A 57,671-nucleotide genomic window follows, 5' to 3' on the forward strand; every position below is an offset into this window, starting at 1 on the left:
CACCTGTGCACGTGCGTTCGGCGGCGGGCCGGGGTCCGCAGCCTCGGCCGGCAGCGCGTGCGCCGCCGTCGTACCGAACACGGTCACAGCCAGCGGGAGAGCTGTGGCGGCGGAAAGTCTCAGGCGCAGACGTGGTGCGCGCAGCACACTCGGTAAAGGTCTCTTCACGGTTGATTCCCCTCAAAGAAGCACGGGATGATCCGTTGCCGAACGCACCCCCGCGCAACGGCACTTGCCGCAGCATGCCGCGCCTGATCGTATAGCGAAACAGAAGCCAAACGATCTTTGCGATGCATTTGCCCAAAGAGGCAGAGCCCTCCGCAGCCCGGCTTCCCCACGGGCCAATCTTCAGGAACTCTTCAGGAAGGACACTGCGTCCCCCACCGGACACAGGTCTGCGTCAACAGAATCCTCCTGGGATGGCATCCCGCCAAACCGGGCCTCGTCACACACCCGAGTTAGTGGTATCAATAGGTCGCCAAGTCGAGGCTGCCGTACTGCCAATGGGCCATACGCCCGTGCGGCGGAAGCCTCCGCCGCAGCCATCCCATTTTTCATTCGCCTGCGAGACACGTCCGCGCGCTGCTGCGGGTGTCCTCTTCGCTCCATCTATCACGAAGGACAAAGAATCGATGAGACCTACTTCTCGACTGCTCACCGTGGGCATCGTTCTCGGCACCATAGTGCTGGGCAGCTCCGCGACAGCGATCGCCGAGAGCACGGACTCTCCCCCATCGGCTGTGGAGGACTTCGACTACCCTCAGGCCGACAAGATCTTCAAGGAACGCGGCATCAAGCTCAAGCGCGGCGACGGGCACATCACGCTGACCACGTGCGACGGTCGACCCGGGCTCGTCGAAGTGTACGCACGAAGCACGGACCCTGCAGACACGTCCGGCAAACGTCACTTCTGCTTCCGCGTCACCGGGAAAGCAGGATACTTGAGCCTGGAGCTGCCCGCTGTGTACACGGCCAAGGGCAATGACTACGCAGTCGACCTCAACATGATCACGGCTGATTCTGAGAAATCCTTCAGCTTGGACAAGGACAAGTGGACCACGGTCGGAGAAGCCTCCGACCCCCAGGGACGCGATTTCACTCTGCTGGAGATCGTCGCCAAGAAGTGACGGCTACGCCAACTGCCATGGGCACCAAGTTGCACTCTAAATCCCAAAGAAATAGTCAAGGAAGACACATGTCTGGCAAGGCAGCACGCTCTGGGTGGGCGACAGGTTTTCTCGCGACCGGCATCATCGCCGGACTGTTAACCAGTACGCAGGCACACGCCGTGGTCGGCGACGAGGTCAGGGACGGTCAGTACGCGTTCACCGCGAGACTCGATATCGGCGATGGCAAGCGCAGTTGTTCGGGGGCGCTGGTCGAGAGTCAGTGGGTGCTCACCGCCTCCCGGTGCTTCGCGGATGCCCCGGAACAGGGTTTTCAGATTCCCGGGGGCGCACCGAAGGACAAGACGGTCGTCACCGTCGGCCGTACGGACCTCACGAGCACGACCGGCACCGTGGTCGACGCGGTCGAGCTCGTACCGCGCGGTGATCGCGACCTCGTGATGGTCAAACTGGCCAAACCCGTCACGGGCATCGCCCCCATCGCCGTGGGGACGGCCGCGCCCGGCAAGGGCGAGGCGTTGCGTGTCGCCGGCTACGGCCGTACCAAGGAAGACTGGGCGCCCGACCGACTGCACTCCGCCGCGTTCGAGGTGGGCTCGGTCAAGGACACCGCCATCGGTCTCGCCGGCAAGACCGCGGCCACGGCAAGTGTCTGCAAGGGGGACACCGGCGGGCCGGCGTTCCGGGAGGACGGTGGGCGGCTCGAACTGGTCGCCGTCAATTCCACTGCCTGGCAGGGGGGTTGCTTCGGCAGCGATGAGACGGAGACGCGTACGGACGCCGTCGACACCCGCGTGGACGACGTCGCGGACTGGGTCCAGTCGGTCTCCTCGCGCACGCTGCTGCCGCGGGCGGACTGGAAAAAGGCGGACTACCTGGTCTCGGGATACTTCACGGGCGGCTCGGCCGGCGGCAAGCGGCACATGGACATGGTCGTCCGCTGGTCGGATGGTTCGGTCACCCTTTATCAGGGCGCCGATCACAAGGACCCGAAGTACCCGTTCTCGACGCAGTACCAGCTCGCGCAGGCCGGAAGTACCTGGCAGTACGCGCAGGCGATCACCGGGGGCAGTTTCACTGGCAGTGGCAGTGACGGGCTGGTGGTGCGCTGGGTCGATGGAGAGGTGACGGAGTACACCCACGTCGACCGGGACGGATTCCACGGAGAGAAGACGCTGTTCCCCGAGCGCAAGGACAATCCGTACTGGAAGAACGCCCGCCTCATCCCCGTCGGGGACTTCACCGGCGACGGACGCCGCGACGACCTGCTCGCTCTCTGGGAGAACGGCTCGGTGTCGATGTACGCCGACATCGACGGCCAGGGTCTGCAGGGCTGGACCCAGCTGCGGAACGCGGACAAGAACTGGACCCAGGCCGCACAGATCAGCTCGGGCGAGTTCACTGGCAAGAAAACCGACGACCTCCTCATCAGCTGGAACAACGGCAACACCGCCCTCTTCCCCGGCCTCGACACCCACGGCTTCCACGGCAGCACCGACATCAGTCCCGCCGGATCGGACTGGAAGTACGCTCGGGCGCTCACGGTCGGCGCCTTCGCCGCCAACACCCGCCCGAACGACGTCCTGGTGCGATGGGTGGACGGCGAACTCAGCTACTACCCGGGCGTCGACGGCACCGGAACCCACAGTGAAATCCAACTCGCCCGCTGACACGCCATGTTCCAGCCGGGCCGACCACCACGAGCAGTGTCCGGCCCGGCATTGGCATGCGGTTCCCGACCACGCGCGCGACCGGGAGGCGGCATCCCGTAACAGCATCCTCCCGCGCCCTGTTGACGCGTGCTGACACCCTGTCTTGAACGGAGCTCCTTCCTTGCGCCTGTTACGCACGCGCCGCTTCTCGGCCGTGGCCTCTGCCTGTGGTGCTCTTCTCGTCATTTGTGGCAGCACCGCTGCCGCCTCGGCATCACCGTCCGAAGGACGTCGACCGGAGGCAGGGCCGGCAGCGGCCGATGCAGTTTCGCTGCCGCACCCGACGCCGGCCGCCTCGCAAGGATCGCGCCGTAGCTCCTCCACGTCCGACACCAGAGCCGAGAACGGCGAAGGCTGGTCGTCCGCGGACGCACTGCGGTTCTGGACCCCGGCACGCATCGCCTCCGCCACCGACCCGTCCGGGCGCGTTCCGGCGCCTCGCAGAGGCGGCGTGCTCAACCTCAAGGGTGCTCCCCTTCCCGGAGCGCCGGCCCCCGGCCCATTCCTCGGTATCAAGTCCGTCGGCATGCTCTTCGCCGTCGACAAGAGCATGCGAGCCCACTACTGCTCGGCGAGCGCCATACAGAGCGACAACCGCAGCCTCATCCTGACGGCAGGGCACTGCGTGGACTCCAAGGCGGTGTTCGTGCCCGAATACGACGCTCAGAAGTCCCTGTCGGACCAGCCGTACGGGGTCTGGCCGGTCAGCGAGTGGTTCGTCGACAGTCGGTATGAGAGGAACACCAAAAAGCCGGAATCTGACCTTGATTTCGCCTTCGCTCGTGTGGCGCCGAACGGCGGCATGAGCCTCCAGGACGCAGTGGGAGGCAACACACTTGCGCGCACCGAGCAGTACGACAACGACGTCAGCATCGTCGGCTATCCCACGGTCAGCCACAACCCGCAGGACGTTCCGGTCGAATGTTCCGCGCGGACGGAAGCACTGCCCGGCTTCCACCAGATGCGGATCGATTGCGCGGGCATGTGGGCCGGCGTCTCGGGCGGCCCTTGGTTCTCCGGAATCGACCAGGCGACCGGGACGGGGGAGATCATCGGGAACGTGGGCGGGTATAACGGCGGCGGCCTCGATGTGCCGTCCAGCGACCCGATGTACAACCGGATCTCCTACAGCCCCATGCACGGGGAGCGGTTCTTCCAGCTCTACGACGACGCCGAACACTCCCGCCACACCGACCTCGGCGCTTACCATCAACCCGAGGTGCCGCTTCCGCTGGGGAGTTCGGGCAAGTGGCAGAAGTCCGCGCTGATGGCCTCCGGGAACTTCACCGGCACTGGTTACAGCGATGCGATCGTGGCAGACGCCGATGGGTCGGTCATCCTCTACCAGGCTGCCCGCAAGAGGGAACCCAAGTACCCCTTCTCAGCCGAGTACAAGCTCGCCGACACGGGGAGCGTTTGGAAGTACGCGCGGGCAATCACTGGCGGCAGATTCGCCGACAACGGCAGTGACGGGCTGGTGGTGCGCTGGGTCGATGGAGAGGTGACGGAGTACACCCACATCGACCGAGACGGGTTCCATGGGGAGAAGACGCTGTTCCCCGAGCGCAAGGACAATCCGTACTGGAAGAACGCCCGCCTCATCACCGTCGGGGACTTCACCGGCGACGGACGCCGCGACGACCTGCTCGCCCTCTGGGAGAACGGCTCAGTGTCGATGTACGCCGACATCGGCAACAAGGGACTACAAGGCTGGACCCAGCTACGGAACGCGGACAAGAACTGGACCCAAGCCGCGCAGATCGGCTCCGGTGAGTTCACTGGGAAGAAAACCGACGACCTACTGATCAGCTGGAACAACGGCGACACCGCCATCTTCCCCGGCATCGACACCCACGGCTTCCACGGCAGCACCGACATCAGGCCGACGGGCTCGGCGTGGCGGAACGCGCAGTTGCTCACGGTCGGGGCCCTCGCCGCAGAGGAGCGGCCCGACGACATTCTCGTGCGGTGGAACGACGGCAAACTCAGCTACTACCCGGGCGTCGACGACAGCGGAACCCACGGCGAAATACAACTCGTGGGCTGACACGGGGGCGCGGGGAGCGCGAGGTTCAGTGCTCGGCTGCTTACGCGCGCAGCACAGCGGGCCGGGTGGCTGGTGTGCCGTCCGGCCCGTTCTGCCTGCGAGAGGGGTGGTGAGAGTTACGCGCTGACGCCCGGGGCCGTGCCGCTGCCGGCCGTGTACGAGGCCGCGCCGGTGCCTGCCAGGCTGCCGCCGTCGACGATGAGGTATTCGTCGCGGATCGGGCGCTCGGCCAGGAAGTCCTCCAGGATCTCGCGGGTGCCGGCGGCGTACCGGGCCTGGGCGGAGAGCGTGGTGCCGGAGACGTGCGGGGTCATGCCGTTGTGGGGGGCGGTGCGCCAGGGGTGGTCGGCGGGGGCGGGCTGCGGGTACCAGACGTCGCCCGCGTACCCGCCCAGCTGGCCGGAGTTGAGGGCGGCGGTCACCGCGTCCTGGTCGACGATCTGGGCGCGGGCGGTGTTGATGATGTACGAGCCGCGCTTCATGCTGCCGATGAGCTCCTCGTCGAAGAGGCGCTCGGTCTCGGCGTGCAGCGGGCAGTGGATGGAGACCACGTCGACGGCGCGGGACAGCGACCGCGCGTCGGGGTGGTAGGTCAGCCCCAGCTCCTCCTCGGTCTCGCGCGGCAGCCGGCGCTTGTCGGTGTAGTGCAGGTTGACGTCGAAGGGCGCGAGGCGGCGCAGGACCGCGACGCCGATCCGGCCGGCGGCGATGACGCCGACGTTCATGCCCTCCAGGTCATAGGCGTTGGCCACGCAGTCGGCGATGTTCCAGCCGCCCTCGGCCGCCCACTTGTGGGAGGGGAGGTAGTTGCGGACCAGGGCGAGGATCTGCATCACCGCGTGTTCGGCGACGCTGATGCTGTTGCTGTACGTCACCTCGGCCACGGTCATGCCGCGCTCGATGGCCGCGTCGAGGTCCACGTGGTCCGAGCCGATGCCCGCGGTGATGGCGAGCTTGAGGTTGGGGGCCTTGGCGATGCGCGCCTCGGAGAGGTAGGCGGGCCAGAAGGGCTGGGAGATGACGACATCGGCGTCGGGGAGTTCGCGCTCAAGCTCCGAGTCCGGGCCTTCCTTGTCGGAGGTGACGACCAGGGTGTGGCCGCGCTCTTCGAGGAACGTGCGGAGGCCGAGTTCGCCCGAGACGCTGCCGAGCAGTTCGCCGGGGGTGAAGTCCACGGCGTCGGGGGTGGGCGCGGTCTGTCCGCCGGGGTAGCCGTTCACGGTGGGAATGTCGTCGCGAGCGTACTTCGGCGGGAAGCCGTCCACCGGGTCCGGGTACAGAACACACACGATCTTGGCCATCATTACTCCTGTGAAAGCAGTCGGACGTTTCTCCGGCGATTTGCCGAATTCCGAACTGCTTCCACCCTGGCCCCATTCCGAAGTAGCGTCAAAGAGGCATTTTGGAATGCCTGATAAGTTCCGCCTATCAGGGCCGGGAAGGGATATGGAGGATCAGGGCGCCGTCAGGGAGTCCGTCGGCAGGCGTTCCAGCATCGCCGCCACATCCGTCCGCCGCGCCAGCTCCGCCAGTGCGCGGGCCATCACCGACCCCGGCTCCCGAGTCGTGGTCACCAGCCCCATCGGCGCGGTGCGGTCCGGCTCCACCAGCGGCAGCGCCCGCATCCCGCGCGGCACGCCGAAGACGTGCAGCCAGGCGTACGGCACGACGCCGACCCAGCGACCCGTCCTGACGTGGGCGAACAGGGACGCCACCGAATCGGTCTCCACCTCCGGCTCGGCCCGGGCCCCCGCCGCCTCGAAGATCTCGTCGAGGACGCGGCGGCCCTGCATGGTGCCGACCAGCAGACACAGCGGCAGCCGGGCCGCCTCCGCCCAGGTCGCGCTCCGGGCCCCGGGGCGGCCTATGGCCGTACCGGTCAGCAGTACATAACGCTCGCGATAAAGCGGCACCACCTGGAATTTCTCCGAAATTCCGGCGCGCAGGTAAGTGATTCCGGCATCGATCTCGAAATCCTGGACCTTACGGAGCACGTCCTCCGATTTCAGGTCGGAGAGAACACGCACACTCGCCAGCGGGTGTTCCGTGCAGAACGGCTCCGTGAGCAGCGATACGGCCGTCGAGGCGGTCGGCACCGAGCCGACGCGCAGCTGTCCGCTGAGGCCCGTACGCAGGGCGTCGACCTCGTCGGTGAGGGCGTCGCGGTCGGCGAGGATGCGCTGCGCCCACAGGACGATGCGTTCGCCCTCGGGCGTGAGGCTCTCGAACTTCCGGCCCCGGCGGACGAGGGGCACGCCGAGTTCGTCCTCCAGCTTCCGTACGGCCTCGGAAAGGGCCGGCTGGGAGACGTAGCACGCTTGCGCGGCGCGGGCGAAGTGTCGCTCGCGCGACAGCGCCACCAGATATTCGAGTTGGCGAAACAGCACCTTCTTGGTCTACCCGATCTTCAGGGGAGACGCCAAACTCGTATACGACACCGGACGGATCGGATCAGGCCGGCCCGGTCGGGCCGGAATCGTGAGGCAGGGCTCAATGGCGGCACGCGGCGAATTGGTGGCAGCGCTCAAGGAGGGGCGGCTGGCCCACGAGCTGGGCGAGTCCGGCGCGGACTGCCCGTATCCGGCCGGCGATCCCCGGCGGGCGGCCTGGCTGCGCGGCTTCGCCGCCGCCCGCTCGGAAAGCGAGGGGAAGTGACCCGCGGCGCTCACGGCAGGACCGCTATGCCGTCCAGCTCCACCATCGCCTGCTCGTCCCAGAGCCTCGCCGCCCCGATGACGGCCATCGCCGGATAGTCGCCACCGGCCAGCCTCCGCCACGCTCGGCCGAGTTCGGGCGCGTGCGCGCGGTAGTCGGCCACGTCCGTGGCGTAGACCGTGACGCGAGCGAGCTGGTCGGGCCGCCCGCCCGCCGCGCGCAGGGCCGCGAGGAGATTGGCCAGCGCCTGCTCGAACTGCGTCACCAACCCGCCGTTGACGACCTTGCCGTCCCCGTCCAGGGCCGTCTGCCCGGCCAGGAAGACGAGGCGGCCGCCGGTGGCGGTCACGGCGTGCGTGAACCCGGTGGGCGGGGACAGCTCCGCCGGGTTGATCCGCACCAGTCCCGGCTCGGCGGCGGACACGCCAGCGCCGTCATTCGCGCCGGTCACGGCAGTCTCGTCGTTCATCGGTCCTCTCCTCCTCGCGGTACAGGGGCAGGGCCGGGGGCGCCCGCGGATGCGTCGGCACCCGGCCGCCCCCGGTACAGCTCCTTGGCGATGATCGTCCGCTGGACCTCGCTCGCCCCCTCGTAGATGCGCGGCGCGCGCACCTCGCGGTAGAGGTGTTCCAGCAGATGGCCGCGGCGCAGCGCCCGCGCGCCGTGGAGTTGGACGGCCGCGTCCACGACGTACTGGGCCGTCTCGGTGGCCAGCAGCTTGGCCATGGCGGAGCTGGCCGCGACGCCGGGCGCCCCCGCGTCGTACGCCGCCGCGGCCGCGTACACCAGCAGCCGCGCGGCTTCCGTGCGGGTGGCCATCTCGGCGAGCTGGTGGGAGACCGCCTGGAGGTCCTTGAGCGGGCCGCCGAACGCCTGCCGCTCCCCCGCGTGGCGCACCGCCGCGTCGAACGCGGCCTGTGCCATGCCGACCGCGAACGCGCCGACGCTGGGCCGGAAGAGGTTGAGCGTGCGCATGGCGACGCGGAAGCCGTCGTCGGCCTCGCCGAGCAGGTCGTCGCGGGTGACCGGGACGACGTCGAAGGCGAGGGTGCCGATGGGGTGGGGGCTGAGCATGTCGAGCGGCGCGCCGGTCAGGCCCGGGCGGTCGGCGGGGACGAGGAAGGCGGAGACGCCGCGGGCCCCCGCGCCCGGGGTCGTACGGGCGAAGACGGTGGAGAAGTCGGCCTCGGGGGCGTTGGAGATCCAGCACTTCTCGCCGGTCAGCCGCCACTGTCCGGGGCCGTCCGGGTCGGCGCGCAGGGCCAGGGCGGCGGCATCGGAGCCGGCGTCGGGCTCGCTCAGCGCGAAGGCCGCGACCGCGCGGCCCGCGACGACCTCGGGCAGCCAGCGGGCTCGCTGTTCAGCGGTCCCGGAGAGGACGACAGGGTACGCGCCGAGGCCCTGGAGGGCGAGGGCCGTCTCGGCCTCCGTGCACTCGGCGGCGAGCGATTCGCGCAACAGGCAGAGGTCCATGGCGCGTACGGGGCCGTCGGCAGGGAATACCCGGGCCAGTAGCCCCAGCTCGCCGAGGGCCGCGACGAGCGGCCGGTTGACGCGGCCGGGCGCGCCGCCGGACGCGAGCGGATGGAGCTGTTCCGCTGCGAGGGCGCGCAGTTCGGCGCACCACTGCCGCTGGTGTGGCTCCAGCGCGAACGGGGTGGTCACCGGGCGCCTCCTTTATCGCGGTCTGTTGACTGTCGTCACCAAGACGTTACGCTGACATTGGATCGTCGCTGCCTGCAAGACCCCCACTTCCCTTTTCGGCGCGAGGGGGCGCATGCGTCATGGAGCTCAGTCCTTCGGCCCACGTCGACACCTTTCCGCGCGATCACCTGCCACCCGCCGACGAGTGGCCGGTACTGCTCCATGAGCCGCCCGTGCCGCGCTACCCCGAACGGCTCAACTGCGGCGCCGAGCTCCTCGACGCCACCGTGCGGCGGCTGGGGCCGGACGCCGGGCGCCCGGCCATGCTGGACGGGGCGGGCGGCGTCTGGTCGTACGACGAGCTGCGCGGCCACGTCGACCGGATAGCGCACACCCTCACCCTCGATCTCGGGGTGGTCCCCGGCAACCGGGTCCTGCTGCGCGGGCCCACCTCGCCGTGGCTGGCGGCCTGCTGGCTCGCGGTGATGAAGGCGGGCGCGGTGGCCGTCACGGTGCTGGCCGCGCAGCGCTCCACCGAACTGGCGACGATCTGCGAGATCGCCCGCATACGGCACGCGCTGTGCGACGCCGGCTGCCTCGACGATCTCGTACGGGCGGACGTGCCGGGGCTGCGCGTCACGGCGTTCGGCGGCGAGAGCCCCGATGACCTGCTGCGGCTGGCCGACGGCAAGCCCGCGTCGTACGAACCGGTGGCGACCGCCGCCGACGACGTGGCGCTGATCGCCTTCACCTCCGGGACGACGGGCCGCCCCAAGGGCTGTATGCACTTCCACCGCGATGTGCTGGCCATCGCCGACACGTTCTCGGCGCATGTGCTGCGGCCGCGGCGGACCGACGTGTTCGCGGGCAGCCCCCCGCTGGGGTTCACCTTCGGGCTGGGCGGACTGGTGATCTTCCCGCTGCGGGTGGGCGCCTGCGCGCTCCTCGCGGACCGGGCCGGCCCCGAGGGGCTGCTCGCCAACATCGAGAAACACCGGGTCTCCGTGCTGTTCACCGCGCCCACCGCCTACCGCGCGATGCTCGGCAAGCTCGGCTCGTACGACACGTCGTCGCTGCGCCGGTGCGTGTCCGCCGGGGAGAACCTGCCGGCCGCCCTGTGGCGCGACTGGCACCGGGCCACCGGCCTGCGCGTCATCAACGGCATCGGGGCGACCGAGATGCTGCACATCTTCATCTCAGCCGCCGACGAGTCCGTCCGGCCGGGTACGACGGGCGTCGCGGTGCCCGGTTTCCAGGCGCGGGTCGTCGGCACGGACGGGCACCCGGTGGCGGACGGCGCGCCGGGGCTGCTCGCGGTGCGCGGGCCCACGGGCTGCCGCTATCTGTCGGACGAGCGGCAGCGCGGGTACGTACAGGGCGGCTGGAACCTCACGGGCGACACCTACGTACGCGAGCCCGACGGCTACTTCCGCTATGTGGCGCGCGCCGACGACATGATCATCTCGGCCGGGTACAACATCGCGGGCCCCGAGGTCGAGGACGCGCTGTCGCTCCATCCCGATGTGGCCGAGGTGGCGGTGGTGGGGCGGCCGGACGAGGAGCGGGGGGAGATCGTCGTCGCCCATGTGGTGCTCCGGCAGGGCGTGGCGGGCACCGCGGAGACCGTCGCCGCGCTCCGCGAGTTCACCAAGAAGGAGATCGCGCCCTTCAAGTGTCCCCGCGAGATCGTGTTCGTCGAGGCGCTCCCCCGCACGCCGACCGGCAAGCTCCAGCGCTTCCGGCTGCGCGGCGGCGCTTTACAGTTTCCCCGTGACTGACCAGCACGCTCCCCGTTCCCTCATCGTCACGTTCTACGGCGCGTACGGGCGCGGGGACGCCCACTCCCCCGCCGGCCCGGTACCCGTCGCCGCCCTCATCCGGCTGCTGGGCGCCGTGGGCGTGGACCCGCCCTCGGTGCGGTCGGCGGTCTCCCGGCTGAAGCGGCGCGGGCTCCTCGTCGCGGACCGCACGGAGGGCGGGGCGGCCGGCTACGCACTCTCCCCCGACGCCCGGCAGCTGCTCGACGACGGCGATCGGCGCATCTACACGCGGCCCTCGGCGCGCTGCGGCGACGGCTGGCTGCTCGCGGTCTTCTCGGTCCCCGAGGAGGAGCGGAACAAGCGGCACCTGCTGCGCTCACGGCTGGCCGGGCTGGGGTTCGGCACGGCGGCGCCGGGGGTGTGGATCGCTCCGGCGCACGTTCACGACGAGACGCGGCACACCTTGGAGCGGCTGGGGCTCGCCGGCTATGTGGACCTCTTCCGAGGCGAGCACGCCGGGTTCGAGCCGACGGCCGCGGCGGTCGCGCGGTGGTGGGATCTGGCCGGGCTGGCCAAGCGGCACCAGGCTTTTCTGGACGCGCACGAGCCGGTGCTGGGCCGCTGGGCGCGCCGCCGGGTCGTGCCGCCCGCGGACGCCTACCGCGACTATCTGCTGGCGCTGGACTCCTGGCGGCAGCTGCCCTACGCGGACCCGGGGCTGCCGCCCGCGCTGCTGCCGCCGGACTGGCCGGGCGCGCGGGCGGCCGAGGTGTTCGGCGCGCTGCACCGCAAGCTGCGGGACGCGGGCGCGGTGTACGCGGCGCGGTGGTCTTCGTGACGGGCCGGCTCGCTGACGGACCAGCCTACTGACAGGTCTGCTTGTTGACAGGCCGGCTTGCTGACGGATCGGCCTACTGACGGGCCGGCTTGCTGACGGATCGTCTCCCTGACAGGCCGACTTGCTGACGGATCGTCTCCCTGACAGGCCGACTTGCTGACGGATCGTCTCCCTGACAGGTCGTCTTACTGACAGCCCGTCACACCCCCAAGGTCAGGCGGGGTTTGGGGCCGTCCGTGCGGCCCGTCGGAGGTGTGCGGCTGCCGGCCCGGTACGGCAGGGGCCAAGGCGCGCCGGGGCCCGTATAGGACTGGTCGGCTGCGGCGTGCAGGGTCCACTGCGGGTCGTAGAGGTGCGGGCGGGCCAGCGCGCAGAGGTCGGCGCGGCCCGCCAGGATCAAGGAGTTGACGTCGTCCCAGGAGGAGATGGCGCCCACCGCGACGACCGGTACGCCGAGCGTGTTGCGGATCCGGTCGGCGAACGGCGTCTGGTACGAGCGGCCGAAGTCCGGGGCCTCGTCGGAGACCACCTGGCCGGTGGAGACGTCGATGGCGTCGGCGCCGTGGGCCGCGAAGGCGCGGGCGGTCTCGATGGCGTCGGCGCCGGTGTTGCCGCCCTGCGCCCAGTCGGTCGCGGAGATGCGCACGGTCATCGGCTTCTCGGCCGGCCACACGGCCCGTACGGCGTCGAACACTTCGAGGGGGTAGCGCAGCCGGGCCGCGAGGTCTCCGCCGTAGGCGTCGGTGCGCCGGTTGGTGAGCGGGGAGAGGAAGGAGGAGAGCAGATAGCCGTGCGCGCAGTGGAGTTCGAGGAGGTCGAACCCGGCGCGGTCGGCGGCTTCGGCGGACCGTGTGAACTGGTCGCGTATCGCGGCGAGTCCGGCGTCGTCGAGCGCGTGCGGGGTCTGGTTGACTCCGGGGCGGTACGGCAGCGGCGAGGGGGCGGCCAGCGGCCAGTTGCCGTCCGGCAGGGGCTGGTCGATGCCGTCCCACATGAGGCGGGTGGAGCCCTTGCGGCCGGAGTGGCCTATCTGAGCGCCGATGGCGGTGCCGGGCGCGCTCGTGTGCACGAAGTCGGTGACGCGCCGCCAGGCCCGCTCGTGCTCGGGCGCGTACAGACCGGCGCAGCCGGGGGTGATGCGGCCCCGCTCGCTGACGCAGATCATCTCGGTCATGACCAGGCCCGCGCCGCCGAGGGCGCGCGCGCCGAGGTGGACGAGGTGGAAGTCGCCGGGCTCGCCGTTCTCGGCGCTGTACATGTCCATCGGCGAGACGACGACGCGGTTGCGCAGGGTCAGTCCGCGCAGGGTCAGGGGCGTGAACATGGGGGGCGTGCCGGGCGGTACGGCCGCCTCGCGCTCGACGGAGGCGACGAACTCCGCGTCGCGCAGCCGCAGATTGTCATGGGTGACGCGACGGCTGCGGGTGAGGAGGTTGAAGGCGAACTGCCGGGGCGGCTGGGCGGCGTAGACCGCGAGATCCTCGAACCATTCGAGGCTGGCGCGGGCAGCCCGCTGGGTGGACAGCACGACGGCGCGGCGCTCGGCCTCGTACGCGGCGAGCGCCTCGGCGACGGTGGGCCGCTCGGTGAGGCAGGCGGCGAGCGCGAGGGCGTCCTCGACGGCGAGCTTGGTGCCGGAGCCGATGGAGAAGTGGGCGGTGTGCGCGGCATCGCCGATCAGGACGGTGTTGCCGTGCGACCAGTGCTCGTTGACGACGGTGCGGAAGGCGGTCCAGCTGGAGTTGTTGCCGCGCAGCGGCCGGCCGTCGAGGGCGTCGGCGAAGAGCTTGGAGCACTGGTCGATGGAGCCCTGCTCGTCGCAGCGGTCGAGGCCGGCGGCGCGCCAGACCTCTTCGCGCATCTCGACGATGACGGTGGAGGCGCCGAGGCCGTGCTGCGGCCCGGAGGGCCCGGTTGCGGGGCGATGGGCGCCGGTGGGCGCCGTTGCCGGGCGGTGTTCGGGTGACGGTTGGGCGTAGGGGTAGCCGTGCAGCTGGATGATGCCGTGTTCGGTCTCGGCGGTCTCGAAGCGGAAGGCGTCGAAGGCGAAGTCGGCGGCGAGCCAGATGTAGCGGCAGCGGTGCGTGGTGATGCGCGGCCGGAAGGCGTCGCGGTGGGCGTCGCGCGTGAGGCTGTGCACCCCGTCGGCCGCGATGACCAGGTCGTACGAGCGGGCCAGCACGGCGGCGGGCGGGGCCTCGGTCCGGAACCGCAGCTCGACGCCGAGCGAGGCGCACCGCTCGTGCAGGATCTCCAGGAGCCGGCGGCGGCCGAGGGCGGCGAAGCCGTGGCCGCCGGAGCGCTGCACGGTGCCGCGGTGGACCACGTCGATGTCGTCCCAGCGCACGAACGCGTCGCTGAGCGCGCGGTAGACGACGGGGTCGGCGTGTTCGATGCCGCCGAGCGTCTCGTCGGAGAGGACGACGCCGAAGCCGAAGGTGTCGTCGGGGGCGTTGCGCTCCCAGACGGTGATCTCGCGCCGGGGGTCGAGGCGTTTGAGGAGGGCGGCGGCGTAGAGGCCGCCGGGGCCGCCGCCGATGACCGCGATCCGTGTGGCCGCCGACGCTTCCCCCGTTCCCGCCGCGGGCGTCACCGCCCCTGCCATTTCGGCGGGCGCTTCTCGGTGAACGCGGCGTGGAACTCGGCGTAGTCGCCGCTGTTCATCAGCAGCGCCTGGGTCGCCGCGTCCATCTCGACGGCGGCGGACAGCGGCATGTCGAGTTCGGCGGTGAGCAGCGCCTTGGTCTGCGCGTAGGCGAGGGCGGGGCCCTCGGCGAGGCGGCGGGCGAGCGCGGCGGCCGCGGCGGGGGCCTGCCCCTCGTCCACCAGCTCGCTGATCAGGCCGATCCGCTCGGCCTCCGGGGCGCGCACCGGCTCGCCGAGCATCAGCAGCCGGGTCGCGTGCCCGAGGCCGACGACGCGCGGCAGCAGATAGGCGGCGCCCATGTCACCGCCGGACAGCCCGACGCGGGTGAACAGGAACGCGAAGCGGGCCGAGGGGTCGGCGACCCGGAAGTCCGCGGCCAGGGCGAGGACCGCGCCCGCGCCCGCGGCGACGCCGTGCACCGCGGCGACCACGGGGAAGGGGCATTCGCGCAGAGCCCGTACGACCTGCCCGGTCATCCGGTTGAAGTCGAGGAGCTCACCGGTGTCCATGGCCAGGGTGGCGCCGATGATGTCGTCGACGTCGCCGCCGGAGCAGAAGCCGCGGCCCTCGCCGCCGAGCACGAGGGTCCGTACGGAACCGTCGCGGGCCAGCTCCGGGAGGAGGTCGCGCAGGTCGGCGTAGGCGCCGAAGGTGAGGGCGTTGAGTTTCTCGGGGCGGGCGAAAGTGACGGTCGCGACGCCGTTGTCGAGGGTGAGGCGGAGGTTCCGCCATTCCTCGGCCTGGGTGCGGTGCGCGGACCCGGTGAACGGACTCATGGAGCACGGCCTCCTTCAGCCGGACGGCTGGTGCTGCCTGCCTTCCGAAGTTATCACCGAAGCATGACTGTCGTCACGAGTGCGCTATATCGCTGCGGGACAGTCGACCGAAGGCCGCCGAACGGCGGGGCCGGTATCAGGGGAGCCGGAAGTCCCGCGAACCGTGGACCGGGGACTCTGACACCACGATCACCCATTTCGTACTGTTGAAGTCGGAAAGAGTCCTTCTACGAACGGACCGATACGTTGCCCGACACCGCCCGCTCGGCCTTCTGGCGCATCTTCCTGCCGCACACCACGGCCGCCGTGCCGATCGCGCGCGCCCTGATCCGCAGTGCGCTCACGGACATCGAGGCGGCGGCGGACAGCGATACGGCGGAGCTGCTCACGGCGGAGCTGGTGGCCAACGCGGTGGAGCACACGGTCGGCGACGACCCGATAGAGCTGGTGGTGGAGCTGCTGGAGACCGGCTGCCAGGTCGAGGTGCACGATCGCGACCCGGCCCCGGTGGGCGGCCTGGACAGCCGCGGCCCCGCACCGTCGCCGTCCCCGGACAGCCTCGACGAGCACGGCCGGGGCCTGCTGCTGATCCGTACGCTGAGCGCGGCGTCCGGCTACCGCGCCACGGAACACGGCAAGGCCGTCTGGTTCACTCTCCGCTCGGCGTGCTGACGCCTGCCAGGACCCTGCCGCCGGAGTCATCCCCCTTGGCGCCGATGCGCGAGCGGGGACGCCCGTAGAGGACGTACACGAGCGCGCCGACCGCCAGGAAGGCGGCGAACTGCGCCCAGGTCGCCGGCCCCGTCCCGTACATCAGATACAGGCAGAAGCCGACGCCGAGGACCGGCGTGAGCGGGAAGAGCCGGGCCCGGAAGGGCCGCGGCAGATCGGGGCGCGTGCGGCGCAGCGCGACGACGGCGACGTTGACCACCGCCATGACGGCGAGGGTGCCGATGGTGGTCAGGTTCAGCACCACGTCCAGCGGTACGAACGCGGCGGGCACCGCGAAGACCGCCGCGACGATCCAGGTGCCCGCGACGGGCGTCGAGGTCTTCGGGGAGATGCGCTCGAAGACGCGCGGGATCAGGCCGTCCCGGGACATGGACATGAGGATGCGGGTCTGCCCGTACATCACGGCCAGCACCACGGAGGCGATGGCGACGACCGCGCCGAAGGCGATGATGCCGCCGCCGAGGGTCGAGCCGGTGACCTGGTTGACGATGAGCGAGAGGGCCGCGGGCCGGTCGGCCACGGCGTCGGCGGACATCGCGCCGACCGCGGCGAAGGCGACCAGGCAGTAGAGCAGCGTGACGACGCCGATGCAGATCATGATCGCCAGCGGGATGGTGCGCCGCGGGTTCTTGACCTCCTCGCCGGCCGTGGTGATCGCGTCGAAGCCGATGTACGAGAAGAACGCGACCGAGGCGCCGGAGGTGACCCCGGCGATGCCGTGGGAGGCGAAGGGCGAGAGGTGGCCGGCCTTGAAGGCGGTGAACGCGATGGCACAGAAGAGGATGAGGACGGCGATCTTCAGCACGGCCATGAACGCGGTGGCCCGCGCGCTCTCCCGCACCCCGCGCACCAGCAGTGTCGCCGCGAGCAGCATCACCACGACGGCGGGGAGGTTGATGACGCCGCCCTCGCCGGGGGCGTTGGACAGGGCTGCGGGCAGTTGGTGGCCGATGAGTCCGGCGAGCAGCTCGTTCAGATACTGGCCCCATCCGACCGCGACGGCCGAGACCGAGACGCCGTACTCCAGCAGCAGGCACCAGCCGATAAGGAAGGCCGCGCCCTCGCCGAGCGTCGCGTAGGCGTACGAGTAGGAGGAGCCCGAGACGGGGATCGCGCCGCCCAGCTCCGCGAAGGAGAAGGCGGTGAAGACACAGGTCACGGCGGCGATCACAAAGGAGACGGCGGCGGCCGGGCCCGCCTGGGCGACCGTGTCGGAGAGGCCGACGAAGATGCCGGTGCCGACGATCGCGCCGACGCCGAAGCACACGAGCTGGAAGAGGCCCATGGTGCGTTTGAGGCCATGCCCTTCGAGGTCCGCGCCGGACTCGGCGATGAGCAGATCGGGGGACTTGACGCGCAGTCCGGACGGGGGCATGGGGTGGTTCTCTTCTCTGGTCGTGCACAAGCGGGTGGGGTCCGGGCGCGTATGCCCGGACCCCACCGAATAAGTGAATAGTAGCCGAAAACTATGCATGATCGCCCATTCGGGCGTATGGCTATGCGGTCGCCTTGGGTGTTGTGGACTGTCGTGGCTGTTGTGGACTGCCGTGACTGTCGTGCCCCTGCGGCGATACGGCCACGGGGTTGCCATGGGGCCGCCATGAGGCCGCTATGGGGTTGCTATGCCCTCGCGGCCCAGCGTCGCGACCAGCACGGCCTTGATGGTGTGCATGCGGTTCTCGGCCTCGTCGAAGACGACGGAGTGCGCCGACTCGAAGACCTCGTCGGTGACCTCCAGGGAGGTCAGCCCGTGCTGCTCGTAGATCTCCCGGCCGACCGCGGTGCCGAGGTCGTGGAAGGCGGGCAGGCAGTGCAGGAACTTCACATCGGGGTTGCCGGTGGCGCGCAGCACGTCCATGGTCACGGAGTACCCGGAGAGCAGCTTGATCCGCTCCTCCCAGACCTCCTTGGGCTCGCCCATCGACACCCAGACGTCGGTGGCGACGAAGTCCGCGCCGCGCACGCCCTCGGCGACGTCCTCGGTGAGCGTGACGCGCGCGCCGGAACCCTCGGCCAGCCGCCGCGCCTCGGCCACGACCTCGCCCGCCGGCCACATCCGCCGCGGCGCGACGATCCGTACGTCCATGCCGAGCAGCGCCCCCGTGACGAGGTAGGAGTTGCCCATGTTGTAGCGGGCGTCACCGAGATAGGCGAACGCGACCTGCTCCAGCGGCTTCGCGGCGTGCTCGACGACTGTGAGCACGTCGGCCAGCATCTGGGTGGGGTGCCACTCGTCGGTGAGCCCGTTGAAGACGGGGACGCCCGCGTACCGCCCCAGCTCCTCGACGACCTCCTGGCCGCTCCCCCGGTACTCGATCCCATCGAACATCCGGCCCAGCACGCGCGCCGTGTCCTTCACCGACTCCTTGTGCCCGATCTGCGAACCGGCCGGGTCGAGGTAGGTCGTGGACGCGCCCTGGTCGGCGGCGGCCACCTCGAAGGCGCAGCGGGTGCGGGTGGAGGTCTTCTCGAAGATCAGGGCGATGTTCCTGCCGCAGAGCCGCTGCTCCTCGGTGCCCGCGCGCTTGGCGGCCTTGAGCCGCGCGGCCAGGTCGACCAGGCCGTGGAACTCCTCGGCGGTGAAGTCCAGCTCCTTGAGGAAGTGGCGGCCCGTGAGATCTATCGCCATGGGGTGGGCTCCTCGGTCACGACTACAGGGAATTACGGAAGTGTATACGACGCTCCGCATATGGATACGGCGCGGCTGACGTGGGGACGACTGGGCCGGACCCTTCGGGCGGCGGGCTATACAGGGTCTCTCTCCACCGGGCAGCTCATACAGCGGGGGCCGCCCCTCCCCCGGCCCAGCTCGCTGCCGGGGATCGTGATCACCTCGATGCCGTGTTTGCGCAGAAACGTGTTGGTGGTCGCGTTCCGCTCGTAGGCGACCACCACACCCGGCTCTATGGCCAGCACATTGCAGCCGTCGTCCCACTGCTCGCGCTCCGCCGCGTGCACGTCCTGCGTCGCCGTCAGCACCCGGATCGAGTCCAGGCCGAGCGCCGCCGCGATGGCGCGGTGCATATGGCCCGGCGGATGGTCGGTGACCTTGAGGTCGCGCTCGCCGGAGCCCGGTTCGATCGTGTAGGAGCGGAGCATCCCGAGCCCCGCGTACTGCGTGAAGGTGTCGCCGTCCACCATCGTCATCACGGTGTCCAGGTGCATGAACGCCCGCCCCTTGGGCATGTCCAGGGCCACGATCGTACGGGCCGACCCCGCCGCGAAGAGCCCGCGCGCCAGCATCTCCACGGCCTGCGGGGTGGTCCGCTCGCTCATCCCGATGAGTACCGCCCCATCGCCGATGACCAGCACGTCGCCGCCCTCGATGGTCGAGGGGTAGGCTGCCTGCCCCTCCGACCAGACATGGAAATCGGCGCTCGCGAAGAGCGGGTGGTGGCGGTAGACGGCCTCGTAGTGCACCGTCTCGTGCCAGCGGGCGGGCCAGCGCATCGCGTTGATGGAGACCCCGTCGTAGACCCAGGCCGAGGCGTCGCGGGTGAAGAGGTGGTTGGGCAGCGGATTGAGCAGGAAGTCGTCCAGCTCCATCGCGTGGAACCGTACGGACACCGGCTCGGCGTACCCGGTCAGGAACTCCCGCTTCGTCATCCCGCCGACCAGCGCCTCGGCCAGCTCGGGCACCGACAGCTCGTCGAAGGCGGCGCGCAGCGGCCCGGTGGCGAGCGGCCCGTACTCCTTCTCGTCGAAGACCCGGTCCAGTACGAGCGCACGGGCGGCCGGCACCGCGAGGCTCTCGGCGAGGAGGTCCTGGAAGAGGTGCACCTCGACGCCGCGGTCGCGCAGCACGTCGGCGAAGCCGTCGTGCTCGGCGCGGGCACGGCGCACCCACAGGACGTCGTCGAAGAGCAGGGCGTCCTTGTTGGACGGAGTGAGGCGCTTCAGCTCCAGGTCGGGGCGGTGCAGGATGACGCGGCGCAGCCGCCCGGCCTCGGAGTCGACATGGAATCCCATGCGCCCATCCTGGCCCGAACCGGCCGTGATCACTCGGTGCACGACGCGCCGGGCTCGGGAGCGGGGGTGGCGGCCCGGCGGCCGCCTGCCTCGGAACAGGGCGCGGAGCCGGGCGCGGGCCCTGTGCTCTGCGCCCTGCGCCCGGCTGCCCCCGGCCGAGACCGGGCGGGGGCAGCTCGAAAGCGTCGGTACCGCGGGAGCCGTGAGATCCGCCGGAACCGTCGGCGCCGTGGGATCCGTGGGATCCGTGGGAACCCTGGGCGCCATGAGGTCCGTCAGATCCATCAGAGGCGGGGGCGGCTCCGTCAGAGGCGGGGGTCGACCGGCTCCGATTCCAGGGCCAGTACCGCGAACACCGCCTCGTGCACCCGCCACAGCGGTTCGCCGTCCGCCATCCGGTCCAGCGCCTCCAGACCGAGCGCGTACTCCCGCAGGGCGAGCGATCGCTTGTGCCCCAGATGCCGTGCGCGCAGCCGGACCAGGTTCTCCGGGCGTGTGTACTCCGGTCCGTAGACGATGCGCAGGTACTCACGGCCACGGCACTTGACGCCGGGCTGGTTGAGCCTGCCGTCCGCCCGGCGCAGATACGCCTGGAGCGGCTTGACGACCATGCCCTCGCCGCCCGCCGCGGTCAGGTCGAGCCACCACCGCACACCGGCGGCGACCGACGCCTCGTCCTCCATGTCGACGACGAGCCGGCGGGTACGGGTGAGCAGCCCGCCGGAGCTCCGCCCGTCCTGGTCGACGAGGCGGTCCAGCCACGCCAGCTGCTCGTCGTGCGGCACCGCGGCGAGGCTGCGGCCCTCGGCGGCCAGGATCTGGAACGGTGCGAGCCGCACGTCGGCCAGGCTCTCGACCGGCCAGCAGTAGCGGCGGTACGCCTCGGTGAAGGCCGCCGCGTCGGCGGCCCGCTCGCGCTGTAGATCGAGGAGGCCGGACACGTCCACGCCGCGCGCCGCCGCCGACTCCAGGGCCGCCAGCGCGCCCGGGAAGACGGCGCGGGAGGCGGCGCCGACGGCCGCGTACTGGTTGCGGAGCAGCCCGCCGGACTTGAGGGACCACGGCATCAGCTCCGCGTCGAACAGCAGCCAGCCGGTGGCCAGCTCCTCCCACAGACCCGCCCCGTCGACGGCGCTCCGCAGCCGCGCGAGGACCGCCTCGGTCTGCGCCGGGTCGTTGAAGAACGGCCGGCCGGTGCGCGTGTGCAGCGCCCCCGTCACTCCGTCGCCCGCTCCGAAGCGCTCCCGCGCGACGTCCTGGTCGCGGCAGAGCAGGACCACCGCCCGCGACCCCATGTGCTTCTCCTCGCACACCACGTGGCGCACGCCGTCCGCGCGGTAACCGGCGAAGGCTTCCACCGGGTGCTCCAGATAGCCGTCCTCCTTCGAGGTCGCGCAGGGCGCCATGGTCGGCGGAAGGTAGGCGAGCAGCCGCGGGTCGATCGCGAAGCGGCTCATGACCTCCAGCGCGGCGGCGGCGTTCTCCTCCTTCACCGCTATCCGGCCCATGTGCCGGGTCTCCACGGCCCGCCGGCCGGCGACGTCGGCGAGGTCGAGCGGCCGGCCGTCGGCGCCGCCGGGCGCCTCGGACGTGAGCGGCCGGGCCGGCTCGTACCAGACCCGCTCGGCCGGGACGTCGACCAGTTCGCGCTCGGGCCAGCGCAGGGCGGTCATCTTGCCGCCGAAGACGGCGCCGGTGTCGAGGCAGATGGTGTTGTTGATCCAGGAGGTGTTCGGTACGGGCGTGTGGCCGTAGACGACGGCGGCGCGGCCCCGGTACTCCTCCGCCCACGGGTAGCGCACGGGCAGGCCGAACTCGTCGGTCTCCCCGGTCGTGTCCCCGTACAGGGCGTGCGAGCGGACCCGGCCGGAGGTGCGGCCGTGGTACTTCTCGGGCAGCCCGGCGTGGCAGACGACGAGGCTCCCGCCGTCGAGCACGTAGTGGCTCACAAGCGACTCGATGAAGTCGCGGGCCGCCGCGACGAAGGCCCCGTCCTCATCGTCCTCCTTCTCCAGCTGCTCGATGGTCTCGGCGAGCCCGTGCGTGTGCTGGACGTTGCGGCCCTTCAGATAGCGGCTGAGCTTGTTCTCGTGGTTGCCGGGCACGCACAGCGCGTGGCCGGCGGCGACCATGCCCATGACGAGGCGGAGCACGCCGGGGCTGTCCGGGCCGCGGTCCACGAGGTCGCCGACGAAGACGGCCGTGCGGCCGTCGGGGTGCGCGGCGTCCACCGGCCGGCCCGCGCCGTCGCGCTCGACGGCGTACCCGAGCTTGGCGAGCAGGGTCTCCAGCTCGGAGCGGCAGCCGTGGATGTCTCCGATGATGTCGAACGGGCCGGTGCGGTGCCGCAGGTCGTTGTAGCGCCGCTCCAGGCTGATTTCGGCGGCCTCCGCCTGCTCCACGCCGCGCAGGACGTGCACCTTGCGGAACCCCTCGCGCTCCAAGTGGCGCAGGGAACGGCGCAGTTCGCGCTGGTGGCGCTGGATGACATGGCCGGATAGGCCGGCCCGGTCGGGGCGCGCCGCGTTGCGCTCCGCGCAGACCTGTTCGGGCATGTCGAGGACGATCGCCACCGGCAGCACGTCGTGTTCACGGGCCAGCCGCACGAGCTGCTTGCGGCTCTCCGCCTGGACGCTGGTGGCGTCGATGACGGTGAGCCGGCCGGCCGCGAGCCGTTTGCCCGCGATGTAGTGCAGGACGTCGAAGGCGTCCCGGCTGGCGCCCTGGTCGTTCTCGTCGTCGCTGACCAGACCGCGGCAGAAGTCCGAGGAGATGATCTCGGTGGGCTTGAAGTGACGTGCCGCGAAGGTGGATTTGCCGGAGCCGGTGGCGCCGACGAGGACCACGAGGGAGAGGTCGGGCACGGCGAGAGTGCGCTTGTCGTCAGCGACGGTGTCGATGCCGGTCATGCTGCCTTCTCCTCCTTCTTGGTCTCGTTCTTCACGGTCTCGCCCTTCGCGGACTCGTTCTTCGCGGTGTCGTTCTTCCGCGCGGATCCGTTCGCGCGTACGGTCTCGTTCTTCCGTACGGTCTCGTCCCGCGCGTTCATGGTGAACACGGCCAGCTGGGTCGGCGGACCGACCTCCGGGTCGTCGGGTCCCACCGGACGGAACTCCACTGCGTAGCCGTGCCGTTCGGCCACGCCCTCGGCCCACGCGCGGAACTCCGCGCGCGTCCACTCGAAGCGGTGGTCGCTGTGGCGCACATGCCCGGCGGGCAGGCTCTCCCAGCGCACGTTGTATTCGACATTGGGCGTGCTGACCAGCACGGTCCCCGGCCTGGCCGCACCGAAGACGGCGTACTCCAGCGCGGGCAGCCGCGGCAGGTCGAGGTGCTCGATCACTTCGCTGAGCACCGCCGCGTCGTACCCCTTGAGCCTGCTGTCGGTATAGGCGAGGGAACCCTGCAACAGCTGCACCCGGGCGGCCTGCCGCTCGGACATCCGGTCCAGCCGGAGCCGCCGCGCGGCTTCCTTCAGCGCCCGCATCGAGACGTCGACGCCGACGACGTCGGTGAACCGGGCGTCCTTGAGGAGCGCGCCCACCAACTGGCCCTGCCCGCAGCCGAGGTCGAGCACCCGCGCCGCCTTGGCCGCACGCAGCTCCCCGAGGATCGCCTCGCGCCGCTGCACGGCCAGTGGTACGGGCGTGCCCTCGGTGTCGCTCTCCTCGTCCACGGCGTTGTCGAGCTCTTCCGCCTCGCTGCCGTCGGCCTCGGCGAGCCGGGCGAGTTCGAGGCGGTCGAGCGCGTCCCGGGTCAGCGCCTCGCGCCGGGCGAGATAGCGGCTGGTGATGAGGTGTTGCTCGGGGTGGTTCTCCAGCCAGCCCTCGCCGGAGCGCAGCAGCTTGTCGACCTCGTCGGGCGAGACCCAGTAGTGCTTGGCGTCGTCGAGCACCGGCAGCAGCACGTACAGCTGGCGCAGCGCGTCGGCCAGCCGCAACTCGCCCTCCAGCACGAGCCGTACGTACCGCGAGTCGCCCCACTCGGGGAACTGCTCGTCCAACACCACCGGCTCCGCCGTCACCGCCCAGCCGAGCGGCTCGAACAGCCGGGTCACCAGGGCGCCGGTGCCGCGTGCGGGCAGCGCGGGCACCTCGATGCGCAGCGGCAGCGGCCGTCCGGGCAGCTCGGGACGGGCCTGGCACTGGCCCTTGAGGGCGCTGGAGAACACTGCGCTGAGCGCCACGGCGAGCAGCGAAGAGGCCGCGTACGGACGGTCGTTGACGTACTGCGCGAGCGCCGAGTCGGCCCCGCCGTCGCGCCCCTTGCCCCGGCCTCGCCGCACCAGCGCCACAGCGTCCACCTCCAGCAGCAGCGCCGCCGTGCAGCGCTCCGCCGTCGCCTCGGGGTAGAGGACGTGTGCGGTGCCGTGCGAGGTGGAGAAGCGCTGCGCCTTGTCGGGATGCTTGTGCAGCAGGAATCCGAGGTCGGTGGCGGGGCGCTCTGGGCTGCCGGTAGTGGTGATTGTCAGGAACACATGTACCAGTATCCCCCTCTTCAACCTGCGCTCCTATCGCTTTTCGCCGGAGGCGGGACCTCCGGCGATCGTCCGCGCCAGCTCCTCGATCCGCTCCGGGCCGACCCGGCAGCAGCCACCGATGAGCCGGGCGCCCGCGGCCTGCCACGCACTGACCCGCGCCGGATCGAACGTGGGCCTCCCTCGCCAACTCCGTGCCCGTGCGTCCCACACCTCCCCACTGTTCGGGTACACCACCACCGGCTTCCCCGTGGTCCGCGCCGCGATCTCCACGGCCCGCTCGGCGTCGTCCGGCTCGCAGCAGTTGACGCCGACCGCGATCACCTGGTCATTGCCCGCCGCGAGGCGGAAGGCGTCCGCCAGCGGCTGCCCGGCGCGGGTGGTCTCGCCCGCGACGGTATAGGTGAGCCATACGGGCACCCCGCACCCCTCGACCGCCCGCAGCAGGGCCTCCCCTTCGTCGGCGTCCGGCACGGTCTCCAGGGCGAGGACGTCCGGCTCCGCCTCGGCGAGCGCCGCCACCCGGGGCCGGTGGAACCGCTCCAGCTCCGCCACGCTCAGCCCGTACCGCCCGCGGTACTCGCTGCCGTCCGCCAGCATCGCGCCGTACGGCCCGACGGACGCGGCGACCCAGACCTCGCTCTCCACGGCTCCGGCCGCCCGCCGGGCCAGCTCCACACTCCGCCGCAGCAGCGCCCCCGCCTCGGCCCGCCCGGCCCCGCGCCGCGCGAACCCCTCGTACGTGGCCTGATAACTGGAGGTGATCAGCACCTGCGCACCCGCTCTCGCGTACGCCGTGTGCGCTGCCTCGATCTGCCGCGGGTCGTCGGCGAGGAGGCGCGCCGACCACAGGTCGTCGGAGAGGTCGCATCCCTGCGCCGCCAATTCATTGGACAGTCCTCCGTCGAGGACGAGCGGCCCGCGGGCGAGGGCTGCGGCGAGGGGGGTGGCGGGGGTAATGATCATGAGTGTCCTCGGGCCGCGCGGTGATCGATTCGCCGGCCCGCGGGGCAAAATGGGGGTATGGATCTTCGCATCTTCACCGAACCTCAGCAGGGCGCAACCTACGACACCCTCCTCCGCGTCGCACAGACCGCGGAAGAGCTGAACTATGGAGCCTTCTTCCGCTCCGACCACTATCTGCACATGGGGAACGTCGACGGCCTGCCCGGCCCGACCGACGCCTGGGTCACGCTGGCCGGACTCGCCCGCGAGACCAAGCGCATCCGCCTCGGCACCCTGATGACGGCCGGCACCTTCCGGCTCCCGGGCGTGCTCGCCATCCAGGTGGCGCAGGTCGACCAGATGTCCGGCGGCCGGGTGGACTTCGGTCTCGGCTCCGGGTGGTACGCCGAGGAGCACGAGGCGTACGGCATCCCCTTCCCGAAGGAGAAGTTCGGGCGGCTGGAGGAGCAGCTGGAGATCATTACGGGCCTGTGGAACACGCCCGTCGGCGACCGCTACTCCTTCGACGGCACGTACTACCAGCTCACCGACTCACCCGCGCTGCCGAAGCCCGCACAGCCCCGCATCCCGGTGCTCGTCGGCGGCCACGGCACGAAGCGCACCCCCGCCATCGCCGCGCGCTACGCGGACGAGTTCAACATTCCCTTCGCCTCCCCTGAGGACTCGGAGCAGCAGTTCGGACGGGTACGGGCGGCGGTCGAGGAGCGGGGGCGCAAGGCGTCCGAACTCGTCTACTCCAACGCCCTCGTCGCCTGTGTCGGCAAGAACGACGCGGAGGTCGCGCGCCGGGCCGAGGCGATCGGCCGCAGCGTGGAGGATCTCCGGGAGAACGGGCTCGCCGGGTCCCCGGACGAGGTCGCCGAGAGGATCGGCCAGTTCGAGTCGATCGGATCGCAGCGGATCTACCTCCAGATGCTCGACCTGTCGGACCTGGACCACCTGGAGCTGATCGCCGACAAGGTCATGCCTCAGGTGAGCTGACTTCGGTGAGGTGAGGGGGGTCAGGCGAGGTAGGTGACGTGCGTGAGGTGGGATGGCACAGCCGGGTTGGCGTAGATGGGTTGATGTGGTCGGGCTGAGGTGATGGGGCTGACGCGGTGGTGTTGACCCGGTTGGGCCGGTTGGGCCGACGACACCGCCGTCACCACCTCCGCAGTCCCTCCGGTGTGCCGCCCGCGTCGAGTGCGTACCACCCCCTCCCCCAGATCGGCGGGCGATGCCCGCCGCCGACCGCTCGCCTCGTTCGCCTTACTCGCCACACCCGCCTCACGCTCGCCGCGCCCACGCGTCGTCAGGCCCCCGCTCCCGCACTGCGAAGCGCCTCAGTAGCCCGAGCACCCGGTCACTGGACTCGTCGGCGGCGTCGATCGCCTCTAGGCACTGCCAGTACACGCCGTCCTCATCCGAGGCGGAAGCGACCGTGACCAGAGCTATGCCCACCTCTCCGAGCAGTCCGCCGAGACCCAGCAGGGCTCGCCGCGGGTCCCGCATCTCGGAGAGCTGCGTGGCCCGCACCCCGCCGTCGCGCAGGACGGACTGACGTAACCCGCCGCAGGCCCGGCTCCCCGCCTCGCTCAGGCCGCACGCCTCCGCCCGTATCTCCGCCGGTCCGGCGACCGCCAGATGACTGCCCATCGCCTGGGCCAACGCCTGTGCCTGCCATGCCTCCGTGACGATGTCCCGCACGCCGCTGGCTCCTGCCAGGGCGTGCCGTGTGACTCCGATGAGCCGCAGTGCCTCCATGTTCCGTCCCCACTCTTCGACTTCCCGACCTCACTACCCAGAGTGATGACTATCCGCCGGAAAAGCCAGGGGAAAGCAGAAATCTGTGGATACCAGATGCGCTGTGGATATCTCAATCACTCCGGAGAGTGACGAAATCCCGAAACCGGACCGCCCCGATCCGCTTTTGCGGGCACCGTGAGCACCGCGGGAAAGCGGTGCTCATTGCGGTCGATCTTCGCCGCGAGCGCCGCCAGCGCGTCGATCCCCAGCACCTCGCAGAACTGCAACAGGTACGCCAGCACGTCGGCGACCTCGTCCTCGACCAGCCCCGCCGACTTTGGGTCGTCCATCACCCGCGCCGACTGCTCCGGAGTCAGCCACTGGAAGATCTCCACGAGTTCGGACGCCTCGACGCTCAGCGCCGCCGCCAAGTTCTTGGGCGTGTGGAACTGCTGCCAGTCGCGCGCCGCCGCGAACGCGACGAGCCGGCGCTGAAGCGCCCGTACGTCCTCGCCGGAGCCGGCCGTACGGGCGTCGACATCATGAGGTGCGGAAGGTGCGGAGCCGCCACGGCGGGCGGAACCGCCGCGAACTGCGGAGCCGTCGTCAGACGCGGAGCTGTTGGTAGGCGCGGAGCTGTTGGTAGGCGCGGAGCTGTTGGTAGGCGCGGAGCCAACAGGAGACATGGAGCCGTTGGGAGACGCGCCGCCAACAGGAGACGCGGAGCCGTCGTGAGGTGCGGAATCAGGGGTTTCGGTCACGCCCCAGGTCTACCACCGTCACCTCCTCGCCCCACTCGGCCCCCGCCTCCCCCACGCCAAGGGCATCCGCCGACCCCACCGTCCCCACCAGCCTGATATGCCCCCGCGCACACATCCGCACCGCGAGCCCCAGCAACTCGCGCGCCTGCCGCCGGTCGAGGCACCGGTCGAACCCGTCCAGCAGCAGCGTCAACGACTGCCGCGCCGCGGGCACCTCCGCGGCCCGTTCCATGGCCAGCACCCCAGGCCCGGTCAGCAGGACCAGCGCGAGCGCCAGGTAGCGCAGTTCACCGTCGCCCAGCCGCTCCACCGGCATCCCGTCGCCGTCCGGCGCCGACCCCAGTACGGCCCGTACGAGGCCGCCCTCCGTCTCCCGCGCCGCCAGCCCGTCCACCGTGGCCCCCCGGCACCCGGCCCGTACCGCCGCGACCAGGGCCGTGTGCCGGATGGCGCACTCCGTGCTCGTACGCCCCAGCACCGCGGCAACGTTGTCGCATCCGCTCCGCAGCAGCGCGTCCGCCGCCTGCGCCGGGGCCCGCATCAGCTCCGGCCGCGGGTCGCAGGCGAAGACGGAGCGCAGCGCGACCACGACCTGTTCCGCGGCCTGGAGCACGAGTCGCTGACCCGCCGTCTTGCCCGCGACCCGCAGCGGCAGCAGTGCCGTGCCGAGCAGGTCGTCGGGGAGCGGGGCGCGGGTGACGGGCACGGCGCCGGCGGTGTGCCAGGCCGCCTGGACGCTGCGCCGCCCGGGGTCGCGCAGCGCGCTGGAGAGCAGCGTGCACCCGGCGCCGGTGAGCCGCTCACCGACCAGGCGGAGTTCGGGCTCGGCCTGTACGGCCAGGTCGAGGCGGACCTCGCCGGCCGGTCCGTCCACCGTGCAGCCGATGCGGAATCCGCGCCGCCCCTGCGCGTCCGGTCTGGCCTGCTGCGGCACGCACGCGGCGCTCCCGCCGGCCACCGGGGCCAGGGCGGCGTCGAGGGGCTCACCGCCGGCGAGCCGGGCGAGCGCCTCGTACGCCTGGAGGACGGAGGACTTGCCACTGCCGCTCGCACCCGTGAAGAGGGTGAGCGGGCCAAGCGGGAAGGTCGCTTTGCGGTGTGTTTTGAAGGCGGAGAGCCTGATCTCGGTGACGGTGGGGCGGGCGGTCGGGCGAACTGTGGCGGCCGGTCCGGCGCAGCGTGCGTCCATGACCGGACCGTATGCACCGACCTGGACGGCGAACCGTTTTAGCTGACCGGTCTTCCTACGATCGGGGTACGCCGGAACCGATCGCCGGCTCCGCGACCTCGGTGCCGACGGGCGCCAGCAGGAAGACGTTCGCGTCGACCCGGTGCATGGCGCTGCCCAGGCCGAAGACGACTCCGCTGGAGAAGTCCAGGATGCGCTTGGCGACCTCGCTGTCGGCGACGCTGAGGTCGAGCAGGACCGGGATCTGAGCGATCAGGTACTCGGCGACCTCCCGGGCGTCCGCGAAGACCTGCACTCTGATGACGACGAACCGGCGCTGCTCCTCGTCGGGTTCCTCCTCGGGCAGCGCCCGGTGGTTGGGCCAGGAAGGCCATGCGTTGCGACTGCGCAGGGGGACGACCTCGGCCAGGCCCTCCCACTGCTCGTCGGTGGCGTCGCGACCGATCACCGGATCACCCCGTTGGGAAGTGTGCTGGCTATGTACATCCCGCAATCTTAAAGATGAACACACAATCTCTGCGCCGAATGACACGCATCCGGCGGCGTATGAGGGATCCCGTAGCAAAGCCGATACAAACCGGCTCTCCCGAACGGGTCGATGCGGGCATCGGCACCCGTACGTCGTCACGAAGAACCGCAGAGTCGGAGAGCTGGATAGCCGGAGATCCGGAGAACCAGAGGGGCTGGAGAAGCAGGGAAGCAAAGAAGGGGGGAAGCGGCAGAGAAGTGGTGGAGCGGTGAAGCGGCAGAGAAGGAGCGGAGAAGAGACGGAAGCGGTTGCCTCCGGCTAATGCCCCGGATATTGCCATCCCATACGGCCCACGAACCCCACACGACATGTTCGAGGCCGTACGAAAATGGGCTTGCCGCCCCGGCCACTGATCCACCGGTTCCGTTCTCCTCCTTCATGATCACCGCTTAACCGCCGCCGTCCGGGGACACCGCCGCCGGAGAGAGGTCGCTGATGGCGATGCCCCGTTCCAGCAGACTTCCCATGACCAGGTGCGCCCCGTGCCGGCTGACGCTCGTGACCATGCGGTACGGGCTCCCGCCGCACCGCAGGTCGCGGACGATGCCGCCCTCCGTGCCCACCGCCAGGACGCGTACGGTGCGGTTCGGCCGGGGCCGGACGCGCTTCGCCGCGGTCCACGCCATCCGTCCTGCGGCCGGGCCCCTGCGGTGCAGCCAGTCCAGGCCCGGCACGCGCGGCCCGGCGAGAGCTATCCAGAACAAGCCGTCGGCGTCGCGGGAGATGTTGTCGGGGAAGCCGGGCAGGTCCTCCACGAGAACGTCGTGCTGTCCGGCGCGGGGGCCGGACAGCCAGAAGCGGCTGACGCGGAAGGCACCGGTCTCCGCCACGGCGACGAAGGACTCGTCCGGGGCCAGCACCACGCCGTTGGCGAACTGGAGCCCGTCCAGCAGCACTTCGGGATCCCCGCCCGGGCGCAGACGCAGCAGCAGCCCCGTGCCGGTGTGCTCCAGTATGTCGCCGAGCCAGTCGTCAAGGCCGTAACGGCGGCTGGAGACCGTGAAGTAGACGGTGCCGTCCGCCGCGGCGGCGGCATTGCTGCAGAAGCGCAGGGGCGCGCCGGCCGCCTCGTCCGCGAGGGTGGCCACGGCCCCCGTCTCCGGGTCCACCCGCAGCAGGCCGCGCTCCGCGTCGCACACGAGCAGCCCGCCGCCGGGTACGGCCTCCATGCCCAGCGGCCTGCCCCCGGTGCGCGCGACGACCTCGGGGCGAGCGTCCCCGGCCGCCTCCGGGAGCGCCAGCCGCCAGATGCTCCCGTCCGCGGCTCCGGCCAGGATCCGGCCCGCGCCGTCCACGATCACGTCCTCCGGCCCCTCGATGCCGGGGGCGATGACGCGCGGTACGGGCAGCCGCTGCGGCCCTTCGGCGCGAGCGAGCCGCGGCCCTCCTGCTGAAGGCCGCGGCTCTCCCGTGGAAAGACGCGTTCCTCCCGCTGAAGGCCGCGGCTCTCCTGCCGAAGGCCGCGGTCTTCCCGCCGAAGGCTGCGATTTACCAGTGGGGGGCCGCGGCTCTCCCGCCGGAGAAGGGTGCCGCCCGGACGTACTCACGCCGCATCACGGGAAATGGTCATGCCGCCTCCAGTCGATCGCTACCTGCCCCACCTGCACTGTTATCCATTCGGCCCGTTCATTGCGTACGGTCCGCTCACTCTGTTCGGTCCGATCGGCCCGTTCATTCCGTACGGTCCGTTCACTCTCTTCGGTCCGCTCGGCCGGTTCAACACGTCCGTTCTCTTCGCTCGTTCAACGGGCGGGTGCCGGAGGAGTACCCCTACGCCCACCGGTGACACCTGTTCCGCTTCATCCGCCAATCAAGTGAAGGCCTGACCACCAGGGCGGTCGGCACATAAAGACTTCTTGTCCTTTGCTCCGCACGGAAGTTGATCGACAATCAGCTGACTGGCGGGAATTCGCGGCCCGCCGCGGAAAGGGATTGGTCCCGCGCCGTCACGGGCAGTCGTCTGTCCATGGCTGTCGATCAAGACGATCACGTCGACCACATCGACCACAATGAGGCGCCGGTACTCGACGCACTGGTCCGCTACCGCGAGTCAAAGGAACTGTCCTTCACTCCGCCCGGGCACAAACAGGCGCGCGGGGCGGACCCGCGAGTGCGCGACGTGCTCGGTGACGCCGTCTTCTACGGTGATCTGCTGGCGTCCGGCGGCCTCGACGACCGGCGCACCACCGGCCGCGTGCTGGAACGGGCCGAGGCCCTGATGGCCGATGCCGTGCGCGCGGAGCACACCTTCTTCTCCACCTGCGGCAGCTCCCTCTCCGTCAAGGCCGCGATGCTCTCGGTCGCCGGTCCGCACGAGAAGCTGCTGGTGGGCCGCGACGCCCACAAGTCGGTGGTCTCGGGGCTGATCCTCTCCGGGGTGCGGCCGGTGTGGGCGGACCCGTGCTGGGACGACCGGCTGCACCTGGCGCACCCGCCGTCCGCGGCCGAGTTCGAGCAGGGTTTCGCCGAGCACCCGGACGCCATGGGCGCGCTGGTCACGAGCCCCACCCCGTACGGCGGCTGCGCCGACCTCCCGGCCATCGCCGAGGTGTGCCACCGGCGCGGGCGGCCGCTCATCGTGGACGAGGCGTGGGGCGCGCATCTGCCGTTCCATCCCGACCTGCCCTCCTGGGCGATGGACGCCGGTGCGGACGTCTGCGTCACCAGCATCCACAAGATGGGCAGCGGGCTGGAGCAGGGCTCCGTCTTCCACCTCCAGGGCGGCCTGGTCGATCCCGCCGTCCTCGCCTCGCGGGCCGATCTGCTGGGCACCACCAGCCCCTCCGTGCTCCTCTACGCCGGAATGGACGGCTGGCGGCGGCAGATGGCCCTGGACGGGCACCGGCTGATGAGCCACGCCCTGGAGCTGGCCGCCGAGGTGCGCGCGGCCATCGAGGGGATCGAGGGGCTGCACGTCAACGACCGCGACGACTTCTGCGGGCCGGGCCTGGCCGCCGAGTTCGACCCCCTCCCCGTGGTGATCGACGTCCGGGGGCTGGGGACCACGGGTTACCGCGCGGCGGACTGGCTCCGCGAGCACCACCGGATCGACGCGCACCTCGCCGACCACCGCAGGATCAGCGCCCAGATCACGCACGCCGACGACGAAGCGACCACGGGCGCGCTGACCGGGGCCCTGCGCGAGCTGGCCGGACACGCGCAGGAGCTGCGTCCGTCACCGGTCATCGACGTTCCGCCGTCCGGCGAACTCCGGCTCGAACAGGCGTGTCTGCCCCGCGACGCGTTCTTCGGCCCGACCGACACCGTGCCCGTGGGAGAGGCCGCGGGGAGGGTGGCCGCCGAGATGCTGACCCCGTACCCGCCCGGCATCCCCGCCGTGCTGCCCGGCGAGCGGCTGACGGACCCCGTGCTGCGGTATCTGCGGACCGGCGTCGAGGGCGGAATGAACCTGCCGGACGCGATGGACCCGACGCTGCGGACCGTACGCGTACGGAAGGAGAGCTGAGGGGAGATCGGGCGGGCCGGGGGCCGCTCAGCTGATGGCGTTCGGCGACAGCGCGGTGAACCAGAGCAGGATGACGGTGGCCACGCCCATGATGGGAGTGAGGATCTCCGTCTCCAGCTTGTTGCCGGTGTGCTTGATCACCACGATCTCGTAGCGCTTCTTGTGCGGCCACAGCCAGGGCGCGCCCATCTTGGTGATGGAGTCGCCCAGCAGGTGCGCCATGCAGCCCAGCCCGATGGCGTACGGCAGCCAGCCCGGTGCCGAGGGGATGAACTTGGCGAGCACCGCCGTGCCCATCCCGGCCATCGCCACGATGGTGCCCCAGGCGGAGAAACCGTGCCCGGGCGGACAGAGGTTGAGTGCCCGTACGGCCAGTGCCAGCAGGAAGAAGGACATGGCGAGGGTGAACGGGCGGCCCAGGTAGGTCACCCCCGCCCAGCTGCCGAGGGTCATGAAGGCCACGAAGAACAGCGAGTGCGTGGCGTGCCGGTGGCCGCCGGAGATCCAGGCGACGAAGCGGCACAGCGTCTTGGAGATCGGGCCGAGGAAGTTGGCGATGGTGCCGTCGTGGTGGTCCAGATCGGGCAGCAGCGCGGCACCGGCGCAGAGCACGGTGCCCATCAGTATTTCCTGCGGCGACAGGTGAGTGTGCATCAGCATCGGCGGCAGGTACGACGCGGTGCCCGCGAAGATCAGCGCACCGCTCATGGCGTGCGAATGGCCCATCATCGCGCGTTCGTTCCTCCCCGTCCCGGCGGCACGATCCTGACGTGCCCTCACTTTCGGCAGAGACGCTATCAGCCTGATCAGAGCGGGTCCGCCAAGGGTGCGGGGTCGGCCAGCGCCGCGCGCGGGGCCGGCGAACGCGGGCGGCGCACGCCCTCGGAGCCTCCCTCGGAGCCTCCCTCGGGACCCGCCTCGGAACCGCCCCCGGAACCGCCCTCGGAAGCGCCCTCGGCCGGGTGCCCCTGCCCACCCCCGTGGGGCAGGAGACCCGGCGCTCCGGGCTGGGAGGTCCGGCGTCTCGGCCGGGACGGTCTCGGCCGGGACGACCACGCGACGCCCCGGCACGGAGCCCGGAGCACCGGTCGGTGCCCCGGGCCGGGCGGTGAGGACGTTCCGGCGATGTACGGGCCCGAACCGGCAAGGTGCCGGAGTGGTCCGCACGCTGACCTGACAGACGCTATCGTCGGCGGCCGCGGACGTGTGACGGTCAATCGACCGACAATCGACGGCGGATCCCGGCGGACGGGAGTGCGGCGTGGCACTCGAACCGGACAGACCTGACAGGCCGGATGGAACAGACGCGCCAGGCGGGCCGTACGGGCCAGGGACGCCGTACGCGCCAGGCGGGCCGTACGCGCCAGATGGGCCCTACGGGCCAGGAGCGCCGGGCACCGGGCCGCCGCCGATACGGTCCGGCACGATCACGTCGTCCTCCGTGGGCGGCCCCAGCGACCCGAACGGCCCCGGCCCCGGCCCCGCCGAGCGGGAGTTCGTGAGCTTCGGACGCCGGTACGCGCACCGGATCCGCGCGGTCGTGGTGTGCACCTGCGCGCTGCTCGCCCCACCGGCGATGCCCGCGGACGCGATGCCCGCCGCCGTGGCCGCCGCGGCCGGGTTGCTCGGGTGGAGCGCGGTGCACTACCGCCTCGGCACGGCCCGGCGGCGGCCCCGTCTGCTGCTCGCCGCCGACGTGGCGGTGCTGACCGGCCTGTGCCTCAGCCAGGCGCTGACCATCCCCGCGACGCAGACGCTGCACGGCAGCACCTGGGTGCTGGTGGCGGTCAGCATCGTGGCGGTGTCGTACCAGTTGGTGTACCCGGCGGCGCTCGCGCTCGGACTGACGCTGTATCTCGCCGCCGCCGATCTGGCCGGGGCGATGCTGGACCGGCCGGACGGCTGGGCGTACGCGCTGCCCAATGTGGGCTGGCTGCTGGTGCAGTCGACGCTCGCCCAGGGGCTGTACCGGCTCGTCCTGCGCAGCAGCCGCACCGCCGACGCCGCGGCCGCGAGGACCGCCGCGGTCCGGCGCGGCCACGAGGTCGCCCAGGCCCAGCGCTCCGCCGAGCGCGAGTATCTGGCGACGCTGCACGACACGGCGTGCGCCACGCTGCTGATGGTCGCGGTGCGCGGACAGTCGATCCCCGGCGATGTCCTGCGGAGCCAGGCGGCCGAGGACTTGCGGCAGCTGGCGGCGGAGCGGGTGACGACCGGGGAGTCGGAGGTGGCGGAGGAGCTCCGGGAGGAGATCGCCGGCCATCCGCTGCGGGTGCGCGCCGAGTTCGCGGGCGGGCTCGGCAGCGCCTGGCATCCGGCGGTCGTGGCGCTGCGCGGCGGCGTGGCCGAGGCGCTGCGCAATGTGGCGCTGCACTCGGGTGTCGGCCACGCCACGGTACGGGCGGAGCGAGCGGGCGAACGGGTCACCGTGACCGTCAGCGATGACGGCGCCGGGTTCGATGTGACGCTCGTACCCGCTCACTGCCGGGGGCTCGCCTGGTCGGTGGTCGAGCGCATGGCGGCCGTCGGCGGCCGGGCGACCGTCGACTCCGCGCCGGGCCGGGGCACGACGGTACGGATGGAGTGGCCGTATGTCTGAGATATCAGACATGTCAGAGGCACTGACGGAACGGATCGCCGACGACATGCGTGGCGGGCTGCGCGTGGCGGGTCTGGTCATCCTCGCCGCCGTCCACTTCGGGCTGGCGCTGCCCGCCCTGCTGTCCAATCTCGACCACTACCGGCGGCCCTGGGTCCAGTTCGCCGCCTTCGGCGTGCTCACCCTGGTGATGGCGGTGGACCTGCTCCTCGGCGCGCGGGGCCGGGCCCGGCGGCGGCTCTGGACCGTCACCGGGCTCGGCTTCGCGCTGGCCGCGTCGGCCGTCGCCACCAGCCAGTTGCCCGCCACACACTTTCTCGCCACGCCGCACTGGTCGTTCCTGGAGATCGGCTGGTTCGGAGTCCTGCTGCTGTACGGCGAGAGGCTGCGGTGGACGCTGCTGTTCATCGGCGGCTGCGTGGCGCTCACGCTGGCTCAGCTGCTGTCGGCGGGGGCGCCGTCGCGTCAGGTCGCGGCGGGGATGGCCGTCAGCGCCATGGTCATCTGCGCGTTCCAGGTGGCCGCCGCGGTCATGGCGGGGCTGCTGCGGGGGTGCGCGGCGGCGGCGAGCGCGACCGCGCGGGAGCAGGAGCGGGTACGCACCGAGGCCGAGGTGTCCGCCCGGATCCACGCGGACCAGCGGGCGCGCTACGAGGATCTGCGCCGTTCCGTGCTGCCGTTGCTGGCCGGGCTGTCCGGCGGGGCGCTGGACCCGGCGGACGAGCGGGTGCGCCGCCGGTGCGCCTTCGAGGCCGCCCGGCTGCGGCGGCTGTTCGCGGAACGGGACCAGGCCGCCGACCCGTTGGTGCACGAGTTGCGGGCGTGCATCGGGGTCGCGGAGCGCAACGGCGTGGACGTACAGCTCGCCGTGCGGGGCACGCCCGCGCCGGTGCCGCGACAGCTGCGGCGCGCGCTGACCGAACCCGTGCTCGCCGCCCTCACGACGGCCGAGCACGCCGCCCGCGCGACCGTGGTGCGCGGCGGCGGGCGGGTGCGGGTCAGCGTCGTCACCGACGCCCCGCGCACGGACATCCCGGTCTCGGGCGATCCGGGCGTCCAGGTGCGTACGGTGCGGAGCGAGGGGCGGCTGTGGGTCGAGGCGGCGTGCGCCGTGCCGGGCGGCACCGCCGACGGCTCCGGGTCGGCCGACGCTCCGCTTGACGCCCCGTCACCCGCTCACAGTTCGTCGAGCGAGACCCAGCCGTCCTGAATGGCGCGGGCGACGAGGTTCGCCTTGGTCGGCGCCGGACGGCCGGCGTTGGCGTACTTGATCCGCACCCGGTCGAGGTAGGTGTTGACCGTGCGGACCGAGATCCCGAGGCTGAGCCCGACCATGGCCTTGGACTCCGACTGGAACCATTCCAGCAGCACCTCCACCTCGCGCGGGGCGAGCGAGGGGCGGCCCAGCCGGACGTCGCTGCCGAAGGCTCCGGCGAGGGCCGGGGGCGTATAGGGGCGGCAGTCGGCGGCGGCGAGCGTCGCCGCCACGAGGTGGTCCTCTCCCTCGGCCTTCGTCAGGAAGGTGAACGCTCCCAGGTCGAGGCAGGTCAGCGCGGCGTCCTGGCTCTCCTGCATGGTGTAGACGACCACCTGCCGCTCCATCGCGACGAGTTGCTTCAGCTCGTGGTAGACCGGGGCGCCGCGCGAGAGCTGGAGGTCGAGGACCACGACATCGGCGGTGCTTCCCACGCCGGTCAGGGCGAGTGCGGTGTCGGCGCCCTTCGCCACCACGGTGATCGGCCGTTCGGAGGCGGCGTACCAGGACTCGATACCCGCGAGCACGACGGGGTGGTCGTCGATGAGGGCGACGGTCACTGGCGCGGTTGCTTCAGCCATGGCGAACTGCCCTTCCGCTGCCCTCCGGGCGACCCTGAGCGGCCACCGTACCGATCCGGCACCGGTCGCGGACGGCCCCGTACCGGTCCCGTGTCCATTACGGACGCTCCGGCGCTTCGCGTCCCGACGCTTCCACCCGGCCGCTGCACACCCCGCCGCTTCACACCCGGCCGCCTCATGCCTCGCCCGCCGCTTCACACCCCGCCGCTGCACGGCTCGCCGCCTCCGGTCCGGGCGGCTTCCAGCTGGTGGCCCCTCCCCGAAAACCGCGCAACCGGACTGTGATCTGTCCCACAATCAGTGTCCCATCGATAGGCACACAGTTATGTGGGCATGACAATTTCATCTCTATTGCGTTACTCGGGGATGGCGGCCGCGAAAAGCCGCGGTCCGTTGGGCCACTAGGGGCGAAATGCCCGGCAGTGGGCACGTCGCACATGATCGACGGAGAGTAACCAGCTGTAGGGAGTGGACAGTTGACCTCTCGGAAAATCGTCCCGTCTACTACGCACCATCAGCTGGTTGACCGATCACGCAGTCGGGAGAGCCCATGAGGATGCCGGGTCCAAGACCGTCCAACGCGCCCTCCGCGACGCCCGGGTCCGCCCAGCCCGCACCCGAGTCCGGACACCTCGCCACCGGTTCGCCGCACCCCTCCCCCGGTACACAGCCGGGCGCGATCATCGCGGTCAACCCCGTGCACCGGCCGTCGCCCCGGCTCACCGCCGCCGCCTGCGCGGCGGGCGCGCTCGGCGTACTGGAACTGCCCGCTGGTGACCCCGGAAGGATCGCGGAGCTCCTCGACCGTACCGACCGCTGGTCGACCCGGCCGTTCGGCATACGCGTCCGACCCAACTGCACGGCTTCGAGGAGCGAGTTGCCCGACCGAGCGGAGTTCGTGCTGCTCGCCGATCCGGACCGGCGGCCCGAAGAGTTCGCCGGCCGCCGGGTCCTGGCCGAGGTCACCGATCTCGCCGAGGCCGTACGAGCCGTCGAGGGCGGAGCCCACGGGCTCATCGCACGCGGTACGGAAAGCGGCGGAAGAGTAGGAGAGTTGAGCACCTTCGTCCTGCTGCAACAGCTCCTCGGCGCCACCGGCACCGACGTGCCCGTCTGGGCCTGGGGCGGCATCGGCGTGCACACCGCCGCTGCCGCCGTGGCGGGCGGCGCGGCGGGGGTCGTGCTCGACACCCAACTCGCGCTGCTGGACCAAGCGGAGCTGCCACTGGAGATCACCGAGGCGCTCAGCGGGCTCGACGGCTCGGAGACCGTACTGCACCACGGCACCCGCGTCCTGCTGCGACGCGGCCCCGGTACCCCTCAACTGCCTTCCGAGCGAGCCGAGTTCGAGGCAGTGATCGGCGGTGACGACCTGCGGACCCAGTTTCTGCCCGTCGGTCAGGACGCCTTCCTCGCCGCCTCCTTCGCCCGCCGCTGGACGACGGTGGCCGAGGTCGTACGCGGCATCCGCGCCGCGCTCGTCGGCACCGTCGAGGACGGCGCGAGCGCGGCCGCGCTCGGCGCCCACTCCCCCGGGGCGCGGGCTCTTGGTACCCGGCTGCCCATCGTCCAGGGGCCCATGACCCGCGTCAGCGACCGCCCGGAGTTCGCCGCCGCCGTCGCGGAGGGCGGCGCGCTGCCGTTCCTCGCGCTGGCGCTCAGCGACGCCGAGCAGACCAGGACGATGCTGGAGCGCACCCGCGACGCGGTCGGCGACGCGCCCTGGGGCGTCGGCGTCCTCGGGTTCGCCGACGAGGAGATCCGGGCCGCGCAGCTGGAGGTCGTACGGCAGCTGCGGCCGACCCACGCGATCATCGCCGGCGGCCGGCCCGCGCAGGCCGCCGACCTGGAGGCGGCGGGCATCGCCGCCTTCCTGCACGTACCGTCGCCGGGGCTGCTGCGGCAGTTCCTCGCGGAGGGCGCACGCCGGTTCGTCTTCGAGGGCGCGGAGTGCGGCGGGCATGTCGGCCCGCGCAACAGCTTCCCGCTCTGGGAGGCCCAGATCGAGGTGCTGCTCGACTTCGTGGCGACGGCGACTCAACCGGAGAGGGCAGGGGCGGCGACGGCCGCCGCGGACATCACCGTCCTGTTCGCGGGCGGCGTGCACGACGAGCGTTCGGCCGCGATGGTCGCCGCCCTCGCCGCGCCGCTGACCCGCGCGGGCGTCGCGTTCGGCGTACTCATGGGCACCGCCTACCTGTTCACGGAGGAAGCGGTACGGGCCGGGGCCGTCCAGCCGCTGTTCCAGCGGCGGATTCTCGCCGCCGAGCGGACCGACCTCCTGGAGACCGCGCCCGGCCACGCCACCCGCTGCGCGCACAGCGCGTTCACCGCCGACTTCGCCGGCCTCAAGGAACGACTCCGCGCGCGGGGCATGCCCGACCGCGAGAGGTGGGCGCGGCTCGAAGAGTTCAACGTCGGCAGGCTGCGGCTGGCCAGCAAGGGCATCGAGCGCGTCGGCTCCGGCCTGCGCCCCGTGGACGAGGGCCGGCAGGACGCCGAGGGCATGTTCATGGCCGGTGAGGTCTGCGTGCTGCGCGACGAGGTCACCACCATCGCCGCCCTCCACCGCTCGGTGGGCGACGGGGCCGCCGACTGGCTGCGGGCCCGGAAGGAGGCCGTCCGCGCCACCCTGGGTCTCTCCCCGCAGCCCGCCGAACAGCCCGCGCCCGCACCGCTGCGCATCGCCGTCGTGGGCATGGCGGGCATGTTCCCCGGAGCCCCCGACACGGCCGCGTTCTGGGCCAACATACTGGCCGGCAAGGACTGCGTCACCGAGGTGCCGGCCGAGCGCTGGGACCCGGCGCGGTACTACGCGCCGGACGGCGACGGCGAGCACACCCCGTCGCGATGGGGCGGCTTCCTGCCCGAGATCCCCTTCGATCCGCTGCGCTTCGGCATCCCGCCCGCCTCGCTGAGCAGCATCGAGCCGGTGCAGCTGCTCGCGCTGGAGGCCGCCCGGCGCGCCCTGGCGGACGCCGGCCAGACGGAGCGGGACCACGCACGTACGTCGGTGGTCTTCGGGGCCGAGGCGGGCAGCGACCTGGCCAACGCGACCACCTTGCGCACGGTCCTGCCCGCCTACGTCGGCGAACTCCCCGCCGCGCTCGACGAACAGCTGCCCCGCCTGACCGAGGATTCGTTCCCCGGCGTGCTCGCCAACGTCATCGCCGGCCGGATCGCCAACCGCCTCAACCTCGGCGGCGCCAACTACACCGTCGACGCGGCCTGCGCCTCCTCGCTCACCGCCGTCGACGTGGCGTGCAAGGAACTGACCACCGGCACCAGCGACTTGGTGCTGTGCGGCGGCGCGGACCTGCACAACGGCATCAACGACTATCTGCTCTTCTCCTCCGTACACGCCCTCTCGCCCACCGGCCGCTCGGCGACCTTCGACCGGTCGGCCGACGGAATCGCGCTCGGCGAGGGCGTCGGCTGCGTCGTGCTCAAACGGCTGGCCGACGCCGAACGCGACGGCGACCGCGTCTACGCCGTGATCGACGGGGTCGGCAGCGCCAGCGACGGCCGCGCCCTCGGTCTGACCGCCCCGCGCCCGGAAGGCCAGCGCACCGCGCTCACCCGCGCCTACCGCAACGCCGGAGTCTCCCCCGCGCGGGTCGGCCTCGTCGAGGCGCACGGCACGGGTACGGTCGTCGGCGACCGTACCGAACTGGCCACGCTCACCGCGGTGTTCGCCGAGGCCGGGGCCGCTCCCGGCAGCTGCGCCGTCGGCTCGGTGAAGTCGCAGATCGGCCACACCAAGTGCGCCGCTGGGCTGGCCGGGCTGATCAAGGCGGCCCTGTCGGTGTACCACGGGGTGCGGCCGCCGACCCTGCACGTACGGCAGCCGAACCCGGCCTGGGACGCCGACCGCAGCCCGTTCGTCTTCCACTCCGCGGCGCGGCCCTGGGCCGCGGAACCGGCCGATCGGATCGCGGGGGTGAGCGCCTTCGGCTTCGGCGGCACCAACTTCCATGTCGTTCTCCGCGCACACGCCCAGGTCCCGGCCGCCCACGCGCTCGACGAGTGGCCGGCCGAGCTGTTCACCTTCCGGGGCAGGGACGACACCGCCGCCCGGCGGGGCGCCCACGCGCTGCTCGGCCTGGTTGAACGCGAGGGAACGTGGAGGTTGCGTGACTACGCGCGTAGCGCCGCCCGGCGCAGTGATTCGTCCGCCGCGCGGGGCGAGCCGGTCCGGATCGCGCTCCTGGCCGACAGCGTGCCGGAGCTGGCCCACCTGTTGCGCAGAGCCGTCGAGGGGGCGGATGACCCGGGGGCGGGGCTCTTCACGGCCCGCGCCCAAGAACCCGGCGAAGAAGGCGAAGAAGGCGAAGAGGGCCGAGGGGGCCGAGAGAGCCGAGGGGGCGAAGGTGCCTTCAACGGCGGCAAACTGGCGTTCCTCTTCCCCGGTCAGGGCAGTCAGCGCCCCGGGATGCTCGCGGATCTCTTCGTGGCCTTCCCCGAACTGCACGGCTGCCTCCGGCTCGGCTCCCGCTGGGCGGACGCCCTCCACCCGCCCGCCGCCTTCGACGACGCGACCGCCGCAGCGCAGCTCGCCCGGCTCACCGACACCGCCGTCGCCCAGCCCGCGCTCGGCATCACCGGGCTCGCCGCCGCCGAACTCTTCGCCACCGTCGGGGTGCGCCCGGATATGACCGCGGGCCACAGTTACGGCGAACTCGTCGCGCTGGCCGTCGCCGGATCCCTGACGCCCGAAGACCTGCTCACCGCGAGCGCCGCCCGCGCCGAGGCCATCCTCTCCCGGGTCCGCGGCGGCGACCCCGGCGCGATGGCGGCGGTCACGGCGACGGCCGAGCAGGTCGACAAGGTGCTGGCGCTCGCCGGGCTCGCGGGCGAGGTCGTCACCGCGAACCGCAACTCGCCCCGGCAGACCGTGGTTTCCGGGCCGACGCGGGCGATCGACGCGGCCGTCGTCCACCTGCGGGACGCGGGTCTCGCGGCGAAGCGGCTCCAGGTGGCCTGCGCATTCCACAGCCCGCTGATGGCCGATGCGGGCGACGCGTTCGCCCGCGCGCTGAAGACGCTGCCCGTACGCGCGCCGTCCGTTCAGGTCTGGGCCAACAGCACGGCCGCCCCGTATCCGGCCGACCCGGACGCCGTACGGGCCGGGCTCGCCGAACAGATCGGCGCGCCGGTCCGGTTCGCCGAGCAGATCGAGGCCATGTACGCGGCGGGGGCCCGGATCTTCACCGAGGCGGGTCCCGGCCGGGTGCTGAGCCGGCTGGTCTCCGCCGTACTCGGCGACCGTCCGCACCGCACGGTCGCGCTGGACGGCGGCGGCCGGCGCGGCGGGCTGTACGGATTCCTCGCCGCCGTCGCCCAACTAGCCGTCGCCGGGGCCGATGTACGCACCGGGCGGCTGTTCCAAGGACGCGACGCCGTCGACGCGGAGAGCGCCGACGCGCCCACCGCGGCCGGCTGGACCGTGAACGGTCAACTCGTCCGACGTGCCGACGGCACCCTCCTGCCCAACGCCCTGCACCCCGCCCGCCCCCTCACGGAGCTGATCGTGCCGGAGAACCCCACTCGGGACGGCGCCGCCCTGCCGTCCGGTCCGGATGCCTTGATCGCCGAATTCCTGCGCAGCAGCCGGGAGATGGTAGCGGCGCAGCGCGATGTGCTGCTGCGCTACCTGGGAGGTACGGAGCCGCCGCCCGCTGCGACGGCCCCGGACGCTGCCGTGGCGCCCGAGCCGATCGCCAGGCCGGCCAGCGCGCCCGCGATCGCGCTTGGCGCTCCCCGGGAGCCCGTACCAGTGCCCGTACCCGAAACCGCGCCCGTATCCGAAGCCGCGCCCTCGGGCGTCGCCGCCGACCGGAGCACGGTGCTCGCATCGGTGCTGTCCGTCGTCGCGGAGCGCACCGGCTATCCGGTCGACATGATCGAACCGGAGCTGGACCTGGAGGCCGACCTCAGTGTCGACTCCATCAAGAGGGCTGAAATAGCAGGCGAGTTGGCCACTCGACTCGGCCTGCCCTTGGGCGACGGCGCGGATCTCGATGAGGTCAGCTCGGCGCGTACGGCGGCGGCGATCACCGGTCTGCTCGTCGCCAGGCTCGGCGGCCCGGAGGCCGGGGCCCCGGAAGCGGCCGAGGCGACCACCGGCCCTGCGGAGGCCGTCGCGCCGATCACCGCTGAAGCCGTCGTCATCCCGCCGCAGCGCCTGGAGTTCGTCGAGACCGACCTGCCGCCGGTCGCCGCCTCCCTCACCCCCGGCGGCACCGTGACGCTGCTGGGCGGCGGGGTCCTCGCCCCGCTCCTGGCCGAACGGCTGCGGGCCGCCGGTGCGCACCCCGAGATCGTGCCCGGCGACCGGCCCCCGGAGCGGCTCGGCGGCGGCACCGTCGTGTACCTGCACGCCTTCGAGGCTCCCGAGACCTCGCTCCCCGACGCGTTCCCGCTGTTCAAGGCGGTGCTGGCGGACAGCGGCCTGCGGCGGCTGCTCGCCGTCGAGCGCCGGGACGCGGGGCCGGCGCGCGGCCTGCGGGGCTTCTTCCGCAGCCTGGCCCGCGAGTACGAGGACATCGCCGTGACCCTCGTCGAGGTGGGAGCGGACGACAGTCCGGAGACGGTGGCGGAGGCGCTCGTCACCGAACTCGCCGCTGCGGAAGCCGCCATGGGTCCCGTAGCGGAATCCGCCGCGAAAGCCACCGCGGAATCCGCCACGGAAACCCTCACAGAAGCCCTCGCGGACCGGGAACCGGTCGTCCTGGCCGACGGCGGGCGGCGGCGCGCGCTGCGCCCGACGCGTACCGGTCTCGGCACGCTCGCCGCCACCGGCGCGGGTCCGGCGGGCGACGGCGGCGCGGAGGCCGCCGCCGCCGGGCTCGACCGCGACTCGGTGGTACTGCTGGCCGGGGGCGCGCGGGGCATCACGGCGCGCGTCGCCCGCGCGCTCGCAGCGGCGAGCCGGTGCCGGATCGAACTGCTGGGCCGCACCCCGGCACCCGCCACGGCCGAGGACCCGAAGACGGCGGGGGCCGTGGGCCGGGACGGGCTGCGGGCCGCGTTCATCGCCGCCGGGGCGGGCTCGCCCGCCGAGATCGAGCGCGCCGTGTCGGCCGTGCTCGCCGAACGCGAGGTACGAGCCACCGTCGCCGACCTGCGGAGTCTCGGCAGCCCGGTGCGCTATCGCTCGGTCGACGTGCGCGACGAGGAGGCGGTACGGGCGGCGGTGAAGGACATCCACGCCGAGCACGGCAGGCTCGACGGGATCATTTACGCGGCGGGGGTCATCGAGGACCGGCTGGTCGCCGAGAAGTCGCCCGAGTCCTTCCGGCGGGTGTTCGCCACGAAGGTCGACGGCGCGCGCGTACTGCTCGACGCGGCCGGGGCGCTGGCCGACGGACCTCGGTTCGCGGTGCTGTTCGGCAGCGTCGCCGCCGCACTGGGCAACCGCGGGCAGTGCGACTACGCGGCGGCCAACGACGCGCTGGAGGAGCTCGGCCGCCGCTGGTCGACCCCCGGCCGCCGGGGGCTGACCGTGCACTGGGGGCCCTGGGCGGCGGCGGAGAGCGGCGGCGGCATGGTGACGGCCGAGCTGATGCGCTCGTACGCCGCCCGCGGCATCAAGCTCATCGACCCCGAGGAGGGCCCGCTCAGCCTGCTGCGCGAACTCGCCTGGGGCGCGCCCACGGTGCACTCGGTCCTCTATACGGCGTCCGGATGGTGACCGGCGGGGTCCGGGCGGCGGGCGGTGGCGGCCGGGCGGCGGCGGGTGGAGTCCGGGCGGCAGCGGGTCACGTTCGGGCGGCAGCCCCGGTCGGGGCCTCCCGTACGCGGCCGCCCGCACCGGTCCGTACGGTCCCGGTGGCCATCGTCGGCATGGCCGCCCTCTTCCCGGGAGCCAGGGACCTGGAGGGCTACTGGCGGAACATCGCGGGCGGCGTGGACTCGATCACCGAAGTGCCCGCCGGGCGCTGGGACGAGGAGTTCTACGCGCCGGAGGGCCCGCGGCGGGCCGATCGCGTCTACTGCCGGCGCGGGGGTTTCGTGGACGAGGACATCGCGTACGACCTCACCCGGTTCGGCGTCATGCCCGCCTCGGTCGCGGGGACGGAGCCCGATCAGCTGATCGCGCTGGACGTCGCCCACCGGTCCGTGGAGGACGCGGGCGGCTACGGGGTACTGCCCGCCGACCGGCAGCGGGCCGGTGTCGTACTCGGCCGGGGCGGCTACCTCACGCCGGGCCTGGCCCGGCTCGACCAGCGGGTGCGAACTGCCCATCAAGTAGTGCGCACCCTGCGCGAGTTGGTGCCCGAAATCGACGACGAGCGGTTGGAGCGGGTCCGGGCGGCCTTCACCGCCCGACTCGGCCCCGAACAGCCCGAGTCGGCCATCGGCCTGGTACCGAACCTGGCCGCGTCGCGCATCGCCAACCGCCTGGACCTGTGCGGCCCCGCCTACACCGTGGACGCGGCGTGCGCCTCCTCGCTCGTGGCGGTCGATCACGCGGTGCGCGAACTCGGCGCGGGCCGGTGCGACGTCATGCTCGCGGGCGGCGTGCACCACTGCCACGACATCACGCTATGGAGCGTCTTCAGCCAGCTCGGCGCGTTGTCGCGCAGCCAGCGCAGCCGCCCCCTGCACCGCGCCGCCGACGGTGTGCTGATCGGCGAGGGCACGGGCATCGTGGTGCTCAAGCGGCTGGCCGACGCCGAACGCGACGGCGACCGCATCTATGCCGTGGTGGCCGGCACCGGAGTGGCCGGGGACGGCCGATCGGCGAGCCTGTTCAACCCGGACTCCGGCGGCCAGGTGCGCGCCGTACGCCAGGCGTGGGACGCGGCGGGCCTCGACCCGAGGGTCCCGGACTCCGTGGGGCTGCTGGAGGCGCACGGCACCGCGACACCGGCCGGTGACGGTGCCGAACTCGACACGCTGGCCGAGGTGTTCGGCCCAGGCGGCACCAGCGGCGGGACCGCCGACCGGGCGGCCATCGGCTCGGTGAAATCCATGATCGGCCACACCATGCCGGCGGCGGGCATCGCCGGCCTGATCAAGGCGGCGCTCGCGCTGCACCACGGCGTACTGCCGCCCACCTTGCACTGCGACGACCCCCATCCGGCGCTCGCCCGCACCCGCTTCGCACCACTCGACCGGGCCCGCCCGTGGAACGCGCCCGCGAGCGGCGCCCCGCGCCGGGCGGGCGTCAACGCGTTCGGCTTCGGCGGGATCAACGCCCATGTGGTGCTCGTGGAGGCCGTCGGCGCAGCCCGTACGGTCGCTAACGCGCGCCGGGGGGCCAGTACGGTTCCGGACGATGCTCGTACGGACTCCGGTGCCCATACCCGTACCGTCCCGGACACTCACACGGACTCCGGCTTCCGCACGGACTCCGGCTTCCCGGCGGCCCCCGCCAACCGCGCGGCCCCCGCCGACCGTACGGGCCCTGCCGACCGTACGGGCCTTGGCACCCGTACGAGCCCGGCAGCTGAAGAGCCCCTCAGCGCCCCCACCCCCGGCACCTCCCGCATCTCCGTGACCGAGCCGGAGCGGGTGCTGCGGCTCGCCGCCGCCTCCCCCACCGCGCTGGCCGAGGTGCTGGCGGGCGACGACTCGGCGGTGCTCGCCGCCGGGCTGGACGAACGCGCCCGGGTGGGCGATCCGTGCCGGCTGGGCGTCGTCGACCCCACGCGGCGCAGGCTCGCGCTGGCTCGCAAGGCCGTGGCCAAGGGAGCGCCCTGGCGGGGCCGCAGTGACGTGTGGTTCAGCCCCCGGCCGCTGCTCGGCGCGGCCGGGGGGCGTACGGCATTCGTCTTTCCCGGTCTGGAGGCCGAGTTCGAGCCGCGCGTCGCCGAACTGGCAGAGCGGTTCGGGCTCGACTGGTCGCCCGGCGGGGCGGAGGTCGGCGACGTCGGGCGGCACGGTGCGGCCGTGTTCCAACTCGGCCGGGTACTCGACGCCGCGCTGCGGCGGCTCGGCGTGACGCCCGACGCGGTCGCCGGGCACAGCGTGGGCGAGTGGACCGCCATGGCCTGCGGCGGCATGCACGCGGCCGACGAAGTCGACGCCTTCCTCGCCGACTTCGACCCCGACGCGCTGCGCGTACCGGGCGCCGCCTTCGCCGTGCTCGGGCTGGCCGCGGACCGGGTGCGCGCCGAACTGGCCGGCCGTGACGACGTGGTGCTCTCGCACGACAACGCCCCGAACCAGTCGATGATCTGCGGCCCCGAGGAGGCGGTCACCGCCATCGTGCTGCGTCTGCGGGCCCAGGGTGTGATCGGCCAGGTGCTGCCGTTCCGCTCCGGATTCCACACGCCGATGCTCGCGCCGTACCTGGCGCCGATCCGGGCCGCCGCCGAGACGTACACGCTGCGCCCGCCGACCACCCCGGTGTGGTCGGCGACGACCGCCGCGCCGTATCCGGACGACCCGGACGGCGTACGGGAGTTGTTCGTACGGCACTTGCTGGAACCCGTACGGTTCCGGCTGCTGATCTCCGCCATGCATGACGCGGGCTTCCGCGCCTTCGTCCAGTTGGGCGCCGGCCAGCTCGGTTCGCTGATCGATGACACGCTGACCGGCCGGGACCGGCTCGTCGTCTCCGCGCACGCGGGGTCGCGGGACAGCCTGGCGCAGCTCCGCAGGGTGGTCACCGCGCTGTGGACGGACGGCGCCGAGCCGGACGTGGGCCCGCTGCTCGGCCCGGCCGACGTTGCCTCGGCCGGCATCTCCACGGCCGCCGCCTCCCGGGCCGACCGCCCGGCCCGCCCCGGCTTCCGGCTCGACCTCGGCGGGGCGCTGGTGTCACTGCCCGCGCAGGACCGGGGAATCCTCACCGGGCTGCTCGCCGGACCGACGGCCGGTGCGGGCGAAGGGTCAGGGGGCCGCGTCGCCAGTAGGTACGGGGACGGGGACGGCCCGAACGCGTCTGCTGCCGGTACGGTCGGCCCCCACCCACCAAAGACTCAGGGAACCGGACACCGCCTCGTCGTCGACACGGCCGAGTCCCGAACACCCGCCACTGCCTCAGAAACCCACCCCCGCCCGGCCGTTGCCACGGAAGCCGGGCCGCCGCGCGTCAGCGACGCCGCCGACGGTGACCCGTTGGCGCGGCTCGAACGGGTGGGGGCCGGGTTCCCGATGGCCGCCGAGCTGTCCGCGCTGCTCGGTGATACCGCGGCCACGGCAGCCGACCTCATCGCCGCCGCCCGGCAAGGGCGCGCCCGCCCCAGGAGTCCGGAGCCGCCCGAGCCCCGGCTTCCCGCGCATCGCGCCCCGGCCGGGCCGACGCCCGTACAGCGGGCGAAGCGGCAACAGGCGTACGACCGTACGCCCACGCCGCCCCGCCCACCGGCCCCGGCGCCGGCCCACGCACCCTCGCGCGCCCCCGACATCCCCGCGTCCTTGCGCATCGATGTAGCGCGGATGCCTTACCTGCTCGATCACTGCTTCTTCCGGCAGCGGCCGGGCTGGCCCGATGCCGTCGACCGGTGGCCGGTGGTGCCCGCGACCACGGTGATCCGGCACCTCATGGACATCGCCGAACGCGCGGCGCCCGGCCTGCGCGCGGTCGCGCTGCATCAGGTGCGGCTGCTCAAGTGGATCGAGGCGATCCCGGCCGTGAACGTTTCGGTGACGGTGCATCAGGCGACGTCGGACAGAGTCGAGGTGGGCCTGACAGGGTCGGCCCGCGCCGTAGTCGAACTGGCCGACGGTCACACGGACCCGCCCGCGCCGTGGCCCGTCGACCCGGCCGCCGAGCGCGTACCGGAGCTGCGCGCCGAGCAGCTCTACAGCGAGCGGTGGATGTTCCACGGCCCTCGCTTCCAGGGGGTCACCGAGCTGACCGCGATCGGCGACCGGCACGTACGCGGGCTGCTCACCGCGCCGGAGGCGCCTGGCGCGCTGCTCGACAACGTCGGCCAGCTGCTCGGCTACTGGATCATGGCCACGCTCACCGAGCGCACCACCGTCCTCCCCGTGGGCATGGACCGCATCCGCTTCCACGGCCCCGAGCCCCGCCCCGGTTCGCGCCTGATGTGCGCGATCCGCATCACCGAGGTCACCGGCAGCACCCTCACGGCGGACATGCAACTCACCCAAGACGGCCGAGTGTGGGCCGAGTTGACGGGGTGGACGGACCGCCGGTTCGATACCGACCCCGGCATCCGGGCGGTGGACCGGTTCCCGGGCGAGAACACGCTGTCCACGCTGCGGCCGGAAGGCTGGGCCCAGGTCTGCGAGCGCTGGCCGGATCTCGCGACCCGTGAACTGATCATGCGCAACATGCTCGGCAGCGCCGAACGCGCCCGGTACGAGCGGCTTCCGCCCGTCCGCCGGCGGCACTGGCTGCTCGGGCGGATCGCGGCCAAGGACGCGGTGCGCGGCCTGCTGTGGCGGGAGGGCGCGGGCGAGATCTATCCGGCCGAGATCGCCGTACGCAACGACGAGTCCGGCCGGCCCCTCGTGCACGGCGTGCACGGGCGGGTGGTGGACGGCATCGCCGTCTCCCTCGCGCACTGTGCGGAGACCGGCGTCGCCATCGCTCGACGCGGCCCGTGCGGCATCGACGTCGAGGAGGTCGCGGACCGGTCACGAGCCACCGTCGAAGCAGCGTGCCGAGACGAGGAGTTGGCACTGCTCGACGGGCTGGTACGGGACGGCGGAGACAGCGGGGCCGTGTGGTTCACGCGGTTCTGGGCGGCCAAGGAGGCCGTCGCCAAGGCGCGCGGCACCGGACTGCGCGGCCGACCGGCCGACTTCCGGGTGGTGGCAGCGGACACCGGCCGACTGCGCGTGGTGGCCGGGGGCGTCCCGTACGACGTACGGGTGCGGGAAACAGCCAATCCGCCGGGCTTGCCCGCGCGGAGTTACGTGGTCGCGTGGACGGCCGCCGACGAGGAGACAGAGGAGACAGGTGAGCGGGATGACCACTGACGCTACCGGACTCGCGACGGCGGAGGCGGCCGAGGGCGCGCCGCCCGCCGGGGCCGGCCACAGCAGCCCGGGCACGGCCGGCCCCGGGGCCGGCCTCAGCCTTGGCGCCGACCCCGGTCTCGACACCGACGCCGGTCCCGGCATCGACGCCGCGTCCGTACTGGCGGACATCGCGGGCATGCTGCGGGAGCTGCTGGCGGAGTACGGGCTCGACGACGCCGAGATCGCGCGGGAGACCACGTTCCACGACGACCTCGAACTGGAGAGCATCGACTTGGTGGGGCTCTCCGGAGCGCTGCGCGAACACTACGGGGACCGGGTCAACTTCGCCGCGTTCATCGCCGACCTCGAACTCGACGAGATCATCGCGCTGACGATCGGTCAACTCGCGGACTACGTAGTGGAGTCGCTGCGCGCCTCCGCCGTCCCCTCCGAACAGGGCTGATCCCCATGGCCAAGATCCTCACCGGCGGGATCACCACGCACGTCCAGCGCCTCGACGCCGCCTATCGGCCCCCCGTCGGACAGGGCGGGCCGCCGCTGGTGGTGTTCGTGCACGGCCTGCTCACCGACAGCCTGGCCAGCTACTACTTCACTCTCGGCCCGGCCTTCGCCGCCGAGGGGATCGACGTGCTCATGTACGACCTGCGCGGGCACGGCCGCAGCGATCGCCCGCGCACCGGCTACCGCCTGGAGTGCTTCGTCGACGACCTGATCGCGCTGCTCGACGCGCTCGGCGAGCGGCGGCCGGCGCATGTGGTGGGCAATTCATTCGGCGGTACGGTCGCGGCCGCCACCGCCGCGTGGCACCCCGAGCGGGTGGCGACCGTGACCATGATCGAGTCCGAGCCCCCGGTCGCGGAGTGGACCCGGCACATGGCCGCCGGGCTGGCCGACGCGAAGGACCGGCTCGCCCGCGAGGAGGTCATCGGCTGGATCCACGCCGAGCACGGCGCGCACACGGCACGGCTCTCCCGCGCCGCCAACCGCATCCTCCAGACCACGACGCTGGCCGAGGACGTGCCGGCGGGCCGGGTCATCGACGATGACCTACGGGCGATCGGCTGCCCCTTGCTCGCGGTCTTCGGAGACGAGTCGGGACTCTCCGAGCAAGTCACCGACCTGGAGCGGAAACTGACGGCCTGTCGGACCGTGGTACTGGCGGATCAGGGGCACTCCGTACTGGTGGAGCGCACCGCCGAGACCCGCGAACTCCTGCTGGCTTGGGTGCGGGAACACGCGCTGTCCGGGGCGGCGGCGCCGTGAGCCGCTTCCTGTTCGTCGTCCCTCCGCTGGTCGGGCACGTCAACCCGCTGCTCGCCGTCGCGGACGAACTCCGCTCACGCGGGCACCGGGTGGCCTGGGCAGGCCATGCCGACCTGCTCCGGGGCCTCGCGGGGGCGGACGCCGCGGTGTTCGGCTGCGCGCTGCCCGGCGGCGAGCTGAGCAGGCCGCCGAAGCTGACCGGTCCGGCGGCGTTCCGGTTCCTGTGGACCGAGTTCTTCCTTCCGCTGGCCGAGCTGATGGCGCCCGGCGTCGAGGCGGCGATCGAGGCATTCGCGCCGGATGTGGTCGTCACCGACCAGCACGCCGTCGCGGGGGCGCTGGTCGCCGAGCGCCACGGCATCCTGTACGTCACCTCGGCCACCACCTCCGCCGAACTCGTCGACCCGCTGGCCGCCCTGCCCAAGGTGGCCGCCTGGCTGAACGGTCTGCTGGGCGCGTTGCGGGAGCGGATCGGCGACCCGGCGCAGCGCACCGACCCCCGGTTCTCCCCGCACGGGATCATCGCCTTCACGGGCCGCGCACTGCTCGGAGACTCCGAACTTCCGCCCGGACGGCTGCATTTGGTAGGCCCGGCCATCGCCGCCAGGCCCTCCCCGCCCGAGTTCCCCTGGTCCGAACTGGACCCGCGCCGCCGCGCGGTGCTCGTCACGCTGGGCACGGCCAACGCGGACGCGGGCGGCCGGTTCCTGGCGGAGGCGGTGGCAGCGCTCGACGCCGCGCGCGACCGGGTACAGGGCATCGTCGTCGACCCCGGCCGTACGCTCGCCGGGGCCTCGGTGCCGCCCGGGGTTCTCGTACGGCCGTACGTACCGCAACTCGCCCTGCTCCCCCGCGTCGACGCCGTCGTCTGCCACGGCGGCCACAACACCGTGTGCGAGTCGCTGTGGCACGGGGTGCCGCTGGTACTCGCGCCGATCCGCGACGATCAGCCGATCGTGGCGGGACAGGTGGTGGACGCGGGGGCGGGGGTGCGGGTGCGCTTCAGCCGGGTGGACGCCAGGGGCCTGGGCGCGGCGGTCGCGACCGTACTCGATCCGGCGGGCGGCCATCGTGCGGCGGCCGAGGCGATCGGGGACTCGTTCCGCGCGGCGGGCGGTGCGGGGGCGGCAGCGGACGTCCTCGAACAGGTCGGCGCACGGACGGCGGGCACGCGGGCGGTGAGCGTACGGGCGACGGGGTGAGCGCCCCGAGCGGCCGGGGCGCAGCAGCCGGGGCCGAACAGCCGTAGCCGTAGCCGTAGCCCGGCCTCGGGGAACATCGGTACAGGGGTTATCGGTGAGAACGATCATGGCCGCCTAGCACAGTGATCCACTTCGCCGCTGGGGTTCGGTGAAACGCCTCCGGGCCCGGTCCGGGGCTGGCTACGGTCCGGCTCGTGCCGGTGGAATTTCTGAGCGATGAGCAGGCCGAGGCGTACGGGACGTTCGCCGAGGGCCCAAAGGCGCTGTTCGACCACGCGGTGGGCTGGCTGCGCCGTCACCGGGTCCTGCTGCCTGGGGTATCCGTGCTGGTTCGGCAGGTGGCGGAGGCGCGGACGGTCGCGGAGAAGCGGCTGCACGCCACCGTCGCGGGCGCCGCCCGCCGCGCGGACGCGGCGCTGCCCGGGGATCTGGTGGCGACGCTGAAGACGCCGGAGGGCTCGCGGTTCTCGGAGCTGGAGCGGCTGCGCCGGCCGCCGACGCGGACGACCGGGACGGCGTTCGCCCGCGCGCTGGAGCGGGTGGACGAGATCGGCGCGTACCGGCTCGGGCGGCTGAGGCTGTCGCAGATCCCGCCGAACCGGATGGCGGTGCTGGCCCGGTATGCGTTGGGGTCGAAGGCGCCGCTGCTGGAGCGGGCGGCGGAGCCGAAGCGCACGGCGATGCTCACCGCGGTGATGCGGCACCTGGAGGCGAAGGCCATCGACGAGGCCCTGGACCTGTTCCAGGTCCTGATGGCCACCCGCCTGCTGAACACGGCGAAGCGCAAGGCGGAGAAGGAGCGGCTGTCGACGCTGCCGCAGCTGGAGAAGGCGTCACGGGTGCTCGCGCGGGCGGCGAAGGTGCTGTTCGAGGAACTGGAGCTGGTCGAGGAGCAGAAGGCGGACCTGGACGTGGTCGCGCTGTGGGCGGCGGTGGAAGAGGTCGCCCCGCGCGCCGCCGTGATGACCGCGGCGGCCACGGTGGTCTCGCTCGTGCCCGAGGACGAAAACTCGGCCGAGGTCGCCATGCGGGCCGCGCTCACGAACCGGTACGCCACGGTGCGCCCGTTCCTCGCGTTGCTGGGCGAGTCCAAGGCACTGGACGCGGCGAGCGCGGGCAAGCGGGTCCTGGCCGGGGTGCGCGGCCTTCCGGCGCTGGCCCGGCGGAAGGTGGGCATCAAGCCGCTGCTGCCGCGCGAGGTGGACGACAAGCTCGTGCCGCCCGCGTGGCGCAAGGCGGTGTAGGCCAACCCAGACCTGCCGCAGGGCGCGGCCGACCGGGACGCGTACGTGGTGTGCGTGCTGGAACAGCTGCACCGGGCCCTGAACAACCGCGACGTGTTCGCCGCGCCCTCACACCGCTGGTCCGACCCGCGCGCCCGCCTGCTGGACGGGCCCGACTGGGACGCGGTCGAGGAGGACGTCCTGGCGGCCCTGAGCCTGGACATGCCCGTCACCGAGCACCTGGCGGAGCTGGTGCGCGGCCTGGACGCCGGATGGAAGCAGCTCGCCGAACGTCTGGAGGAGGCGGGGCCGGCGGCGAAGGTCTCCGTCGAGGTGCAGGACGACGGGCGGGTGAAGCTGAACGTCGACAAGCTCGGTGCTCTCGGCGAGCCGAAGTCCCTGACCTGGCTGCGCAAGCGGGTCGAGAAGATGCTCCCGAAGATCGACCTGCCGGACCTGCTGTTCGAGGTGAACGCCTGGACCGGCTTCCTCGACGCCTTCGTACACCTCGGCGACGGCACCACCCGGATGAAGGACCTGCCCACCTCGGTGGTCGCGCTGCTGGTGTCCGAGGCGTGCAACATCGGCATGGCCCCGGTGGTCAACCCCGGCTACGAGGCGCTGACCCGGGCCCGGCTCGTGCACGTCGACCAGTACTACCTGCGCGCCGACACCATCGCCGCGGCGAACGCCGCTCTGATCGCCGCCCAGGCCGACATCCCGATCGTCCAGTTCTGGGGGAAGGGCTGCTGGCCTCCGTGGACGGGCTGCGCTTCCAGGTGCCGGTGCGCACCATCAACGCCGCCCCCTCGCCGAAGTACTTCGGTTTCAAGCGGGGCATCACCTGGCTCAACGCGGTCAACGACCAGGTCGCGGGCATCGGGCAGATGGTCGTCCCGGGCACGCCGCGCGACTCCCTGCACATCCTGGACGCGCTGCTGAACCTGGACGGCGGCGTCAAGCCGGAGATGGTGGCGACCGACAACGCCTCGTACTTCGATATGGTGTTCGGCCTGTTCAAGATCCTCGGATACAACTTCAGCCCCCGGTTCCGCGACCTGGACGACCAGCGGTTCTGGCGGGCCACCCTGCCCGGCGTCGAGACCGGAACGTACGGTGCGGTGGAGGACCTGGCTCGCAACCGCGTGAACCTTAACAAGGTGATCACGCACTGGCCGGACATGCTGAAGGTCGCCGGTTCCCTGGTCACCAACCAGGTCCGCGCCTACGACCTGCTGCGGATGTTCGGCCGCGACGGGCGCCCGACGCCGCTCGGAGCGGCGTTCGCGGAGTACGGGCGGATCGCCAAGACCGAGCACCTGCTGCGGGTCGTCGACCCGGTGGACGACACCTACCGCCGTCAGATGAACCGGCAGCTCACTGTGCAGGAGTCCCGCCACAAGCTGGCCCGGGACGTGTGCCACGGCAAGCGCGGCACCATCCACCAGGCGTACCGCGACGGCATGGAGGACCAGCTCGGCGCGCTCGGCCTGGTCCTCAACGCCATCGTGCTCTGGACCACGAAGTACATCGACGCCGCCGTCGCCCAGCTCCGCGCCGAGGGCCACGAGATCCGCGACGAAGACATCGCCCGCCTCTCCCCGCTCAAGCACCGCAACCTGAACCTGCTCGGCCGCTACAGCTTCACCGCCTCCACCCCGGCCGCCGGCGCCCTGCGACCGCTGCGCGACCCGGACGCGCCCGAGCTGGACGAGGACGACGACGGGGACGAGCCGGATTAGTCGTGGCCGACCAGGGCGGTGAGGGTCCCGCCGGTAATGCTCCAGGATTGAATGCTAAGAAATGATCTTGGTTTCGGTTCGGTCACTTCCGGGGCTGGTTCGCGGCCTGTTATTCGGCCTCGCGGGATCGAAAGCATTGCGCCACACTTCGTGCGTACAGACGCCCGAATTGGCCAATGGGCGCCATCTAAATGACCCTTCTGCGCGGACTCGCCACCCCTGTCTACACATGGGGAGGGGCCGACTCCTGAGTGTTTGACTCCTGCGATTAGGGGGCAAGACAGGCCGCTTGTGTGGTTTCTGTGGTTGCTTGTGGGCTCTTCGTGACCGCTGGGGTTGCGGGTTGTCTTCCTGTGGGGGAAGTCTTGAACAGACGTGCCCTGGGCACGCGTCTTTCGCGTGCCCGCAGACGTTCACATCTCGCCGCGATCGCGGCTCTGGCTTCAGGGGCTTTGGCCCTGACGCTGCTGCCGGCCTCCGGCGCCGTGGCGGCGGATGAGCCGGGTTCGGCGTGGGGTAAGGATGCGCCCCGGTTCGCCTCGCCCGAGGTGAAGGTGGGCAAGACGAAGCCGGTGGCCTCGCGCGCCGAAGCGGCGTTGTCCGGGGATCGGGCGGACTGGCGCGCTGCACAGAAGCGCCGTGCCACCCGCACCGACGAATCCGCAGCCCGCGCGGCAGCACCCCTGGCCTATGTGCCCGAAGGTCAGGGCGATGTCCCGTTCCACGAGATCACGGATTTCCGGATCACCGATTCGCTGGTGGCGCGGATCAACTACTCGACCGGCAACCTGATGCTGGCCGCTACCGACTTCGACGTCGCCGGTGTGGGACAGAAACTGCAGTCGACGCGGACCTACAACTCCCTTGATGCGCCGTGGGGGAAGGTGTCGCAGCGCTGGTGGCAGGGCTACGAGCGCTACGCGCAGATCACCGACACCGAAGTCGTGATCTATGACGCGACCAGTGAGTCGTTGACGTTCACGAAGAACGCGGACGGCACGTACAAAACCCGAAGGGCTATTCCAAGGACCTGAAGAAGAACGCGGACGGCACCTACACCCTGACCACCCGCAAGGGCGGGGCGAAGGACATCTACAACGAGCACGGCACGCTCACGAAGGTGACCGACCGCAACAAGGGCGAGATCACGATCACCCAGCATGATGGCGGCGCTGAGCACAGGGGTTTCAAGGTCACCGAGACCCGCTCGGGGCGCTGGGTGGATCTGGTGAAGACGGATGCGTCGCAGTGGCAGGCCAAGGACCACACCGGCCGTACCGCGGTCTTCGACCTGAACCCGGCAGGTGACCTGGCCAAGACCACGGACACCGAGGGCAAGGCCACCAGTTTCGAGTACGACTCCTCCCGTCGTCTGACGAAGATCACGACGCCGGAGGGGCGGGTCACGGTCTTCACCTATGACGGCCAGAACCGGGTCACCTCGATGCTGCGGGCCACCGAGTTCAACGGCTCCGGGCACACCGGCCCCACCTACACCTACGGGTACTCGAATGCGACGCCGAACTCGGCCGGCACCACCACGGTCACCGACCCCGAGCAGCACGCGACGAAGTACGAGCACGATGCGGAGGGCAAGGTCACCAAGACCACCGACCCGCTCGGCCATGAGCGATCCAAGAGCTACGACGCGAACAACAACGTCGCCACCGCCACCGACGCCATGGGCGCCGGTGGGACGGGCGGGAACGTGACCGCCTACGGCTGGGGCGGGCGCAACAATCCCACCTCGGCGAAACTGCCCACCGGGGCAACGGCTGCCATGACCGGCTATCAGACCATTGCCGGTTCCGACCTTCCCGGCTCCCTGACGACCCCGGACGGTGAGAAGACGGACTACAAGTACGACACGTCCGGCAACA

At 71.9% G+C, this 57,671-nt stretch carries 35 protein-coding genes and 2 pseudogenes (1 of these 37 running past the window's edge); 18 read left to right on the top strand and 19 right to left on the bottom strand.

The window, feature by feature from the left end; all coding sequences use genetic code 11:
• The first annotated feature begins 659 nt into the window (after window positions 1-659).
• The 3 genes from AC07AB_RS13145 (at window position 660) to AC07AB_RS13155 (ending at window position 4,886) form a co-directional block, all read left to right on the top strand.
• Entirely contained in the window at window positions 660-1,127 is a 468-nt protein-coding gene (locus AC07AB_RS13145; RefSeq protein ID WP_478564721.1) for a hypothetical protein, read from the top strand.
• Between the two features lie 68 nt (window positions 1,128-1,195).
• A complete protein-coding gene (locus AC07AB_RS13150) occupies window positions 1,196-2,797 on the top strand; it encodes a S1 family peptidase (RefSeq protein ID WP_478564724.1) in 1,602 nt (533 codons plus the stop codon).
• 493 nt (window positions 2,798-3,290) lie between these two features.
• Window positions 3,291-4,886, top strand: coding sequence for a trypsin-like serine peptidase (locus AC07AB_RS13155; protein ID WP_478564727.1), 1,596 nt, complete (start codon window positions 3,291-3,293; stop codon window positions 4,884-4,886).
• Between the two features lie 116 nt (window positions 4,887-5,002).
• On the opposite strand, the gene AC07AB_RS13160 is transcribed toward AC07AB_RS13155, so the two are convergent.
• The gene (locus AC07AB_RS13160) at window positions 5,003-6,187 is read right to left on the bottom strand and encodes an NAD-dependent formate dehydrogenase (RefSeq protein ID WP_478564730.1); all 1,185 of its coding nucleotides are present in this window, start codon (window positions 6,185-6,187) and stop codon (window positions 5,003-5,005) included.
• A gap of 153 nt (window positions 6,188-6,340) precedes the next feature.
• Window positions 6,341-7,273 (bottom strand): LysR family transcriptional regulator, encoded by a 933-nt coding sequence (locus AC07AB_RS13165; protein ID WP_478564733.1) that lies wholly within the window; start codon window positions 7,271-7,273, stop codon window positions 6,341-6,343.
• 106 nt (window positions 7,274-7,379) lie between these two features.
• Between AC07AB_RS13165 and AC07AB_RS13170 the strand changes: the two genes are divergently transcribed.
• On the top strand, window positions 7,380-7,541 hold the full coding sequence (locus AC07AB_RS13170) for an Rmf/CrpP fold protein (protein ID WP_478564736.1): 162 nt from the start codon (window positions 7,380-7,382) through the stop codon (window positions 7,539-7,541).
• 10 nt (window positions 7,542-7,551) lie between these two features.
• On the opposite strand, the gene AC07AB_RS13175 is transcribed toward AC07AB_RS13170, so the two are convergent.
• A complete protein-coding gene (locus tag AC07AB_RS13175; RefSeq protein ID WP_478564739.1) occupies window positions 7,552-8,010 on the bottom strand; it encodes a RidA family protein in 459 nt (152 codons plus the stop codon).
• Entirely contained in the window at window positions 8,007-9,206 is a 1,200-nt protein-coding gene (locus AC07AB_RS13180; RefSeq protein WP_478564742.1) for an acyl-CoA dehydrogenase family protein, read from the bottom strand. Before AC07AB_RS13180 ends, AC07AB_RS13175 begins: the two co-directional genes overlap by 4 nt.
• Window positions 9,207-9,325: 119 nt before the next feature.
• Between AC07AB_RS13180 and AC07AB_RS13185 the strand changes: the two genes are divergently transcribed.
• Both AC07AB_RS13185 and AC07AB_RS13190 read left to right on the top strand, forming a co-directional pair.
• Window positions 9,326-10,963: an AMP-binding protein gene (locus tag AC07AB_RS13185; RefSeq protein WP_478564745.1), complete on the top strand. Its 1,638-nt coding sequence runs from the start codon at window positions 9,326-9,328 to the stop codon at window positions 10,961-10,963.
• Window positions 10,956-11,783: a PaaX family transcriptional regulator gene (locus AC07AB_RS13190; protein ID WP_478564748.1), complete on the top strand. Its 828-nt coding sequence runs from the start codon at window positions 10,956-10,958 to the stop codon at window positions 11,781-11,783. Before AC07AB_RS13185 ends, AC07AB_RS13190 begins: the two co-directional genes overlap by 8 nt.
• Before the next feature lie 199 nt (window positions 11,784-11,982).
• Here the strand turns inward: AC07AB_RS13190 and AC07AB_RS13195 are convergent, their stop codons facing one another.
• Together AC07AB_RS13195 and AC07AB_RS13200 are read right to left on the bottom strand one after the other, a co-directional pair.
• Complete coding sequence (locus AC07AB_RS13195; protein ID WP_478564751.1) at window positions 11,983-14,388, bottom strand: oxidoreductase; 2,406 nt, start codon at window positions 14,386-14,388, stop codon at window positions 11,983-11,985.
• Window positions 14,373-15,206: an enoyl-CoA hydratase family protein gene (locus tag AC07AB_RS13200; RefSeq protein WP_478564754.1), complete on the bottom strand. Its 834-nt coding sequence runs from the start codon at window positions 15,204-15,206 to the stop codon at window positions 14,373-14,375. Before AC07AB_RS13200 ends, AC07AB_RS13195 begins: the two co-directional genes overlap by 16 nt.
• A 246-nt stretch (window positions 15,207-15,452) precedes the next feature.
• On the opposite strand from AC07AB_RS13200, the gene AC07AB_RS13205 reads away from it, so the two are divergent.
• Entirely contained in the window at window positions 15,453-15,878 is a 426-nt protein-coding gene (locus AC07AB_RS13205) for an ATP-binding protein (RefSeq protein WP_478564757.1), read from the top strand.
• Here the strand turns inward: AC07AB_RS13205 and AC07AB_RS13210 are convergent.
• The 6 genes from AC07AB_RS13210 to mmuM all read right to left on the bottom strand — a co-directional run bounded on the left by AC07AB_RS13210 (window position 15,856) and on the right by mmuM (window position 25,350).
• The gene (locus AC07AB_RS13210) at window positions 15,856-17,313 is read right to left on the bottom strand and encodes an amino acid permease (RefSeq protein WP_478564760.1); all 1,458 of its coding nucleotides are present in this window, start codon (window positions 17,311-17,313) and stop codon (window positions 15,856-15,858) included. The genes AC07AB_RS13205 and AC07AB_RS13210 overlap by 23 nt on opposite strands.
• Window positions 17,314-17,547: 234 nt before the next feature.
• Window positions 17,548-18,567 (bottom strand): ornithine carbamoyltransferase, encoded by a 1,020-nt coding sequence (argF, locus tag AC07AB_RS13215; protein ID WP_478564763.1) that lies wholly within the window; start codon window positions 18,565-18,567, stop codon window positions 17,548-17,550.
• Between the two features lie 116 nt (window positions 18,568-18,683).
• Window positions 18,684-19,907 carry an arginine deiminase gene (locus AC07AB_RS13220; RefSeq protein WP_478564765.1) on the bottom strand — a complete coding sequence of 408 codons (1,224 nt, stop codon included), beginning with the start codon at window positions 19,905-19,907 and terminating at the stop codon, window positions 18,684-18,686.
• Window positions 19,908-20,212: 305 nt separating this feature from the next.
• The gene (locus AC07AB_RS13225) at window positions 20,213-22,816 is read right to left on the bottom strand and encodes a polynucleotide kinase-phosphatase (RefSeq protein ID WP_478564768.1); all 2,604 of its coding nucleotides are present in this window, start codon (window positions 22,814-22,816) and stop codon (window positions 20,213-20,215) included.
• Window positions 22,813-24,384, bottom strand: coding sequence for a 3' terminal RNA ribose 2'-O-methyltransferase Hen1 (locus AC07AB_RS13230; RefSeq protein WP_478564771.1), 1,572 nt, complete (start codon window positions 24,382-24,384; stop codon window positions 22,813-22,815). The genes AC07AB_RS13225 and AC07AB_RS13230 overlap by 4 nt, the downstream gene beginning before the upstream one ends.
• A gap of 33 nt (window positions 24,385-24,417) precedes the next feature.
• A complete protein-coding gene (gene mmuM, locus AC07AB_RS13235) occupies window positions 24,418-25,350 on the bottom strand; it encodes a homocysteine S-methyltransferase (RefSeq protein WP_478564774.1) in 933 nt (310 codons plus the stop codon).
• Between the two features lie 57 nt (window positions 25,351-25,407).
• Here mmuM and AC07AB_RS13240 point away from each other — a divergent pair, with 57 nt between their 5' ends.
• Window positions 25,408-26,331 carry an LLM class F420-dependent oxidoreductase gene (locus tag AC07AB_RS13240; RefSeq protein WP_478564777.1) on the top strand — a complete coding sequence of 308 codons (924 nt, stop codon included), beginning with the start codon at window positions 25,408-25,410 and terminating at the stop codon, window positions 26,329-26,331.
• A 285-nt stretch (window positions 26,332-26,616) separates the two neighbouring features.
• Here the strand turns inward: AC07AB_RS13240 and AC07AB_RS13245 are convergent, their stop codons facing one another.
• The 5 genes from AC07AB_RS13245 to AC07AB_RS13265 all read right to left on the bottom strand — a co-directional run bounded on the left by AC07AB_RS13245 (window position 26,617) and on the right by AC07AB_RS13265 (window position 30,903).
• Window positions 26,617-27,093, bottom strand: coding sequence for a DUF6099 family protein (locus AC07AB_RS13245; protein WP_478564780.1), 477 nt, complete (start codon window positions 27,091-27,093; stop codon window positions 26,617-26,619).
• A 116-nt stretch (window positions 27,094-27,209) separates the two neighbouring features.
• Complete coding sequence (locus tag AC07AB_RS13250; protein ID WP_478564783.1) at window positions 27,210-27,761, bottom strand: nucleotide pyrophosphohydrolase; 552 nt, start codon at window positions 27,759-27,761, stop codon at window positions 27,210-27,212.
• Between the two features lie 58 nt (window positions 27,762-27,819).
• Entirely contained in the window at window positions 27,820-29,025 is a 1,206-nt protein-coding gene (locus AC07AB_RS13255; protein ID WP_478564786.1) for an AAA family ATPase, read from the bottom strand.
• Between the two features lie 55 nt (window positions 29,026-29,080).
• Window positions 29,081-29,473: a cell division protein SepF gene (locus tag AC07AB_RS13260; protein WP_030884042.1), complete on the bottom strand. Its 393-nt coding sequence runs from the start codon at window positions 29,471-29,473 to the stop codon at window positions 29,081-29,083.
• Window positions 29,474-29,943: 470 nt separating this feature from the next.
• On the bottom strand, window positions 29,944-30,903 hold the full coding sequence (locus AC07AB_RS13265; protein WP_478565427.1) for an SMP-30/gluconolactonase/LRE family protein: 960 nt from the start codon (window positions 30,901-30,903) through the stop codon (window positions 29,944-29,946).
• A gap of 617 nt (window positions 30,904-31,520) precedes the next feature.
• Between AC07AB_RS13265 and AC07AB_RS13270 the strand changes: the two genes are divergently transcribed.
• Window positions 31,521-33,020, top strand: a complete 1,500-nt coding sequence (locus tag AC07AB_RS13270; protein ID WP_478564789.1) for an aminotransferase class I/II-fold pyridoxal phosphate-dependent enzyme — start codon at window positions 31,521-31,523, stop codon at window positions 33,018-33,020.
• Between the two features lie 27 nt (window positions 33,021-33,047).
• Here the strand turns inward: AC07AB_RS13270 and AC07AB_RS13275 are convergent, their stop codons facing one another.
• Window positions 33,048-33,749 carry a metal-dependent hydrolase gene (locus tag AC07AB_RS13275; RefSeq protein WP_478564792.1) on the bottom strand — a complete coding sequence of 234 codons (702 nt, stop codon included), beginning with the start codon at window positions 33,747-33,749 and terminating at the stop codon, window positions 33,048-33,050.
• 712 nt (window positions 33,750-34,461) lie between these two features.
• On the opposite strand from AC07AB_RS13275, the gene AC07AB_RS13280 reads away from it, so the two are divergent.
• Complete coding sequence (locus AC07AB_RS13280; RefSeq protein ID WP_478564795.1) at window positions 34,462-35,619, top strand: sensor histidine kinase; 1,158 nt, start codon at window positions 34,462-34,464, stop codon at window positions 35,617-35,619.
• Window positions 35,612-36,829: a hypothetical protein gene (locus tag AC07AB_RS13285; protein ID WP_478564798.1), complete on the top strand. Its 1,218-nt coding sequence runs from the start codon at window positions 35,612-35,614 to the stop codon at window positions 36,827-36,829. The genes AC07AB_RS13280 and AC07AB_RS13285 overlap by 8 nt, the downstream gene beginning before the upstream one ends.
• Here the strand turns inward: AC07AB_RS13285 and AC07AB_RS13290 are convergent.
• Window positions 36,796-37,455, bottom strand: coding sequence for a response regulator (locus tag AC07AB_RS13290; protein WP_478564801.1), 660 nt, complete (start codon window positions 37,453-37,455; stop codon window positions 36,796-36,798). The genes AC07AB_RS13285 and AC07AB_RS13290 overlap by 34 nt on opposite strands.
• 556 nt (window positions 37,456-38,011) lie before the next feature.
• Here AC07AB_RS13290 and AC07AB_RS13295 point away from each other — a divergent pair.
• From AC07AB_RS13295 to AC07AB_RS13325, 7 genes and pseudogenes are all read left to right on the top strand, one after another.
• On the top strand, window positions 38,012-45,148 hold the full coding sequence (locus AC07AB_RS13295; protein WP_478564804.1) for an SDR family NAD(P)-dependent oxidoreductase: 7,137 nt from the start codon (window positions 38,012-38,014) through the stop codon (window positions 45,146-45,148).
• The gene (locus AC07AB_RS13300; protein WP_478564807.1) at window positions 45,142-50,358 is read left to right on the top strand and encodes a type I polyketide synthase; all 5,217 of its coding nucleotides are present in this window, start codon (window positions 45,142-45,144) and stop codon (window positions 50,356-50,358) included. The genes AC07AB_RS13295 and AC07AB_RS13300 overlap by 7 nt, the downstream gene beginning before the upstream one ends.
• Before the next feature lie 178 nt (window positions 50,359-50,536).
• Complete coding sequence (locus AC07AB_RS13305; RefSeq protein WP_478565430.1) at window positions 50,537-50,803, top strand: acyl carrier protein; 267 nt, start codon at window positions 50,537-50,539, stop codon at window positions 50,801-50,803.
• A 5-nt stretch (window positions 50,804-50,808) separates the two neighbouring features.
• Window positions 50,809-51,624, top strand: coding sequence for an alpha/beta fold hydrolase (locus AC07AB_RS13310; RefSeq protein ID WP_478564810.1), 816 nt, complete (start codon window positions 50,809-50,811; stop codon window positions 51,622-51,624).
• Complete coding sequence (locus AC07AB_RS13315) at window positions 51,621-52,826, top strand: glycosyltransferase (RefSeq protein ID WP_478564813.1); 1,206 nt, start codon at window positions 51,621-51,623, stop codon at window positions 52,824-52,826. Before AC07AB_RS13310 ends, AC07AB_RS13315 begins: the two co-directional genes overlap by 4 nt.
• Before the next feature lie 239 nt (window positions 52,827-53,065).
• Window positions 53,066-55,791 (top strand): annotated as a pseudogene (locus AC07AB_RS13320) (Tn3 family transposase); the annotation flags it as partial.
• A 428-nt stretch (window positions 55,792-56,219) separates the two neighbouring features.
• Window positions 56,220-57,671: pseudogene (locus AC07AB_RS13325) on the top strand (RHS repeat-associated core domain-containing protein); it runs 1,814 nt beyond the window's last position.

It is taken from the genome of Streptomyces sp. NPDC044033, assembly GCF_056434425.1.

What these genes read in the sequence shown, in the direction of transcription:
- AC07AB_RS13310 (WP_478564810.1), top strand. Translation starts at nt 50,809, where the DNA reads ATGGCCAAGATCCTCACCGGCGGGATCACCACGCACGTCCAGCGCCTC.
- AC07AB_RS13150 (WP_478564724.1), top strand. Translation starts at nt 1,196, where the DNA reads ATGTCTGGCAAGGCAGCACGCTCTGGGTGGGCGACAGGTTTTCTCGCG.
- AC07AB_RS13245 (WP_478564780.1), bottom strand. Translation starts at nt 27,093, where the DNA reads ATGGAGGCACTGCGGCTCATCGGAGTCACACGGCACGCCCTGGCAGGA.
- AC07AB_RS13285 (WP_478564798.1), top strand. Translation starts at nt 35,612, where the DNA reads ATGTCTGAGATATCAGACATGTCAGAGGCACTGACGGAACGGATCGCC.
- AC07AB_RS13255 (WP_478564786.1), bottom strand. Translation starts at nt 29,025, where the DNA reads ATGGACGCACGCTGCGCCGGACCGGCCGCCACAGTTCGCCCGACCGCC.
- AC07AB_RS13305 (WP_478565430.1), top strand. Translation starts at nt 50,537, where the DNA reads ATGCTGCGGGAGCTGCTGGCGGAGTACGGGCTCGACGACGCCGAGATC.
- AC07AB_RS13170 (WP_478564736.1), top strand. Translation starts at nt 7,380, where the DNA reads ATGGCGGCACGCGGCGAATTGGTGGCAGCGCTCAAGGAGGGGCGGCTG.
- AC07AB_RS13185 (WP_478564745.1), top strand. Translation starts at nt 9,326, where the DNA reads ATGGAGCTCAGTCCTTCGGCCCACGTCGACACCTTTCCGCGCGATCAC.
- AC07AB_RS13250 (WP_478564783.1), bottom strand. Translation starts at nt 27,761, where the DNA reads ATGTCTCCTGTTGGCTCCGCGCCTACCAACAGCTCCGCGCCTACCAAC.
- AC07AB_RS13220 (WP_478564765.1), bottom strand. Translation starts at nt 19,907, where the DNA reads ATGGGATTCCATGTCGACTCCGAGGCCGGGCGGCTGCGCCGCGTCATC.
- AC07AB_RS13225 (WP_478564768.1), bottom strand. Translation starts at nt 22,816, where the DNA reads ATGACCGGCATCGACACCGTCGCTGACGACAAGCGCACTCTCGCCGTG.
- AC07AB_RS13210 (WP_478564760.1), bottom strand. Translation starts at nt 17,313, where the DNA reads ATGCCCCCGTCCGGACTGCGCGTCAAGTCCCCCGATCTGCTCATCGCC.
- AC07AB_RS13300 (WP_478564807.1), top strand. Translation starts at nt 45,142, where the DNA reads ATGGTGACCGGCGGGGTCCGGGCGGCGGGCGGTGGCGGCCGGGCGGCG.
- AC07AB_RS13290 (WP_478564801.1), bottom strand. Translation starts at nt 37,455, where the DNA reads ATGGCTGAAGCAACCGCGCCAGTGACCGTCGCCCTCATCGACGACCAC.
- AC07AB_RS13195 (WP_478564751.1), bottom strand. Translation starts at nt 14,388, where the DNA reads ATGGCAGGGGCGGTGACGCCCGCGGCGGGAACGGGGGAAGCGTCGGCG.
- AC07AB_RS13200 (WP_478564754.1), bottom strand. Translation starts at nt 15,206, where the DNA reads ATGAGTCCGTTCACCGGGTCCGCGCACCGCACCCAGGCCGAGGAATGG.
- AC07AB_RS13175 (WP_478564739.1), bottom strand. Translation starts at nt 8,010, where the DNA reads ATGAACGACGAGACTGCCGTGACCGGCGCGAATGACGGCGCTGGCGTG.
- mmuM (WP_478564774.1), bottom strand. Translation starts at nt 25,350, where the DNA reads ATGATCATTACCCCCGCCACCCCCCTCGCCGCAGCCCTCGCCCGCGGG.
- AC07AB_RS13270 (WP_478564789.1), top strand. Translation starts at nt 31,521, where the DNA reads ATGGCTGTCGATCAAGACGATCACGTCGACCACATCGACCACAATGAG.
- AC07AB_RS13240 (WP_478564777.1), top strand. Translation starts at nt 25,408, where the DNA reads ATGGATCTTCGCATCTTCACCGAACCTCAGCAGGGCGCAACCTACGAC.
- AC07AB_RS13275 (WP_478564792.1), bottom strand. Translation starts at nt 33,749, where the DNA reads ATGATGGGCCATTCGCACGCCATGAGCGGTGCGCTGATCTTCGCGGGC.
- argF (WP_478564763.1), bottom strand. Translation starts at nt 18,567, where the DNA reads ATGGCGATAGATCTCACGGGCCGCCACTTCCTCAAGGAGCTGGACTTC.
- AC07AB_RS13295 (WP_478564804.1), top strand. Translation starts at nt 38,012, where the DNA reads ATGCCGGGTCCAAGACCGTCCAACGCGCCCTCCGCGACGCCCGGGTCC.
- AC07AB_RS13160 (WP_478564730.1), bottom strand. Translation starts at nt 6,187, where the DNA reads ATGGCCAAGATCGTGTGTGTTCTGTACCCGGACCCGGTGGACGGCTTC.